Below are 57,671 nucleotides of genomic sequence, written 5' to 3' on the forward strand. Positions count from 1 at the left end.
TTCAGCCAGATCACGTTCACTTGGTTGTGATAGTCCCACCGAAAGTATCGATATCGACTTTAATGGGGATATTGAAAGGGCGTTCAGCTATCCGATTGTTTAATAAATTCCCGTATATTAGAAAGAAATTATGGGGTAATCATTTTTGGGCGAGAGGGTACTTTGTTGATACAGTCGGTGTAAATGAAGAGATCATCAGGCGGTATGTCAGGCATCAAGACAAGAAAGATCAAGAATATGAGGCACAGTTAGAGTTGAAAATGAACTAACAGCGAAGGAATGCCCCCTTTTAGGGGGCTGTAAACCAAAGCCGCCTTCTAAGAAGGCGGATTTTTACTTTTAGAGCTGTTTATCCCTATTCAAGATAATCCAGCTCTTACTTCTTGAACAATGAACAATGAACAATGAACAATGAACAATGATGAGGCTTAGCGCTTCGCTAACCACTGTGCAACTTGTTTGGCGTAGTATGTGACGATCACTTGAGCGCCCGCGCGTTTAAAGCCAGTTAGGGTTTCAAATACCACTTTTTGCTCATCTAATGCGCCAGCAAGGGCGGCAAATTTCAGTGCGGCGTACTCACCACCAACTTGATAAATCGCCAGTGGCAGATGGGTTTCGTTACGCAGATTGGCCAGTACGTCGAGATACGGTGTGCCGGGCTTGACCATCAAAATATCCGCGCCTTCTTGTTCATCCAGTAGCGCTTCTTGCATCGCCTGGCGACCGTTGGCGTAATCCATTTGATAGGCTTTGCGATCGCCTTTGAGCTCGCTGTCGACAGCAACGCGAAATGGACCGTAAAACGCAGAAGCAAATTTCACCGAGTGGGCCAAAATTGCCACATGTTCAAAGCCCGCTTGGTCAAGGCCGTCACGAATGGCGCGTACTTGGCCGTCCATCATTGCCGATGGCGCGAGCATATCTGCGCCAGCTTTAGCTGCAGTAACGCTCTGTTTGACGAGGCCTTCTAACGTGGCGTCGTTATGGACGTGTTCACCATCAAAAATGCCGCAGTGGCCGTGAGTGGTGTATTCACAAAAACAGATGTCCGGCACCACCATCATGTCAGGGCAGGCTTGTTTAATGGTTTTTATCATCCTCGCCAGCAGGCCATCGGCTTGCCAAGTGTCACTGCCTTGCTCGTCTTTGTGATGGGAGATACCAAAGGGCATGACGGCGCGAATGCCAAGGTCATAGAGCTCTTTGATTTCATCCGCCAAGTGGCTTTCAGGGAAGCGGCTGATGCCCGGCAGAGTAGAAATCGGGTGCTGCTCGGTGATGTTTTCTTCAATAAAAATAGGGTGAATCAGGTCGGCGAGCGAGAAATCGTTTTCGCGCAACATACTGCGCATGGTTTCGCTGCGGCGCAGACGACGAAGGCGTTTTAATGGGGCGGTTTGGTTCATGGCTTATTCGCTCTTATTTGACTTTGCGCGGGGCAAAAGAAAGTTGAACAAAGGAATCATGAAACCTGAGAACATGTCATCACGCGGCTGGTTTGAACAAAAAGCGCGGCCTAAATGAAAGGAGAGATAGATGCAGAACCAAGTGGTGCTCACACCGGATTGGCTCTTTAGTCAGGCTTGCATTAAACGCTGTATAGAATGGTGACATTGATCACTAAAATCAAGTCCTTTAGTTTATTGATATAAATTATGAATGACTTTCGCCCCAGCACAATCGCGGTGTCAGGCCACGAGTTACCAGTAAAATGGCGCGGCTTAGCAATAAAAAACTTTAAAACCGAAGAGAGCATTAAGCTCACAAATTTCTTTGAGGCAAGGCGAAATTTCGCACGCCAAATTTCGCTTTAATCATGTCATCCCAAACAACAAATGGTATGCATATGATTGTAAGTAACGTTTCTGATGAACATATCGGTGATAAGGCCAAAAAAGAGTGGTTTTCTTACTGGCGACATTTTAGCGCGGGTCAGCAAACATATTGCAGTGAAGTCAACTGCCTTGAAGAACACACCCATGGTGTGCTGGTAAAAGTCGCAGGCGATGAAGAGCAGCTTTATGTGATTCCATTGTGTAAAGCACACAGTGAAAACCTAGACAGCGCAATTGAAATCGCAGAAGGTACTGAAGTGATTCCAGCGAATTTAACGCTTTAAGATTGAGAACGCTTTGGTAATTCCATTTACCAAAGTGTTTGTGTCGAATTTGGGCGTGTTTAGGTTATTTCTTTTTGTAAACACGCTCGGGGCGACCAACACGACCATGATGAATCACCGCATGCACAAAGCCTTTGGCGGTTAAAAATTCCAAATAGCGACGTGCGGTGGTTTTGCTGATACCCACTTCTTTGCCTAAGGTTTCGGCGGTGTAGACTTCGTCCTCAACATCAAAAGCTTCGGTCACTTTATCCAAAGTGAGTTCATCGATACCTTTTGGCAATTGTTGCAGATGCGCTGTTTTGGATTGAAAGTTGAACAGCTCATCGACGTGGCGTTGGTTAATACTGTCGTTGGCTTTAAGCGAACTGGTGTATTTTAAGTAACGGTCCAGTGAATCTGCTAAACGGTCGTAAGAAATCGGCTTTAGCAGATAATCAAACACCCCACATCTCACCCCTTCGCGCACGGTTTCCATATCATTGGCAGCAGTGATAAAAATGACATCGGGCGCGCTTTTTGTTGCGGTAATTTCTTTTAATAAATCGATGCCTTTGCCATCGGGTAAATAGTTATCCAGCAGCACCAAACGTGGCTTAAGCAGCTGAATCATTTTTTTCGCTTCGGCGATGCTTTTGGCGATGCCAATAGGTCTAAAGCGCTGAGTTTGTTGTAAATAATAGCTATGAAACTCGGCAATGTTGTGCTCGTCTTCGACGATCAATACGTCATAGATTTCCATCTTTGTTACTCGTGTTTGGAATAAATAGTGAAAATATTGTGCCTTTCGGCTCAGCGTCATCGACCAAAATGGTACCGCCCACTCGAGTGACGAAGTGGTGAACCAAATACAGACCGATGCCGTGCCCAGGCTGCTCTTTACTTGTGATCCCTTTATCGAACAGGGACTCTGCTATTTGCGGTGGAATACCAGTGCCGTTGTCGGCCACTTCAACCACCAATTCCTCCGGATTGCGATCCGACAACAAAATCGTCACCAACTTGCTACTGTCAGGGTTTTTGAGCGTCGCTTCGTAGGCGTTGTCCAAAAGGTTACCGACAATCGCAGCGAGTTCGTCTTCGCTGATGTGAGTTGGCGCGTGTTGCAGGCTGCAATAAGGGTCAAATTCAAGGCTTAGGCCAAGCTCGCGAGCGCGGCTGTATTTGCCAAGCAGCAAGCCGGCGATAACCTTGGAATTAAAGGTACTGGAGATAAAATCGATCAGTTTCTGATGGGTTTCCGTCTCTTTGCGAATCGCGTTTAATGCCTGTTCATAGGCGCCAATTTGAATCAGGCCGCTGATGGTGGAGAGCTTATTGGCGTATTCGTGGCTAAGAACGCGCAGGTTATCCGTTTGCTGGCGCACTTCGTTAAGCTGATAGTTGAGCGTGCTTTTGTCGTTGCGCGGGCGAAAACTGACTACCCAACCGGCGTTGACGCTGTCATCACGGATTCGTACTCGCGTCGCGACCAATGTTTCACCATTACAAGTGATGATTTCGTGTTGGCGCTCTTGCGAGTCTTGCTCGCCATTGGCGTGCAGGCCAAAAAAGAAATCGCACGGCGTAATGAACTCATTGACCATGCGGCCGCGCAGGTAATTGACGTGGCGTGCGATGCCAAGAATGCGCAGCGCTTCTTTGTTGGCAGACAGAATTCGGCCTTGTTTATCGACGGCGACGATCCCTTCATAAACCGCTTCTAACACTGAGCGTTGCACGCGCAGTGACAAAGCGATCTCTTCCGGTTCCATGCCGTACATTTGGCTTTTTACATGGCGTGAAAACGCCCAAGCACCCAGTGAAGAACAAGCCAAAATGATCAAAAGGGCAAAGAAAAATGGGTAAGAGTAGATCATCAGCCAGTTGCTTACCGTGTCGACCAAATAGCCAACCGATACCACACCGACAATTTGGCCATCAAGCGAAATAATCGGCGATTTACCGCGCATCGCAAAGCCTAAGCTGCCTTGGCGAATTGAGTAATAGTGCTCACCAAGGGTTAAGGCGCGAACGTTGTCGCCACCTTGCATTGGAAAACCAACTTTTTCTTTACTTGGGTGCGCTAAACGAATGCCGTTTTCGTCGCCGACGACAATAAAATCGGCATCAGAAATTTTTTGTAAACGGGCAATTTGTTTCTGCACCTTGGCCTCATCGTTTTGGATGACCGCCTCGACCAATTGCGGGTCACTGGCGATTTCACGTGCTTGAATCACCGCACGAGTACTCACTTGATGGTTTAGGGTGTCAGACAGTATGTAGTGAAAGTATCCGGCGATAAGGAGTAACTGGAAACTGACCACCACAAACAGCAGTGCCCACACGCGTTGGCGAAACGTCATGTTGCGGCAAAAGTGGTGATAAATAGCTGGATTGGACATCATCAATTCGGGTTGGTTTGTATGGCTTGAGATTATCGAACAAGATGAGGAAGAGAACTGATCAAGATCTAGTGGAGCTTAGATTTGTCAGACTCTTCCTACATAATGTTTAACCAATCACATATTTGATCATCACGCCCGCGGCGACCGCAGAGCCAATAACTCCAGCGACGTTAGGACCCATGGCGTGCATCAGCAAAAAGTTCTGAGCATTGGCTTCCAAACCGATTTTGTTGGAAACACGCGCCGCCATTGGCACCGCTGAAACACCCGCGGAACCAATCAGTGGATTGACTTTATTGCTGGTAAAGCGGTTCATCAGTTTTGCCATCAGCACGCCTGCGGCAGTACCGATACAAAATGCGATGATACCGAGCGCCAAAATGCCAATGGTTTGTGGTTGCAAGAACTTGTCTGCCACCAGTTTTGAACCCACAGAAAGGCCAAGGAAAATCGTCACAATGTTGATAAGTGCGTTTTGCGCGGTATCAGACAAACGCTCAACCACGCCACATTGACGCATCAAGTTACCAAAACAGAACATACCCAGTAGTGGCGTTGCAGAAGGCAGCAAGAGGGCAATTAAAATCAGCAGTAGCAGTGGGAAACAGATTTTCTCCAATTTGCTGACTTTACGCAGTTGCTGCATGGTGATTTGACGTTCTGCTTCTGTGGTTAACGCGCGCATGATGGGTGGCTGGATAAGCGGCACCAACGCCATGTACGAATACGCAGCAACCGCAATCGCGCCAAGCAGTTCCGGTGCCAACAGGCTTGAAACGTAAATCGCCGTTGGGCCGTCTGCGCCGCCGATGATGCCAACGGCGGCCGCTTGGGCCACGCTAAAGTCCATCACGCCAAATGAGCTCAGTGCTAGCGCGCCAAGCACGGTTGCGAAAATACCAAACTGCGCCGCGGCGCCAAGTAGTAGCGTTTTTGGGTTGGCAAGCAGCGGCCCAAAGTCGGTCATCGCACCAACGCCCATAAAGATAACCAATGGACCAGCACCTGAGGCGATCGCTACGCTGTAGAACAGATACATCATGCCATCAGAATATTGATACTGCTCAGCCAACAGGTGAATGTTGACCAACTGGGCCGGTGTCGCGCTGGTTAGCGCGGTTTTGATGTCTGCCACTTGCGAGCTGGTGATATTCAGCGCGCTGGCAAAAGCGTTCATCACTTCTGGCTTGGCCGCGTGCAGCGCGTTATCCACCGCAGATAGGGCAAGACCGGCATCAGGCAAGTTTGCCAAAAGGCCACCAAAACCGATCGGTACCAGCAGCAGTGGTTCAAAGTTTTTCACGATTGCCAGGTAGAGCAAAATCAACCCGACGATCATCATGACGGCTTGGCCCCACTCAAGGTGGAACAAGCCGAAGTCGTTAATTAATGCAATTACTTTATCCATGATACTGCCTCGTATTAGGCCAGTTGTAGCAGGGGAGCGCCAACGTCAACCGCGTCGCCTTCGGTCACATCGATGCTGGCGATTTGCCCAGCGCGAGGTGCACGAATTTCGGTTTCCATTTTCATCGCTTCCAAAATCAGCAGCACTTGACCTTCTTCAACCGCATCGCCCGGTTTGGCGTGAACTTTCCAGATGTTGCCAGCCAGCGGTGCGTTCATTGGTTCACCGCCTTGAGCTGGCGTCGCAGTTGGCGCTGCTGCTGGCGCTGGCGCCGCAGCCACTTGGCTTACATCGCCGCCTTCGTTGACCGAAACCACGTAACTTTGATTGTTGACTGTGATGGTGTAAGTACTTGGTTGGTTTGATTGGCTCATGGTTTTTTTCTCTTTTGTTGCTGTTTCAGCAGTTGGCACAGGCTCAAATGCGTCTGGGTTGTTACGGTTTTCGAGGAATTTCCAGCCTACTTGCGGGAATAGGGCAATGGTTAACACATCGTCGATGGTGTCTTCGGCAAGGGAAATATTTTTCTGTTTCGCCTGAGTAAGAACTTCTTCGTTCAACAGATTCATTTCCGGTTGAATCAAATCCGCTGGGCGGCAAGTGATGGGCGCTTTGTCATCCAGTACGCGCGCTTGCAGTGCCTTGTTGACGGGCGCAGGCGTGCGGCCATATTCACCGCGCAATACTCCCGCGGTTTCTTTGGTGATGTTTTTGTAACGCTCACCCATGATGACGTTAATCACCGCTTGAGTGCCGACAATTTGCGAGGTTGGTGTAACCAGCGGTAAGTGGCCAAGTTCTTCACGTACGCGCGGGATCTCTTGCAGCACTTCATCAAGTTTGTCGGCGGCATTTTGCTGTTTAAGCTGGCTTTCCATGTTGGTCAGCATACCGCCAGGGACTTGCGCGACGATGATGCGTGAATCAGCGCCTTTAAGTTGGCCTTCAAACGCGGCGTATTTCTTACGTACTTCACGAAAATAGGCAGCGATCGATTCCAGTTTCTCGATGTTTAAACCGGTATCAAACGGTGTGTCTTTAAGGGTTGCTACCAAGGATTCGGTGGCTGGGTGGCCATAAGTGCCACTCATTGATGAGATGGCGGTGTCAACGCGATCAACACCGGCTTCAATGGCTTTGATGACCGTCATATCAGCAAGGCCTGCGGTGGAGTGGCAGTGCAAGTGCAGCGGTACATCGACTTGTTTTTTCAGCGTCGAAACTAATTCTTCAGCGGCATATGGGGTCAGAATGCCGGCCATATCTTTGAGGGCAATGGAATCAACGCCGGTTTCGCTAAGCTCTTGAGCCACGTCAATCCAAGTTTGCAGATTGTGGGCTGGGCTGGTGGTGTAGCATAAAGTGCCTTGTGCATGGGCGCCGTTTTTCTTCACAGCGGCAATCGCTTGGCTCATGTTGCGCGGGTCGTTCATCGCGTCAAATACGCGGAATACGTCCATGCCGTTCACCACAGCACGCTCAACAAATTTGTCGACCACGTCATCGGCGTAGTGACGGTAACCTAATAAATTTTGGCCGCGTAGCAACATTTGTAGCGGCGTTTTTGGCATGGCTTTTTTCAGTTCACGCAGACGTACCCATGGATCTTCGCCAAGAAAACGAATGCAACTATCAAAGGTCGCGCCTCCCCAGCATTCAAGAGACCAGTAACCAATCGCGTCAAGTTGCTCGGCAATCGGCAGCATGTCATCAAGACGAAGACGAGTGGCGAATAGAGATTGATGAGCGTCGCGCAATACAACGTCGGTAATGCCAATGGCTTTTTTTGACTCAGACATGAGCGTTCCTCTTACAACGAGTTTTGTTGAATTTTTCGATGGTGGATCGCGGCAGCAATCACAGCGACAACTTGGTTATCGTTGCTTTGTGGCGCGGCAGGTTTGGGCGTTGCAGTGACTGGTGGTTGTTCTGGAAACCAGCGGGTGAGGAGGTTAGACATCGCGCGAACGGCGAATACCAAAAACACCAAAAATATAAAAACGAATCCCATTCCTAAAAACAGCAGATTCAAGCCTTCTGAAAACAAATTGACTTGCATGAATATCTCCTAGTGACAAGACAAGGGGAGCAAAGCCAAGCTTTACTCCCCACAGTGGTTAGCCGCCTAACACGCCGAATACGACACTGGCGATGATAAGTACGATGCCGCCACCTAAGCGCGAGGAGATTTGCGCGTAAGAAAGCAAGCTCATACGGTTAGCTGCTGCCAACACTTCTAAGTCGCCTGAACCGCCGCGGTTCGCCATACATAGGCCCGCAGTGATTGAAGATTCAACAGGGTAGAAGCCCATCAACCAGCCACCGATAGCCGCACCAAAGATGGCGCCGAATACGATAAGCGTGGCGATGATAAGGTTGGTAAAGTTCAGTGCATTGATGATTTCACCAAGGTCGGTGTACGCGATACCCACACCTACCATCAGTACCCAAAGCATCTGTTTGGAGAAGAATGAAGATAGGCGTTTGGCACCTTCTTTGATCTCTTCTGAACAGATACCAGAAGCGTTCACTATAGCGACCAAAATCACCATGTAAGCAAAGGTGTGGATTTTCACGTCGCCAAAGCCTGGCAGAAGCGATTTGGATAGCGCGGCAGCAAAGGTGTAGATACAGGCCGACAACATCAGACCGATAGCAATTTCACGTGGTGTGATTTTCGGCGCAGCATGCTCTTCAACATTGAATTCAGAGTTACGTAGCAGCTCGCCATTACCAGTAAGGCTTGGGATTTTTTGGCCGATGGTGTTAAGCACAGCTGCTGCAACGATAGCCACAATGTTCGCGATGGTTAAAATCGCAATCGCAATTGAGTAGTACTGCTCTTTTGAACCGCCAGTGACCGACTCATAGATTTCCGAAAGTGGAATCGCGCCCGCACCGTTACCGCCGCCCATGATAGGCAATACGTACAGCATCATGATGTTATCGATAGAGATACCGAAAATCAGACCGCCGATGATACCGAGAATAGAAGCGCCGAGAACCGCAGCCAAAATGGTAGGAATGTAACCAATCAGCGATTTCAGCAGCAGTTTACGGTTGACCGCCAAGATTGAGCCAGTGATCAATACCGCGATGAAAAGATCGAGGAAATCGGTCTTTTTCATCACTGCAGTGACGGTTGTGATCTCTTTTTGCGTCAATAGGCCTGCGTGAACAAACCAAGCGGCGACCAAAAAGATCATAACCGGTGCACCACCAATATATTTGTTAAATATCGGCAGACGTTTACCTAATTCACCAAATAAGGCGCCAACGACAAACATAAAACCAAAACCACCGACGATATTATCGGGAATAGTATCAGTTACGTGTGCAATCAGTATTACCGCAAATAAGATGAAAAAGAGAGGCAGAGGTAGACCGAAAATTCTGACTTGCGATAAAGCTGCAATACCAGGACTTTGGTCTTTAGTTATAGTTAATGTTTTTTCGTTCATCATTAATATTCCATTGTTGATGTTTCTGGGAATAATTTAAATGCGATAGAGAATCCTAACTGTGAGAGCGATCATTTAACGTTATGGTATAAAATTGCACTTATGAATTTAAAGTTTTTAACTCACCTAAAATTAGCCATTTCAACTACTTAATTAATTAAATTCTTTAAAACCATAAAGGTTATTTAGCCTAAAAAAATACTCGACTTTGATCATTATTTTCGTTGTTTGTTTTAAGCACTATTGTGTGGTCGGAACACGGGGATGAATGAGATGTTTGATACATACACATTAAGTCGGGTAAACCCTAAGCAGCCTGGAAAGCTTGCCAGTATTAAAGCTTTTTTGGCTCGGTTTGACCTCGGTGTCGACAAGGATGTGGAGCGCTACATCGTAGCGTATTCAGGTAACGATATTGTTGCCTGCGGCGGCATTGCCGGAAACGTACTTAAGTCGATTGCGATTGTGCCAGAGTTGCACGGCAGTGGCTTTTCTCTCACTCTAATGACCGAATTAACCAACCTTGCTTATGAAATGCAGCGCTTTGAACTGTTTCTGTTTACTAAGCCTGCCAACGTTAAGTTCTTTCGTCAGTCGGGCTTTTTCCCAATTGCTAAAGCGGATGACAAACTGGTTCTTTTGGAAAACAGTAAATACCGTTTACGCAATTACTGTCGTTCACTAAATAAATTTAAAGTGGCTGGCGATAAAATAGGCGGAATTGTCATGAATGCCAATCCGTTTACGCTAGGGCATCAATATTTAGTTGAACAGGCGGCAAAAGATTGCGACTGGCTGCATTTAATTGTTGTTCGTGAAGATAGCAGTGAATTCTCGTATCAAGACAGATTAAAAATGATTAAACAAGGTGTCAGTCATATTAAAAATATTACTGTTCATCCAGGTTCTAATTATATTATTTCTCGTGCAACGTTTCCGACCTACTTTATTAAGTCGCAAGGGCTAATAGATTATTGTTATACCGCTATCGACCTGCAAATTTTCCGCCAATATATCGCGCCAGCACTTGGCATTAATTACCGCTATGTAGGTACTGAGCCACAATGCTCAGTGACTCAGCACTATAACGAACAGATGAAATCTTGGCTCACGACGCCTCAGCTCAAAGCGCCGCCACTGACGGTTGTCGAAATTGCGCGCAAAACCTCTCACGGTGAGCCGATTTCAGCGTCCACCGTGCGTGCACTGCTGACTCGCGGCGACATTTCGCTTCTCGACGCCTTTTTACCTAAGACATCGATCGACTATATCCAGAGCAATTTGCCCTCGCTGCTGCATTGTTCTGATGAATTTGCGGCCGCCTAGGCCACATCCGTATTAAACCAACGTGTAAAGGTTTTGAAATGAAGATTATACAACCCGCTTTTGCAGGCACACTGGAATCGAGTGATCTGCAGGTTCGTATTGCACCAAACCCAGAAGGTGTCATTGACATTTTGCTCGACAGTACCGTGCAAAAACAATTTGGCGCAGCGATTGAAACATTGATTCGCGAAGTGCTCAGCAATATGGGCGTGGAATCGGCGTCGCTGGAAATTGAAGACAAAGGGGCTTTGGATTGCGTGATCAAAGCGCGCGTTCAAGCTGCGGTTATGCGTGGTGCTGACAGCCAAGAAATTCAATGGAGTGCCTTATCATGAGTAAATTACGTCGCAGTATGCTGTTTGTTCCAGGGGCGAACGCTGCCATGCTCAGCAACACCTTTATCTACAAACCTGATGCCATCATGTTTGACTTAGAAGACTCGGTATCGATTCGCGAAAAAGATACCGCTCGTATGCTGGTTTTTCATGCGCTGCAACACCCGTTCTATCAAGATGTTGAAACCGTGGTTCGAGTGAATCCACTCGATTCAGTCCATGGTTTGAATGACCTGAATGCGGTTGTGCGCGCCGGCGTTGACGTGGTGCGTTTGCCAAAAACCGACAGCGCCGAAGATGTGCTGGAGATGGAGCGTCATATTGCTGAAATCGAACGTGGCTGCGGTCGCCCAGTCGGTAGCACCAAAATGATGGCAGCGATTGAGTCAGCCAATGGCGTGAATAACGCGGTTGATATTGCTCACTGTTGCCCACGTCTTATCGGTATTGCGCTTGGCGCCGAAGACTATGTACGTGACTTGCGTACTCAGCGCTCGCCAGAAGGGATTGAACTGCTGTTTGCGCGTTGCTCGATTCTTCAAGCCGCGCGCTCGGCGGGAATTATGGCGTTTGACACCGTTTACTCGGATGCCAACAACGAAGCCGGTTTCTTGCAAGAAGCGGAACACATTAAACAGCTTGGTTTTGATGGTAAGTCACTGATCAACCCGCGCCAAATTGAAATGGTCCACAACGTGTTTGCCCCGACTCAGAAAGAGGTCGACTACGCCAATCGGGTGATTGAAGCGGCGGCAGAGGCTGAAGCTCAAGGCCTTGGTGTGGTGTCACTGAACGGCAAAATGGTTGATGGTCCTATCATCGAACGCGCCCGTTGGACGCTGCAAAAAGCACAATCTGGCATCAAGCAGAATTTCGGCATCAAAGAATAAGGCAGTATCATGACTGAATATCAATCGAACATGCAGCACTCCGTTCCGGCGTCTATGTCACTATTTACGGGTGCCAACACCATTACTCCGCATCTTAACGATGCACAAACAAAAGCCAGCCGTAAGCTGAAAACCAGCCTTGAGCAAGCGATCAAAGATTCTGGTCTTCGCGATGGCATGACCATTTCTTTCCACCACGCGTTTCGTGGCGGCGACAAAGTGATCAACATGGTGATGGATGTCATCGCCAACATGGGTTTTAAAAATCTGACTCTTGCGCCAAGTTCATTGACCAGCGTGCACTCTCCACTGGTGGCTCATATCGAAAACGGTGTGGTCGGCAAACTGTACACCTCAGGTATTCGCGGCGAGCTGGGCGAAGCCATTTCAAAAGGTGTATTGAAAGAGCCGGTACACATTCACTCTCACGGCGGCCGCGTACATTTGGTCAAAACCGGCGAGATTGACATCGATGTTGCGTTTATCGGTGTGCCTTGCTGTGACGAATACGGCAACGCCAACGGCACCAATGGTAAGTCGCGTTGTGGCTCATTGGGTTACGCGAAAGTGGATGCGCAGCACGCCAAACATGTGGTGATGTTAACGGAATCACTGGCCGCTTATCCAAATCATCCAGCGTCAATCACGCAAGATTACGTTGATGCGGTCGTAAAAGTGGACGAAGTGGGTGACCCAAGCAAAATCGGCGGCGGTGAAACGCGTTTAACCAGCAACCCTCGTGAATTGCTGATCGCCAAACGCGCAGCGGATGTGATCATCAACTCTGGCTACTTCAAACAAGATTTTAATATTCAAACCGGCTCTGGTGGTGCATCACTGGCTGTGACGCGTTTTCTTGGCGATGAAATGGTACGTCAAGGCATCAGTGCAGAATTTGGTCTTGGTGGCATCACTTCAACCATGGTGGCGATGCACGAACAAGGTCTGATTAAAAACTTGCTCGATGTGCAATGTTTTGATGCAGGTGCGGCTGACTCTTTAGCGCGCAATCCAAATCACCTCGAAATCTCAGCCAACGAATACGCGAACCCGTCATCAAAAGGCGCGGTGGTTGACCGTTTGGATGTGGTGATTCTCAGCGCGCTGGAAATTGATACCCAATTCAACGTCAACGTTATCACCGGTTCTGACGGTGTGATTCGCGGCGCATCTGGCGGCCACTGCGATACCGCAGCCGGTGCTAACTTGGCCATCATCGTTGCGCCATTAGTACGCGGTCGCATTCCAACTGTGGTGAACAAGGTGCTTAACGTGGTTACCCCAGGTGAATCGATTGATGTGCTCGTGACCGACCACGGCGTAGCGGTGAACCCAAATCGCCCAGAAGTGCGTGAGCGTTTGTTGCAGGCTGGCATTGAAGTGGTCGATGTTGAAGCGCTGTGCGAGCGTGCTAAATCACTGACAGGTGTGCCTCAAGCGATTGAGTTTGAAGATCAAGTTGTGGGTTATGTGCGTTATCGCGATGGCTCAGTGATAGATGTGATTAAGAAGGTAAAAGAATGACACACTCTTGCAGTGGGGCGGCAGTTGGCCTAGACGAAGTCTTGGCCAACAAAGAAGCTCGAGTCAAGAGACAAGGGGAGTGGCTAAGGCGCCACTCTCTGCCTCTGATTTCGTTTAGCGTCAATATTCCCGGCCCGAACAAACTTACCCCAAGCGCGCTCAAGGTATTTGAGCAAGGCGTGAATGCCATTAGCGCTGCATGTATTCAGCACGGCTGCGACATCGTAGCACGTCAGCTTCTCACCCAAGACACCGGGCCTGAAGCGATTTTCGTGATTGAAGGTGTGAGCGCACTGGAGCTGAAAAAGATCATGATCGATATCGAGTCTGACCACGCGCTGGGTCGCTTGATGGATCTCGATGTGATTGGTCGCGATGGCAAAATCATTTCGCGCCAAGGTCAGCATATGCCAAGACGCAAATGCTTTGTTTGTGATGAAGATGCGGTGGTCTGCGCTCGTTCTCGCCGCCACAGTCTGCCGGAGTTATTGTCCAAGATTGATGACATGGTGCTAAAAGATGAATGCTGCTCTTAATTTGTTAGTCGATACTCACCGTTATTGTTCCGACGTCAATCAAGCCGACCGTACTGTGCGTGTCGACTTATTTAAGCTGGTGGCTGATCTTGCTTACCACGCGATGTTGGTGGAAGTGCACTTAACCCCGAAACCGGGTCTGGTTGACCTTCTCAATAACGGTGCTCACGACGATATGGACGTGCGTTTATTTGAACGCAGCGCCGAGGCGATTAGGCCGTATATCATGGAATTTCTTCAAGCGGGGTTTGCTCATCGCACGCAAACCGCGGACGACTTACTTACACCACTGCGCCCAATCGGGATTGCAGCGGAGCAAGCGATGCTCAAAGCCACCGGCGGCGTGAATACGCACAAAGGCATGATTTTTAGCCTCGGGCTAATTTGCGGCGCAGTGGGTTGGCTTAAAGGCAAAGGCTTGGCGGTGGATTCATTGCATATCAGCCATACCATTAAGCGTTGCTGCGCCTTGCTGGTGATTAAAGAGCTTAAGCAACCCACTCATCGTCCGACCACGCATGGTGAAAAGTTGTTCCATGAATACGGCTTAACGGGCGCACGCGGTGAAGCGGCCTCAGGGCTTGCCACCATTACCGAGCACAGTTTACCGGCGCTGCAAGCCGCGCTGGAGCAAGGCCACAGCACCGAGCAAGCGCTTTGGCAAACTTTGCTGGTGCTAATGGCGCATAACCCAGACACCAATGTGGTCTCGCGCGGTGGCATGCATGGTTTGCGCTTTGTGCAAAACGCCGCCCATGATCTACTGGAGCGTGGCGGCTGCGAATGGGATGGGCTTGAGAATGCGCTGATCGAATTGGATAAGCGCTTTACCGAGCGTCGCTTAAGCCCAGGCGGCAGCGCCGACTTACTGGCCATGACTTGGCTATTGGCCCAATTAAATGATTTAAACCAACACAGTGTTGGCTAAGGTCAGTTGACCGAATGCGATGATGTTTTGAAAGGAGCGGTTTGCGCAATGAAAATGTATGCGGATGTTTTGGTTTTGGGCGTGGCGGGCAATTTTGCTGGTCACTTGCAACAAGCGGGCGAGGCGAGTGATTTCGCCGCATTGGAAGGTGCGGATATCAATATGCCGCAGGCGCTGTTTCCTATTTATGTGCCGGCGCAAACGACTCATTTCTGACGAACTTTCCACTCAGCCACCATGCGATTCAATTGCCTCTCGAAGTCGAGAATCTGCAAATTGAACCAGAGGTCGCTTTGTTGTGTGACATCACATATGAGCAAGGTGAGGTAGTGGCGGTGACGCCTCGTGAGTTTGGCGCATTTAACGACTGCTCTATTCGTCGCCCTGATGCCAATAAAATCAGTGAGAAGAAAAACTGGGGCCCAGCGTCAAAAGGGGTTTCCGAGCGAATGTTCCCACTCACAGGTTTAGAGCAGGGCGGATATATTGACCAGTTTCGCATCGCCAGTTTCCACAAACGTGGCGAGCAAGTGACGCTGTACGGCGAAGATTGCTCAGTGTCGGGTTATACCTATTTCTACAAAACCCTCACTGATTGGGTGTGCCAGCAAATGAACGAGCAGCAAGACGCTGGACCAAAAGAGAACATTAAACAGCTATTGGTGGACGCGAATTACCCTGAGCAAGTGCTTTTGGCGGTGGGCGCAACGCGTTACACCCCATACGGCGAGAGTAATTTCCTTGAGCGTGGCGATGTCAGTATGGTGGTGGTGTATGACAATCAGCTTTATACGCCGCAGCAAATTGCCCATTTTGCACTGACTGATCAGCTTGAGCAGCGCGGTATCGCCTCTGTGGTGCAAACCGTTTATTAGGCGTTTATTGGCGAACCATTTAACTATTTTTCGGATTTAACGATTAATCGAAAACTTTGCTCTGAAATCCCCCCAACCGCGTGTTTTAAGCGGGGAGAAACACGCTGAAATCAAGAGCAAGTATTGCAATCCTACCCCAGTCAGTTGGATTTTTATGGCGCTCTGCATATTAGAGTGCCGCGACCGATTCTGTCGTCACCTTTAGGGTTTTTAGTCTGTTTAGGCTCCTTTCGCTCGGCTCTGCGCTTTCTCGTTGCGCAGACCGAGCTTTCTTTTATCTGCCTGTTTCGAATCTTAATGAGATCAGTACACGAGCAAAAGTACAGGTGCTACGGCAGGGTTAACATATTGTGCGCCACGCTTTGACCTTGCGGCGCGGTGTCTAAGGTGCGCTGCACTTTACATGGGTTGCCGACCGCGACACTGTTTGGCGCAATATCGCGGGTAACCACGCTGCCAGCGCCGATGGTTGAGCCTTTGCCGATGGTTACGCCGGGCATAATGATGCAGCCGCCGCCAATCCACACATCATCTTGGATATGAATCGCCTTGGCTTGCCCTACATGTTGGCTACGCTGTAGCGGATCAAGAGGGTGAATAGCCGTGTAGACTTGCACGTTTGGCGCGATAAACACATTGCTGCCAATGATAAAGTCGGTGCAATCGAGCACTACAAAGTTGTAGTTGATAAACACGTTGTTGCCGATTTTGGTATTGAAACCATAATCAACGCGCAGGCCTTGTTCGACGTGAACGTTATCACCAACCTCGCCAAAGATCTGTTTAATCAACTGCGTTTTTTGCTCGGCATCGCGAGCGGCGAGTTGATTAAATTGTGCGGTTTTGTCGCGGGTTTGATAGCGGATTTCTACCAATTCTGGGTCGTTGATATGGTAGGGGTGGCCTGCGACCATCTTTTCTAATTCTGTCATGTTATCAAGGCTCTATTGGCAAATAAGAGCCTCAGTATAGAAAAGCCTCGCGGCGTAAAACATGTCGAATATGGCTAAAGGCATGCACCAAATTGCTCGTTGCTCGCTTGTCGCTGGATTGGTGCAAATGGGCTGACGGTGGCTACTTAGGCCAGCGCCAAGTGGGAATATCAAGAATATCGCGCCCCGGTACTGTGGTTTCACCGAGCACTTTTTCTATCTCAATTAATTGACACTCTGGCAGCGTAGCGAGCTGCTTAATCAGTACCTCGGCATGGGAAATGACCCACACTTGTCCGTGCGAAGCGGCGTGATGAATCAAACGTCCAAGCGCAGGCAGCAAATCGGGATGCAAACTGGTCTCCGGCTCGTTGAGCACCATTAACGTCGGCGGGCGCGGAGTGAGAAGCGCGGCGACCCATAAAATAAATCGCAGTGTGCCGTCGGAAAGCTCGGAGCCAGAGAGTGGGCGCAGCAGGCCGTGCTGATAAAACGCCAGCGAAAAATAGCCATTGCCTTCACAGTTGATGGTTAAGCGACATCCTGGGAAAGCATCTTCAATCGCGGCTTCCAGCGCTTCGCGGTCGCCAATTTCGATAATGGTTTGCAGCGCCGCCGCCAAATCGCGGCCATCGTGATGCAACATCGTAGTACGTGTGCCAAGTTGGGATTGCCTTGCCGGCGCGTCTCGGTCGGTACGGAAATGGTCATAAAAGCGCCAGCCACGAATCATTTCGCGCATTTGCAGCACTTCCGGTGCTTGTGCAGACTCGCCGACTTGATCAAACATGCTGTCGTAGTTGGCAATGTGTGAGGATAACACCTCCCACCGCCGTCCATCGCGATTACGAATCATATTGCCTTGGCGCTCAACTAGGCTGCTATTGGGATGATACCGAGCGCCGGTGAAAATGCATTCGTGCTTGATCTCAGGGTCAAGGCAAAACGCAGAAATGGTGGGTTCCGGCAGGCCGAGCGACACAGCGTAGCCGAGGTCGTCGGTGGCAAAACCCAGCTTTAAACGTTTGATGTAGTTGGGGTGACTGGGATCAATCCCGAATTCGCCGCGCAGCATGGAAGCGCTGATTTCCTTTGGCCCAGCCCAAAAGGTTGAGGCTAAACCGCCTTCACTCGCCAGGGAACCGACCACGCCGCCATGAGCGGTGGATGCCAATAACCGCAGCGCTTTATACAGATTGGATTTACCACTGCCATTGGCGCCGGTAATCACGTTAAGCCTGCCAAGCGCGAGGGTGAGGTCCAAAATAGAGCGGTAATTGGCGATCGAAATGGAAGTCAGCATAGCGAAGTCCGATACAAGTCTCAGCAAATCAATGAATGGCCATTAGCTTAAAGTTAAGCCTAGGAAAATCAATAAGATTCCCCATAGATGATAGAGCTGAACAAACTCGCCCAAAAACAGCGCTGACAGCAACGCGCCAAACACCGGAATGAAATGCACCGACAGACTGGCTTTCGCCGGGCCAAGCGCGGCGACGCATTGCATGTAAAGCAAGAAGGCGCCAATGGATGGCACGATACCGATATACATTAGGCTTAAGCCGGAGTGCCAATTCCAAATCGGCGCCGGGCCGCTATGCACTTCCCACAAATAAAACGGCAGTAGGCAGACGATGGCGAGCAGCATTTGCAGCGACATCAAGCCTAAACGGTTGAGGTTCGCGGGAATACGTTTTAGAGCAATGGTATAAATCGCCCAGCAAATCATGGCGATAAAAATAATAAAATCACCATGATTGATATTGAGTTCAAGCAAGTTACGCCAATCGCCAGCCGTGACTATGGTGATCACGCCGCACAGCGACAGCAAAATGCCGGTCACCAAACGTACGGTGACGGCCAAACCAAAAAACAGCGCGCCAAATAGGCTAATCAGCAGCGGAATAAAGGCATTTAAAATGGTGCCGTTGGTGGCGGGGGTTGACTGCAGTCCCCAATAAATCAGTGAATTAAACGCCGCGAAACCGGTCAGTGAGGTCAGCAGCACCAGTTTCCAATCACGCAGATACAACCGCCAATCTGCGCGCAGCGCTCGATAGGAAAAAGGCAATAAAATCAGACTCGCCAGTACCCAGCGGTCAAAGGACAGGGTAATGGGAGGGATCTCTGCACGCACCGCGCGGCCGACGATAAAGTTACCTGCCCAAAACAGTGGCGGGAGTAGAAACAGAAAAATAAGCCAAAGTTTATTGGGCTGGCTTTGCTCGACCTGTGATGATGCCTGCATGGTGAAACCTCCTTGTTGAAGCGCTAAGCATGCCAATTGAACGCCGTGATGTCGAGGTGCTTGAGTCATTGTTTTTACGAATAATTTGAATCAAGGGGACGAACAACGGCGGCGAGGTTTTTATTCGCCGTAAGACCCTTTTGAAGCGGAGAAACTCGCGGTTATTGACTATATTTTGTTAAACAACAAATTTTTACAAACCATAAGCGCTTATGGTGAGGAGCAAGCATGGAATCGACTCAACATTCACTCAGTGAGTTGTTTGAACAACTCGGGTTGAGTGGCAAGACTCAGGACATTGAGCAGTTTATCCGCCAGCATCAAGGCCAACTTGGCCGCGAGTCACTGCATCAAGCGCCGTTTTGGAATGATGGCCAAGCCAGTTTTTTACGCCAAGCCTATGACCAAGATGCCGATTGGGCAGAACTGGTCGATCAGCTTGATGTATTACTTCGAGGTTAACTTAGCTTCGAGGTTAATCTAGCTTCGAGGTTAACTTAGCTTCGCGGTTAATGCGTTGCGAGCTTAGCAACGTGGATAATTTAGCTGCTCGGTTACATGACCACACATTTACGGTTTGCGTTTTGTAAAGTAGGAAGCCTATGACAAATAAAGTTCAGCTCTATTCTCTCGCCACCCCAAACGGGCAAAAAGTCTCCATCGCGCTGGAAGAGATGGCGCTGGAGTACGACGCGCATACCGTTGATATTCGCCTTGGCGATCAGTTCAGCGAAGAGTTTCTCAGCATTAATCCCAACAACAAAATTCCGGCGATTGTTGACCCAGTAGGCGACCATGGTAAGCCGCTTGCGGTGATGGAATCGGGGGCGATTTTGCTCTATTTAGCCGAAAAAACCGGTAAATTTTTGCCCGCAGAGACGGTGAAAAAAAGCCAAACCTTACAGTGGCTGTGCTGGCAAATCGGCGGCTTCGGCCCTATGGTAGCGCAATACGGCCATTTCAGTTATTACGCGCCAAGCGATGCCGATATTGATTATTCAACCCAACGTTATGCCGAAGAAACGCAGCGTTTGTTGGCCATGTTAGAAAAACATCTCGACGGCAAAATGTTTGTGGTCGGCGATGAGCTGACCATCGCAGATTTCGCGATTTTGCCGTGGATAGTGTGTTTGGATAACTGTTATCAAGCGACCCAAGCGCTCAAGCTCGATCAATACACAGAAATCACTCGTTGGGCGCAAGGAATGTTGACTCGGCCAGCAGTGGTGCGCGGCATGCAAGTGTGCGCACTGGAATAGCTTAGGGCGAGTTGAGCCGTATTCGTGGACACATTCGTGAACACAAAACATGATGGAAGCCACTGTAACGTGGCTTTTTATTTGTCTAGCGATTAAGAATAATGTCATTATCAATGGCTAACACTTTGATTTAAGGACGATATGCACGCCTTGTTATTGACGCTGACCGCGATGTTGGCCTTTGCTGGTAATTCAATTATTAACCGTCTTGCGTTAGCGCAAGGGGCGATTGATGCGGGCAGTTTTAGCGTAATTCGCCTAGTTTCAGGTGCTTTGTGCCTTGCTGTGATTTATCAGCTTAAGTCGCGACGCCAACTTAAAGACAAGGCTTGGCATTTCGGTAGCGAGCGCCGCGGCCTGTTTGCTCGCTTGCCTGCGCTACCCGATACTCTGCGCTTTGCATTGCCTTTGCTTGGTTATGCGCTGTGCTTTTCGTTTGCTTATCTTAAGCTTGCCGCCGGTAGTGGCGCGCTGATTTTATTTGCCACTGTGCAGTTATCGCTGCTGCTGTTTCATCTGCTTAGCGGTCAACGCATGAATTTGATTGAATGGCTCGGTGTGGGGATTGCGCTGAGCGGCTTTGTCAGTCTGCTGCTGCCCGCCGCGACCCGTCCAGATCTGTTTTCTGCGGGGTTAATGATGCTCGCCGGATTGTGCTGGGCGTTGTTTACTTTGGCGGGTAAAAAAGCGGGGCAACCGCTGCGCGCAACGTATCTTGGTTTTGTTGGCGCAGCGGTACTAGTGCTATTAGTCAGCCCATTTATTATCGACACTCAACAGGTCACTTGGGCGGGAATTGGTTGGGCGGTGCTATCTGGCGTGGTGGCATCGGCGCTGGGTTATGTGATTTGGTATCAAGCGCTGGCACATCTCAGTATGCTCAAAGCATCGATTGTGCAATTGTCGGTGCCGGTGCTGTCTGTGATGGGTGGTTTAATTTGGCTTAGAGAGCCGATTACTTGGCCACTGGTGATATCCAGCGCTTTAGTGCTCGGTGGCATCGCGCTGGTGTTTACAGCGCGCAGTCAATAACTCTTTATTAAGCACTATCTATTTAGGCAATATCCGTCGAGACAATAGCCATTGAGGCATTAACCGTTGATACATTAGCTGTTGAGGCGACAATCGTTGCGGCAATAAGCGTTCAGGCAATCGTTATTCATGGCAGCCATCAATGACGGACAAGTCGCGCCATATCGATACACAGCAAGGAGTAACACAATGCAGCAACACACCCCTAATTCAAATCTCGCGGCCCCTGTGGTGCTTATCACGGGTGGGGGGCGCGGTATCGGCGCGGCGAGTGCCAAACGTTTTGCCAAAGCGGGTTATCAAGTGGTGGTGAACTACTTAAGCAATCATCAAGCGGCACAAGCTTTGAAGCAAGAGATTGAAGCGCTCGGTACAAGCTGCATGACGGTCGCGGCCGATGTGTCCAACGAACAACAAGTTTCTAATATGTTTGCCGAGATAAAACAGCAATTTGGCGCACTGGATGTGTTGGTGAACAACGCCGGTATTTTAGAAACCCAAAGCCGAATGGATGATATCAGTGTTGAGCGATTTGAGCGCATTTTGCGAACGAATGTGATTAGCTGCTTTTTGTGCGCCAAGGCGGCGGTTAAGCAGATGTCGACCCGCTATGGCGGCAACGGTGGTGCGATAGTGAATGTTTCATCGGGGGCTGCGAAATCTGGTTCGCCCAACGAATATGTCGATTACGCGGCGTCCAAAGGTGCAATGGATAGCCTAACGCGCGGCTTGGCACTTGAAGTGGCGAATGAAGGCGTGCGGGTTAATGGCGTGCGCCCCGGGCTTATCTACACCGAAATGCACGCCAGTGGCGGCGAGCCTTTACGAGTGCAACGTTTGCAAAGCAAAATTCCGCTGCAGCGCGGCGGTGAGGCCGAAGAAGTGGCGGAAGCGATATTTTGGTTGGCTTCAAATCAGTCTTCTTTTGTGACGGGAACTTTTATTGATACCACTGGCGGCTTATAACTTGGCTGAGAACATGTATTTTTAGCACCAATTCGTTATTGCAGACCGATGATATTCAAAGTGACAAAGCTCGCCATTTAGCGAGCTTTGTCGTTTTTTATTTTTGTAAGTGTTAGCCGTCACTGACATTGTTAACGGTACGGCGTTAACGAAAATCGGAAGGAGAACGCGAAGTAAAACGTTTAAATTTGGTGCTGAAATAATTACTGTCTTTATAACCAACGTGAAAAGCGATATCGGTTATCGACATTTCTGAGTAGTGTAATAAGTCCATTGCTTTATTTATTCTGACGCGATGAATGTAATTATTAAATGACAGGTTAGTGACCTGTTTTATTTTACGACTTAATGTTCGCGAAGAAATATTAAAGCGCTCAGAAATATCCCCAACATGAAATTCTTGTTGGTAGTTTATCTGAATCCAATCGATAATTTTTAAAATGCAGTTATCTTGCTCATCATTCGATTGAGCTGTAAGCCGTCCGCGAGAGATCTCCACCACCAGTTGTTGAAACAGCGCTTCACTCATCAAGCGCGATTCGAGCGTATCCAGTTGGGATTCTTGTTGTAGTTGATCCACTAACAGGTTGACTCGTTTCATATTTTCAGAAGCCACATACCAACTGTTATTTTGTTCGTCGTCTCTAGGCAGAAGGTGTTTGAGCAGCGGCGAATAAGATAACTTTGTTTTTTTAAATAACACATTAGTCAGGTATAGGTTGTCGACTTCCTCTAGTAGGTGGCGATCTCTCGGCGAGACGTAACAGATATAATTTTGCGACAAATTCGTTGGAACATTATTCATCACATGTTGCCCGGCCCCTTTTGTCACTATCATCAACTCGTAAAAGTCGTGTGAATGCTCAGGATAATTTTCCTGAGGAGCTCGAACTTCTGTGGAAACGGCAGCGTCGGAATGTTCAAAAAATTCGTCACTGTTAAGTTGAAACATTTTCATTATTATCACTTTCAGACTCGAAGTTAATTTAGCAAATCCCACCCACAAAGCAGTGACCTAAATCATGGAAAATTAGCCGTCTAAATAGAATGTTTATTTCTGTGATCCCAGTATATTTCGGAGTTATGCAACGGGTCCGTTTCTCTCATAAATTGGAAGGTTCTAATGCTGGTAATAAGAAACTTATTGCATTTTAGGGGATATTTAACTTGCAAAGGTTGGTGATTTTTATCGCGATGATTGCGGCAACGTGAAATAACCGTTGCCGCAAAGTAAAAACACAATGTGGAATAACCGCGACTACAAGTTGAAGGTCTCTTTTAATTCCTGCATTGCTTGTTTACTGACGCCTTCAGGAATGTAACCGCTTGCCAAACACATCAAAAACAGTTTGGCGCCTTTATTGGCAACATCGACAAAGTCAAATGCAGTCAGGGCATCGACACCTGTGGCCACCGCACCGTGTTTTTCCCATACTGCCACGTCGTTAACCAGCAACTTATCGCGAGTGCCATCGGCCATAGTTTTGCTGCCCGGCATGCAGTAAGGCACAACGCCAATGCCACGCGGTACAAATGCGCGAACTTCGGGCAACATTTGCCAGCAGGCATGGGTGTAGACATCATCATCGTGGGCGTAATCGCGATGATGTGATAGTGCAATCAACTCCAGTGGATGGGTATGAACCACGCAGCGATCAGGTGCGCCAGCTTTAATCTTCGACATGATGATTTCAACGTGGGAGATAAACTCACTGGTGGGTGCGAAGTTGGGGTTGTTTCGACCGCCCCACAATAAGTGATAGCCTTTCGCCTCATCATCGATACGCAATACGCAGCCCGCAAGCTCAGGGTCTCTGAGCTCACGGATGCGTTCGCCAGTACCTTTTACATAAAAAATGTGCCCAGCGGCATCGGCTGGGAATGCGTCATCGCCGACCATCGACAGGTTCTGATGAGGAAAAGCACTTAGATCGCTTGGTTGCTCACCAAAAATGTCGGTGACATCGACGGAAATATTACCGCCATTGCGTTCAGCCCATTCACGCTGCCATAGGTATTCAGCCACTTCACTGACTTTAGCGATTTCGGTTTTGACGGCATCATTTAATTCAATCGTTTGCATTTTCGTTCCTAATTCGGTTGTTCTGTTGGTTTGCTCGAACACAAGTCAATGCCGCAAATGGGTGCACGCGGGTCATTTGCGGCATGCAAACTAGTTGGCTTCGCGGGTCGCGAGAACGGTTTGCTCGTAATCTTTGACGTCTTTTAGCCATTCCAAGCCAACGGGTACGTCATTGACCATGCAGTAATAGTCCCAAACTGCAGCCCAAGGCATTGAGCGAGTTTCTTCCATCATCGCAAGGCGAGTGGTGTAGTCTCGAGTGTCTTCGGCGTCTTTGAGTTGTTGCTGTGGCTCAAGCATGGCTTTGAGTAGCGCTTTGCGAGTATTGCGAGTACCAATTACCCAGGCAGCGATACGGTTGATTGAGGCATCAAAGAAGTCCAAACCGATATTGACGCGGTCGTACAATTTATGACGCACGATTTCATTGGCGATGGCTTGAGTCTCTTCATCGAGTAGCACCACGTGGTCACTGTCCCAACGAATTGGACGTGTTACGTGCAGTAGGAATTCTTTAACGTACAAGGAGCATGCGCTAATCTTGTCGCTGATGACTTCGGTTGGGTGGAAGTGACCGGCATCGAGGCACAGCAGAATGTTGCGCGAGGTGGCGTAGCCCATGTAGAACTCATTACTACCCACGGTGTAGGCTTCGGCGCCAATACCAAACAATTTACTTTCAACCGCGTCTTTGTGGTAACGCTCGTCAATGGGCTCGGCGATGATTTTATCCAACGAGTCCATTAAGCGTTGACGCGGCGCCAAGCGATCAAACGGCACATCTTTCATGCCATCTGGCACCCAAATGTTCATCACCGAAGGGGTGCCCAGAGCGCGGCCAAACGACTCAGACACTTTGCGACTTGCGATGCAGTGATCGACCCAGAATTGACGAATTTTTTCGTCTGGGTGGGCGAGGGTCATGCCGTCTTCACTGAGGGGATGGGAGAAACACGATGGGTTGAAGTCCAAACCGGTGTCGGTTTTTTTCGCCCATTCGACCCAATTGGTAAAATGTTCCGGTTTGATTTTGTCGCGCGAGACGGGTTGGTCTGATTCTAAATACATCGCGTGCAGGTTGAGGCGTTTTTTACCTGGGATCAGACGAAACGCTTGGTCTAAATCTTGGCGCAATTCTACCGCAGTGCGAGCGCGGCCTGGATAGTTACCGGTCGCTTGAATACCGCCACTGAGCTCTTGGTCGGGATTTTCGAAGCCGCGAACATCGTCCCCTTGCCAGCAGTGTACTGAGATCGGCACTGAGTTCACTTCATTAAGTACGGCGTCGGTGTCGATACCTAATTCGGCGTATTGCTGTTTTGCTAATTCGTAAGCGGTTTGAATGCGTTGTGTTGTAGTCATAGCTGCGAACCTTACTTCGTGAGTGATGCACATCGCTTTTCTTTTGAGCGGCGATAAAGGGTGCTGCTAAGCAAATAGGCTGAAGTTGCGTTTAGGTTGAAGTTTAAGTGACGTCGTCACTTCTGTTGGCTTCAAGCCATGAGTAAAACCGAACTTCGCCATTGGCTTAGCGTTATTGGATGTTCGCTATTGTCTAAATTTGTGCGAGTTTGAGACTTAAAAAAAAAGCCCCAATGGGCGGCGTGCTGTCATTTTTTTCAATATTAAGGTGCGTTGCATCACAGGCTTGAAGATTGGATATTTTCGCCCTGAATGAATGCGCTTTGAAAGCGATGAATAAAAAAACGCCCCGAGAAAGGGCGTTTGAGGACGAGGCAATCTCCATTGCCAAACGTATTGGGCGGAGGTGAATTTAGCGTTTGCGTTCAATCTATATCTATAGATAGGTACGCAAATATTCCGACAAACATAAAATCGCCATCGCTTGACCATAAGGCATTGAGGTCAGTGGAATATTACGATAGTAGTCCAAGTCAGCGCCCATCGCGGTACCAAATGAGACGTTGACCAATTCACCGTCACTGTTGATAAATTCACTCAGCAGTGCATCGACCGCTTTATGGGCCAGTGGCGCGTAGCTTTCATCGATATAACGCTTACGCACCGCTTTGAGAATGCCATAGGCAAACCCGGCGGTGGCCGACGCTTCAACGTAGGAGCTTTCATCATCGAGCAGTGTGCACCACAAGCCGTTGGCTTGTTGGTATTTTGCTAGTACTTCGACTTGACGCTGCAAGATATGAATGAGGTGGCGGCGAAAGGCGTCGTGCTCAGGTAAATCGAGCAGTTCCAGAAAATCAGGAATGACGATCGTCACCCAACTGTTGCCACGCGCCCAACGGGCGTTAGCAAAGTTGTGGTTACCATCAAAGGTCCAGCCGTGATACCAAGCGCCGCTTTGGCGGTCAGTAAGGTACTGAATATGAGTGAGGAACTGGTACTTGGCTTCTTCGACATATTCGGGCTTATTGAGCAGCAGGCCGATTTTGGTCAGCGGCATCACGCTCATCATCAGAGTGTCATCCCACATTTGCTCGGTGTTTTCGCTGTTGTAAACGATGTGCTGAATCCCACCGCTTTGAGTTCGCGGCATTTGATACATCACATATTCGGCCCAAGTTTCTAAGTACGGCAATAGCGATTGGTCACCGGTTTCTTCATAGCGATAGGCGAGAGTCAGAAACGGGCACACAGTATTGACGTTTTTGGTGGCTTGCTCCTCGGCGAACCTATCTTCAAACCATTCGTCAATGATGTTGAGTACGTTTAAATCGTTGGTTTGTTGGTAGTATTTATACATTCCATACAGGCCAATGCCATGGGTCCACTCCCAGCCAGCCCAGCCTTTGGTGTCTATGGTGCGGCCATCGTCAAGGTGCAATAAAAACTCGCCAGTGTGATCGGTAATGTTGATTAGGTTATTGATCAACTTAGTGATTTTATCCACCACTTGGGTACGCGAATGCGGACGTTCGACACGACGAAGTAGGGCGCTGTGTTTTACGGGAAAAACTTGCATAATCATCCTCAGACTCAATTACATCACACCAAGAAGTCTTGGTAGAAATAGGGTTAATTCAGGTAGATAAGTAATCGCAATCAATACCAGTATGATCGCGGAATAAAACGGTAATAACGGCTTGATGAGCTGCTCAACTTTGACTTGGCCGACACTCGCACCAACATACAAACCACTGCCAACTGGCGGTGTAATGGTGCCAATCGCAAGGTTGTAAACCATCAAAATGCCAAAATGGACCGGGTCAACGCCGACTTTTTGCACAATTGGCAGCAAAATTGGCGTGAAGATTAAAATCGCCGGGCCAATGTCCATAAACGCGCCAACCACCAGCATAAACAGCGTGATGACAAGCATGATCACCGCTGGGCTATCGGAGATGCCAAGAATCATCTGGCTGAGCGCATTGGGAATCCCGGTCATTGACATCGCAAATGACATCGCCGATGAAGTGGCGAGCAAAAACATGATCACGCCCGTCATGACAAAGGTCTGGATCAGGATTTTAGGCAGTTGACTCCAACTCAAAGACTTGTAGAGAAATACGGTCAAAAACACTGTATACACTACCGCGACTGCTGACGCTTCGATGGCGGTGAAAATACCTTGCACAATGCCGCCAACAATAATAACGATCAGCATCAAACTCGGCGCCGCGTCTTTGAATACTCGCCAAGCCATGCCTTTTTGCAACGTAAAAAAGTTGCTGTAGTTACGACGTTTGGCGACGACGTAAGTCACCAACATGCAGCCAATACCCCACAGACTCCCGGCAACAAAACCGCCCGCAAACAGCGCCGCGATTGAGGTGCCGCCACTGGCTAAGGCGTACAAGATGAACGCAGTGGTCGGTGGAATAAGCATGCCGGTTGGCGCCGATGCGATGTTGACCGCGGAAGCAAAACTGCGGCTATAGCCCTCTTTGGCGCTCATTGGAATCATCACCCCGCCAATGGAGGTCGAGGCGGCAATCGCAGAGCCCGATACCGCGCCAAACATCATGTTGCCGGCAATATTGGTGTATGACAGTGACCCCGGAACACGCCCAGTAAACAACTTGGCAAAATTCACTAGCCGAGTTGCAATGCCGCCGTTATTCATGATCACGCCAGAGAGAATAAAAAACGGCACCGCGAGCAGAGCAAAACTATCTAAACTGGAAAACATTTTCTGTGCAGTGGTAAACATTGCGATGTCAAAGGGCAAGACCAACATCACAGTACTGCCAGAGGCAATCACGATACACAAACCTATCGGTGTACCAAGTGCCAGCAAGATGACGAAAATGCCCACCAACATACTGGCAGCAAGAATTGGATCAACCATGGTGCTTATCTCCTGCAAGTTGAGGCTGCTCGTCATGCTGGGTGGCCTCGGCACGCTCTTTGAGTAAGTCGACGATATTGAGCAGGCAGTAAATAATGGTCAGAATCCCCGATAGTGGCAGGGCGTAATAGACTTTGCCCATCGACAGTTTGAGCACTGGAGATATCTGCATCATGGCGTTGTTAGAGACTTTCATGCCGCCAATGATCAAGATATAAATCGAGAAAAAAATGAATACCGCTTGGATGACGATATTCCAGTAAGTAGTTAATTTAGCGGGGCATTTGTCGAGAAACAGGGTTAAGCTGATGTGCTCACGTTTGCCCGCGACATAGGCCAGGCCAATCACAGAGATCCATACCAAAGAAAAGCGCAGCAGCTCTTCTGAAAAGGTGCTTGGGGAGTTAAATAAATATCGGCTGATCACTTGCCAGCATGCAACGCACACCATGATCACACTCAGCGTGCAGGCAAAGACCTCGATGGTCTTATCCAGCCACCATCTTAATTTTTTCATACCAACCTCGAAACGAGTAACAGGTGGCGCCATGGTTGGCGCCGCCTTAAGCGTGATTACTGACTAACCGCAACGATCTTTTTGTACAGAGCATTCACTTCAGGTTTGCTCTCAAGCTTGTCGTAAATGGGTTGCACCGCTTGTTTAAACGGCGTTTGGTCGATGTCGTAGAACTTGACGCCAAATTGGTCTTTAGCGAGCTGGCGAGTTTTCTCCATCTCTTGTTTCCAGGCTTTTTTCTCAACTTCGACCGACTCTTGAATGGCTTGATTAAGCGCGGCGAATTGGTCTGGGGTCAGTTTGCTTTGAGTTAAGTTACTCATAATCACGATGTCGGGAATTCGGGTGTGCATGTCGTAGGTGTAGTATTTTGCCACTTCACCGTGGCGCGCGATGGTCAACACAAATTCGTTGTTTTCCGCCCCGTCAAGAATGCCTTGTTGCAGCGAGGTATAGACTTCCGCTTGGCTCATGGCAATCGGAGAGGCGCCAAGTAACTTCATGGTATCGATGGCGGTTTCGCTTTGCATCACGCGAATTTTTTTGCCTTTCAGGTCGCTGAGTTTTTCCACTGGCCCTTTGGCCATGTAGAAGTTTCTCGCACCAGAGTCATACCAAGCGACGCCTGTGAAACCTTGTGCGGCGGTTGACTGATACACCGGTGTCATCACCTCAGGATTGTCCATCACTTGGTAGAAGTTTTGTTCTGAATCGAATAAGTAGGGCAGTGAAAATACGCCATACAAAGGTGAAAAGCTTTCTAGTAGACCGGATGAAACTTTCGTGAGGTCGATGGCGCCGACTTGCGTCATTTCCACCAGCTCGCGCTCGCCGCCAAGCTGGCTATCAGGAAAATATTGAATTTCCACTTCGCCTTGAGTTTTGGTTTTGACCGCCTCGCCAATGTAAGCCAGGGCATCTTTGACCGGTTGGCTATTTTCGGCATAAGCGAGTTTCAAAACGGTTTTTGCGTGTGCGGTTGATAATGTTGGCAGAACCAAAATTGAAGCCATTAACAGCTTCAGTGGCATACGGAGTGTAGACATAGTCCCTCCACGTAGGGGTTTGTTATTTATCGTGATAATGGAGTGCAGACGACGATTATTAGTTTTATGTGTCGAGTGCGTTTTGATGTTCTAGCGAGGACTATGTTGCCTTGGCAGGAAAACTTGCACCTTTGAAATTCCGCCATCAAAGAGGGAAGGATGACTGATTTCTTGGTAAGCGCGGATGCGAATCACAAATATAAATTTTGCTTTGTCTATGTCAAAAATGGACTATTTTTTGCCATTTTTAATCATTCTCAAGCGGCAAATGGGCTTTGGGCATAAAAAAAGCCAAGTGGCATAAAGGCACTTGGCTTGAAAGGGGGGGATGTTATCAGGGCTAATTAAGCCGCAGTTTTAAACTTGGCGAGAAAATCCGCTTTACGTTGATTGAAGCGATCAACTAAATCGTCAACTGCATCTTGCTCATAAGGTTTCAAACCGGTGGCAATCATACGTTTGCTGCCCGTGCCGACCACTTCATCGCCTTCTTTAAAGGCAAAGTTCATGGTCACGACGCCACGTTTGCCGTCAACATTGAAGGTAGCATCAGTAAACACTACTTCAGGTTTGTGCAGGTCAAGACGAGAGAATTCGACTTCCATGCTTTCATAGATAACCAAAGGACGCTGGCAATTGATCATCGCCTGTTGCTGCTCCATCAGTGGCACCATGATGTGTGGAAAGTTCATGCCAGAAAACTGTACGTAGTTGGTCACCACGTGCTCAATAAATTCGGCATCATGGCTGACATCGCCTTGGCGAGACATATGCAAATATTCTTTGCCGTTGCCGTCAACCACAGCGGCTTCTTTGTCACATTTCTGCTCAATATTCAGCGCAATACCATCGCCAACCATACCCGCGAAATCGAAGCGCATTTTTTGGCTGATCCCTTGCTGTTTAAGCAGTACCGCGAAAAGCAGGTCACCAGGGACGCAGAAGCGTTTGCTATCTTCGTCATGAATAGGGTTGAAGTCGCCGGCGACTTTTTTAGCGAAGTGACTCGCCTGTTCACGAGTGAACTGGAATTGATGATCTGAACAAGAAAAATAAGGTGATAGAAACATAATTGACACTAAGTAACCAAAACTGCAGAGCAGTATATACAAACTTTTGCTGTTAAATGGTCTATCCAGATGGTGTTTCTTAACTTTAGTTGGATAAAGCGTGACCTTCAGCGAGAGTTCTTGATGCGAAACTTTGATTTTAGAGGGATTTGCACAGCGTGGCTGTCTTAATGTTTAGAATGACCTCAATTCAAGGTGAAGCGGTTTTATCGCATTGAATTGCCAAGTATTTGCTCACTAAGCCGCCGTCGCGACTTAGCGTTTGGCTGGTGGCCGTTCGACACGGCTCATCGAGGTTATTTGGTTTTTGCCATTCGATGCCATTTGAGCGGACCGTTGGTTTCAAAATCGTTGGCGGCTTTGCACTCCATATAGTAGTCACCGACTTGGATAATGGCGCCAAAGGAATAGGCGTGATTGTCATAGTAACAGACGCGCTCACCGAGTGTATCGGCATCTAAGGTGACCACTGGAGCAGCATTTACATGGGACACTTGGGCTTGCACCGAGCAAGCGCCGAGCGCGGCGAGTAAAAAAGCGAAACGAAGCATAGCAATATCCTCATAGCGAAGTTGGCGCATATTTACGCTCATAACGCGGCAGCATACTTTGATTGCCCAGCAGTCCACCTTGATGAATGTACACCAGCTGGCGGTCTGAGTGATGACTGAGCCACGCCTCTAGGCATTGCCACATCATCGGGTCGTAGAGCAAATCAAACTCGACTTGAGTTTGGTTAAGTAACGCTTGCCAGATCTCATAATCTTGACGATAGAGCTTACCGAAGTGATGTTTATTATCCAGCTCAAGAATGTGAGGATGTGATTTTTCGCCAAGCGATTGAAATTGATCGCGTAAATACCCTTCGCCGCCAACACAAGGGCAGGTGATGACCTCAATATCATAGTTAGCGAGCGCTTTATGCAGATACAGCGCCGTGGTGCCGGTGCCTGAAGGCAGGGCGACCACGTAACGTTTTGTACCGGTCGCACCGAGTTGAGTAACGAGCTCATCGGCCAGTTGTTTTACACCATATTCTGCCCATTGAAATCGCCCGCCTTCTGGCACGCACAAGCAATTGGCCGCCGGTTTTCGCACCTGTTGAATGTAGTCTTCGCAATTATCGACGCCAGTTTCAATGATGTTGGCGCCAAGCTTTAGCGCGCCGCCATAGTTCCCGGTAGGTTTGGCTTTTAACCAGCTTGGAATTCGAGTGACATAAAATTCGCATTGCCAGCCTTTGAGTTTGGCCAACGCCGCTAGTGAATAAAGCGAGTTGGCCTGCGCGCTGCCATAACCAATTAGGGTATCGATGTTGGCAAACTCGTGGTTAAGCAACCAAGCAAACTTACGCGCCTTATTACCACTGAATTCAGGATGTAACTGATCATCGCGTTTGAGCAGAAATTGGCGGCCATTAAAGGTGTGCTGAGTGATTGGGCTATGGGCAAGTTTCATCGGCAATAAAAGTGTGGCTATTGATTTAGGCTTGGCTATTAAAAGCGAGGACAGCGTGAATAGCAATGGGCGAGCAAATGCTAACTGGCTGTCGATAGCGACGGATAGGCAAAATAAGGGCAAAAAAAAGCCCGAATAAAAGGTTCGGGCGTATACAAACATAGGAGTTAATAAAGAAAAAAGCAGCGCAAATAAACAAGTAGTCACGTTGGGAATTCAAAAATTGACGGCCTCTAAACTCTCAATGCTCTGCCGACTACATAAAGTCAGACCGAGGCTTTACCAAACAGTTCCCTGCTAAAGCTAAAAAATTGAAAAAATTTTTTCTTTCAGCCTAAACCAATCAAACAAAACGGGATTTTATGCTGGTCTGACCAATGTTGATTTTTGTGATGTTAACTGGTTGTTAATTAAATGTGTCGATTGTATATTTCAAACATGCGTTTGATACGGGTGATTGAGATGGTAGTAAGAAATCGCACCAAAGACAGAATATTAGATGTGGCCGAAGGGCTGTTTGCTGAGCACGGTTTCAATGATACCTCGCTGCGGGTGATTACTAGCAAAGCGGGAGTGAATCTGGCATCGGTCAATTATCACTTTGGCGATAAGAAAACCTTAGTGCGCGCGGTGCTAAATCGTTATCTCGAAGCGTTTATGCCCGCCATGCAAGATGCCTTGATTACCCTAAACTTAAATCAGGATTACACCATGGCGGATGTGTTTGAATCATTGCGCGCGCCGCTGCGCTCTTTGAATCAAGTGCGCCCAAATGGCACCAGCCGGTTTATGTCGCTAATTGGCCGCGGTTATACCGATGTACAAGGGCATCTGCGCTGGTTTATTACCACGCGGTATCAAGAAACCTTAACTCTGTTTGTTGAATCGGTGATGAAGGCCAACCCTAACTTAACGGAAGAAACTCTGTTCTGGCGGCTGCATTTCACGCTCGGAACCTGTGTTTTTACCATGGCATCGAGTCAAGCGTTGTCGGAAATCGCCCAGAGTAACTATGGTCACGAAGTCGAACTCAAAGCGGTTGTTGACCAGCTGATCGTCTATTTAGCCGCTGGCGTCGGCGCGAAATAGAACACCAAAACACCATAATAAAAACAAACGTTACCTACAAAATAGTGAACAAAAGGATCTGAACATGAGCTCTCTAAGAAGAAAATGGGTCAGTGACCCGGCTTTCAAATTGTTTAAGAAAGTCTTACCGCCATTATCCAGCACCGAAAAAGAAGCCATGGAGGCGGGCAGCGTATGGTGGGACGGAGAGCTGTTTTCCGGTTCGCCAGATTTTCAAAAACTCCACCACTATCCAAAGCCAACGCTCAGCGCTGAAGAGCAAGATTTTATCGACAATCAGCTAGAAACCCTGCTGGCGATGCTCGATGATCACAAGATCATCAAACACGACCGCGACTTACCAAAAGAAGTCTGGGATTACCTGCGTAAAGAACGCTTCTTCTCGCTGATTATCTCCAAAGAGTACGGTGGCCGCGCGTTTTCATCACTGGCGAACTCAACCATAGTGACGCGAATTGCAACGCGCAGTATCAGCACTGCAGTAACGGTCATGGTGCCAAACTCATTAGGCCCAGGCGAGTTATTAACCCACTATGGCACACAAGAGCAAAAAGACTACTGGCTGCCGCGCCTTGCTGATGGTACTGACATTCCTTGTTTCGCGTTAACAGGCCCAGAGGCGGGCTCCGATGCCGGCGGTATTCCTGACCAAGGCGTGGTTTGCTACGGTGAATATCAAGGCAAGCAAGTCTTAGGCGTACGTTTGAATTGGAACAAACGCTACATCACCTTAGCGCCAGTTGCGACAGTGCTAGGGCTGGCATTTAAAATGTACGATCCAGAAGGGCTGCTGGGTGACAAATCGGAACTGGGTATTACCTGTGCGCTGATTCCGGCCGAGCACCCCGGGGTCGAGATTGGCGAGCGCCACGACCCACTTGGCCTTGCCTTTATGAATGGTCCAACTCGTGGCCAAGATGTGTTTATTCCAATGGATTGGCTGATTGGCGGCGCAGACTACGCCGGTAAAGGTTGGCGTATGCTGGTGGAATGCCTCTCTGCCGGGCGCGGAATTTCGCTGCCAGCGCTTGGCACTGCGATTGGTCATCTAACCGCACGCACCACGGGCGCTTATGCCTATGTGCGTAAACAATTTGGTATGTCGATCGGCAAATTTGAAGGGGTGGCAGAAGCCCTTGGCCGTATTGGCGGCATGACATACTTGCTTGAAGCTTCGCGCACCCTGACCACCACCGCTTTGGATATGAAAGAAAAACCGGGCATTGTCACTGCGATTGCTAAGTATCATATGACGGAAATCGCGCGCGGAATCCTCAATGATTCGATGGACATTCACTCGGGGCGTGCGATTCAAGATGGACCGATGAACTACCTTGCGACGCATTACCTAGGGATTCCGGTTGCCATTACCGTTGAAGGTGCCAATATTCTTACCCGAAACTTGATGATCTTCGGCCAAGGTGCAACACGCTGTCATCCGTATGTCCTTAAAGAGATGGAAGCTGCGGCTAACCCTGATGAGCAGCAAGGGGCAAAAGAGTTTGACCAGCTATTGTTCAAACACATCAAACATGCAACCAAGAATACCTTCGGCGCGTTTAGCGCGGCGTTGACTGGTTCGACGTTTATTCACGCTGACATGAGTGGCCCGACCAAACCTTATTACAAGGATTTGACCCGTTTAAGCCGCGCTCTTGCTGTAAGCGCAGATTTTGCCATGCTGACGCTTGGCGGTGACCTTAAGCGTAAAGAGATGATTTCAGCACGATTAGGCGATGGCTTAAGCTTCTTGTATATGGCCTCGGCGGTGCTGAAAAAATATGAAGATGAAGGACGTCAGCAACAGGATTTGGACTATGTTCACTACGCAGTGCAATACTGTTTTCATCACGCCGCCAAATCGCTGGCTCAAGCCTATAGCAACTATCCGATTAAATCGGTAGGTCGCCTGCTAAAAGGATTGGTTTTCCCTCTGGGCAATCGATTCCAAGCACCAAGTGATGATTTAACGGTGCGATTGGCGGAAAGCTTGATGACACCTGGTGCGCATCGTGACCGTTTAACTAAGCTGTGTTACATCGGCAAGCAATCTGATGACAGCGTCGGTTTGATGGAACAAGCGTTCTTGGCGATGTACAGCGTCAAACCACTGGAGCGTAAACTGCAGCGCGGTGTTAAAGAGGGCAAAGTTGCACGCAAAGGTGCCTTAACTGAGCGTCTTGAACAAGCGCTACAAGCGGAAGTGTTAACTCAAGAAGAAGTGCAACGTATCGTGGCGGCGGACAAATTGCGTTATCAGGCGATTCAAGTTGACCACTTTAGCCACGACTTTAGCGAGGTTCGAACCACACAATCTGCAAAAAAGCCTAAGCTCGATAATGTCGCTTGAGCATTTTATGCACTACGCTATAAGGCACCTCTGTGAGGTGCCTTCCTATTTTTAGGGGGTTTAGGCTAAAAGAGATCCAACCACTGGATAATTAGCCCTGTTTTTGGAGAAATTTGATGAGATTTCGGGATGAAACTTTTATCCTAGCAAGGTTATTTAAAGGAAGTTGAATATGATCATCAAACCTAGAATTCGTGGATTTATCTGTACCACAACACATCCTGTCGGCTGTGAAGCGAACGTAAAAGAACAAATTGCTTATACAAAAGCGCAAGGCCCAATCAAAAACGCGCCAAAACGTGTTTTAGTTGTGGGTGCTTCAAGTGGCTACGGTTTATCTTCCCGTATCGCAGCAGCATTTGGTGGTGGCGCTTCAACCATCGGTGTGTTCTTTGAAAAAGAAGGCACTGAGAAAAAACCGGGTACCGCTGGTTTTTATAATGCGGCTGCTTTTGAAAAATTGGCGCACGAAGAAGGTCTTTACGCAAAGAGCCTTAACGGTGATGCTTTTTCAAATGAAGCAAAACAAAAAACTATTGAGCTTATCAAGCAAGATTTAGGTCAAATTGATATGGTGGTTTACTCACTGGCTTCTCCAGTACGTAAGCTTCCAGGAACTGATGAGCTAGTACGTTCTTCACTTAAGCCAATTGGCGAGACGTACACTTCTACTGCGGTTGATACCAACAAAGACACCCTTATCGAAGCGAGTATTGAACCAGCTACTGAGCAAGAAATTGCGGATACAGTGACTGTTATGGGTGGTCAAGATTGGGAACTGTGGATTAACGCACTTTCTGATGCTGGTGTATTAGCAGAAGGTTGTAAGACCGTTGCTTACAGCTACATCGGTACTGAGTTGACTTGGCCAATCTACTGGGACGGCGCTCTAGGCCGAGCCAAAATGGATTTAGACCGTGCAGCAGCAGAGCTTAACGATAAACTGTCTGCTCTTGGTGGCACTGCAAACGTTGCGGTATTGAAATCAGTCGTGACCCAAGCCAGTTCAGCGATTCCTGTTATGCCACTCTACATCGCGATGGTATTTAAGAAAATGCGCGAAGAGGGTATTCACGAAGGTTGTATGGAACAGATCTTCCGTATGTTTAGCCAACGTTTGTACAAAGAAGACGGCAGCGCGCCAGAAGTGGACAGCGAAAACCGTCTACGTTTGGATGACTGGGAACTTCGTGAAGACGTTCAGCAGCACTGTCGCGAGTTGTGGCCACAAATCACCACTGAAAACTTGAAAGAACTGACTGACTACGTGGAATACAAAGAAGAGTTCCTCAAGTTGTTCGGTTTTGGCGTTGACGGTGTGGATTACGACGCTGACGTTAACCCAGCAGTAGAGACAGATTTCATCGAAATCTAATCCGTATCAGGTAAATCTTTCGTTAGTAAAAAGGCGCTCAAACAGCGCCTTTTTTGTGGGCGCGAATTCTTTATCGACGCTCTAGTAATCTAGTAAAAATAAAAAAGCCGAAGCTCGGCTTCGGCTTTTTACATCGAAGGGTTTTAGCTGAGGATGATTAAAATCGTCCCCGCCAGCGTCATCAGAATGTTGGCAATCGCGTAAGTACCGGCATAGCCAAGAGCTGGAATTGCCGATTTGGCGTAGTCATTGACGACATCCATCGCAGGCGCACAAGTTCGCGCGCCGATAATAGCACCAAATAGCAGGGCGCGGTTCATCTTAAATAGGTAAGCGCCAACTAAGTAAGCAATCACCACGGGCACGACGCTGACCAAGAACGCAAGGCCGATCACTTGTGGGCCGACTTGAGATAAATGCTCAAACATCTTACCACCGGCGCTAAGACCTATGCCGACCATAAAGAACATCAAGCCCAAGTCTTTGACCATATTCAACGCCCCTTGCGGTACATAGCCGAAAGTGGGGTGGTTGGCGCGCAAAAAGCCGAGCGTAATACCCGACAGCAATAAGCCGACCGCATTACCTAAGCCAAACGACACTTGGCCAAAGGTCATGGTGACTAAGCCAAATAGAATGCCCAAAATAAAGAAGCTGCAAAATGCCAGTAAGTCGGCCATTTGACTGTGGATCGAGATGAAACCGATTTTCTCAGCCAGACCATGCACGCGGCTCTTTTCTCCGCTGACTTGCAGGACATCGCCTTTCGCCAGCACGATATCAAGATCCATGGGCATCTCAATCTGAGCACGCACCACGCGGTTAAGGAAACAGCCAAATTCAGACAAATTCAGATCAGAAAGGCGTTTGCCGGCTATTGAGTCACTTTTTACCACGATCTCTTCTTCGGCGATGCGCAGATCAAGCAAGTTGCGGTCAAATACCTCTTTACCGTTACGAAAGCTTGAATCGAGCCGAGCATGGCTATCGGGAAAACCGACTAGGGCAATTTCGTCACCTTCTTGCAAAATCGCATCGCCATCTGGGTGGGCTAAAATGCCGTGGCGACGGATACGCTCGATGTAACAGCCGGTTTGGTGATAAAGGCCTAATTCACGAAGGTTGCGGCCATCTATCCACTCAATCAGTTCTGGTCCAACTCGATAAGCACGGATAATCGGCAGGTAGACTTTACGTTGCCCTGAACTACCAAGGCCGCGTTCTTGCGCGATTTGCTGGGCGGAATCAGAAAGGTTTTGTTTTTGGATTTTTGGCAGCAATTTCGCGAACATGATCATGCTGATAAGTCCGACTAAATAGGACATCGCATAACCTACCGAGAGGTTTTCTAGCACCGCACTGAATTCCATGTTGCGTGGAATGGTTGCCAGTCCAGAGTTGAGCGCATCTTGCGCGCCAACCAGAACTGGGGTCGCGGTTAATGCGCCAGCCATCATCCCTGCGGAAAGGCCGAAATCTAACCCCATGTAATGACTTAAAAAGTAGGTGATAAACAGAGCGGTGCTCAGCACAATCATACTGAGTAAGAAGTAATGTTTACCATCGCGAAAGAAGATACCAAAGAAGTTTGGCCCAGCTTCGATGCCGACACAGTAGATAAACAGCATGAAGCCAATGGTTAACGCATCCGCGTTAAACGTAAAGCCTAAGTGCCCCATAACCAAAGAGGTTAACAGCACGCCAATGGAGTTGCCCAGTTGGAAATTGCCAAAGCGAATTTTGCCAATTGCTAAGCCAATAGCCAGAACAACGAAAATGAGAAGGATCGGATTTTGTTCAAGCAAGAGTACGACGTCGATATTCACGGCTAATCAGTTTTTTATGCCAAGGAAATGGTGTTGGTGTGGGAATTGTAGCTGAATACGGCGAAATTATAAGTAAAATATTTTATATTTTTTCTATTAATTTATTTAATAGTAAACATAAAAAAGCCGCTGTCTCAGCGGCTTTTTTACATCGGTTCAAATTAATCGAACAGACCCAAATTTTCTTTTGCGTACGCTTCAAAATCGTCACATCCGCCGATGTGTTGTTGGTCGATGAAAATTTGTGGCACAGTTTCCACTGGCTTACCAACAGTCTTCTCAAGATCTGCTTTCGAGATGCCTTCTTCGTGGATATCGACATAACGATAATTGAAGTCATCGCGTTTTGCTTTCAGTGTTTCTGCGTGCTCTTTTGCACGAACACAGTATGGGCAAGCAGGGCGACCAAAAATAACAACGAACATAGACTTTCTCCTTTATATTGTTATTTAGAACTATGCCTCAACTGATTTTGAAAATAAAGCGACAAATACCAGTTGTTTTGATAGGTAAAACTTATTGAATGTTTTTTACCTTTTTTGTTCAAATAATGTGCGCTAAGGTAGGGTTTAACGCGGAAAGTTGCCGGCTTGTTGGCTAATGTCGTGTTCTTTGCACTGGGTCAAATACCCAAGCCAAATCTGTAGGCAATCTGAATGGAGGCGAATGACTATGGTGAGCGGAAGGGATGATGTTTGATTTTATGACCGCAACGCGGGTGATCTTTGGTCAAGACGCATTGGCGTCTTCGTTATCTGTCATCAATCGATACGGTTACAGTGCGTTGTTAGTGACGGATAAGCACAACCAAACCGACAATATTGTGTGCGATTATCTGCACAATCAGCATTTTCGATATCAACATTTGGTTGTGTCGGGCGAACCTTATATCACTATGGTTGAGGAGGCGGCGATTGAGGCGCGAAAATTCGCCCCGGATATGGTTATCGCTATGGGTGGCGGCAGCGCCCTTGATATGGCAAAAGCCCTTGCGGCGATCATTCCCAATAAAGGCAATGTGTATGACTACGTCGAAGTGGTCGGGCGCAGTGTTCCCCTAAAAGCCAAACCTTTACCGTTTATTGCTATACCCACCACCGCTGGTACCGGTTCAGAAGTGACTCATAAAGCGGTGCTTAAATCTGGTCAAGACCGAATCAAAGTGAGTTTACGCAGCGGTGATATGCTCGCAGACGTTGCCATTGTCGACCCCACACTCACTTACGGCACATCGCCAGCTTTATCGGCCCGCGGCGCGATGCATGCTTTTACCCATTTAATGGAAGCGTATGTGTGCAGTGAGCCAAACCCATTGACCGATATGATTTGCGAAGAGGGGCTGCGTCGAGTCAGTCGCTCGATTATTTCTGGTTGCCTGCGAGATGAACCTCAAGCCCGAGAAGACTTATCCTTTGCGGCGATGCTTGGTGGCATGGCGAGCACCAATGCCTATCTCGGTGCGGCGCACGGTTTAGCCGCATCGTTAGCCGGGAAAATGAACGCGCCTCATAGCATCATCACCGCACGTCTTGCGCCATTTGTGATGGATGAAAATATTAAAGTCGCGCAGCTTGAAGGCAAACTCAACGTGCTAAAGCGCTATCAAACTATGGCGCGGATTCTCACCAATCACAACGATGCTCATATGAGCGATGGCATCGCTTGGGTAAAAATGATTTTGGAGCAGTTAAGTATTCCTGCGCTTAGTCAGTTTGGGGTCTGTCGCACACCGTTTGATCAAGTGGTGGAAGGGGCGATGAAGTCGATATCGATTAAAGGCAATCCATTACCATTAACTAAAGCGCGCTTGACGTTTATCTTAGACCAAGTGTGCAGTTGTCAGCATGATCAGCTGCTTAATGGTGTCGAAGAGCGCCAAGACGCGAGCTACACTTTGGTGGATGATCGGGAAACCGAGCGATAAAAAAACGGAGCGTTAAGCTCCGTTTTTAATGTCTGATTAGAAATGCGATAGCTTATCGTAGCGCGAGTCTTTTAATGCATCTTTTACTCGGCGTAGATTTTCTCTAAAGCCCGTACCGCGGCGCAGAGTAAAACCTGTTGCGAGCACATCAATGACCGTCATCTGTACCACACGACTTGCCATTGGCATGTAGACGTCGGTGTCTTCAGGAACATCGAGCGAAATCGACAGCGAACTTGCTTTATCTAGCGGTGAATCTTTCGCAGTGATAGCAATCACAGTCGCGCCGTTTTCTTTCGCGAGATTGGCAATTTCCACTTGGCTCTTAGTGCGACCAGTATGAGAAATCAGTACGATTACATCATTATCAGTGCAGTTAATGCAGCTCATACGTTGCATCACGATGTCTTCAAAACAGGTGATGGGAATATTAAAGCGAATAAACTTGTTTTGTGCGTCTTTTGCCACCGCTGAGGACGCGCCCAAACCAAAAAAGGAAATGCGTTTGGCTTGAGTCAAAAGGTCAACCGCGCGATTAATTTGCATTGGGTCTAGGCTATTTTTGGCCACATCCAAGCACGCCATGGTCGACTCGAAAATTTTATGCGTGTACGCATCCGGGCCGTCGTCTTCTTCCACATTGCGATTCACATAAGGAGTGCCATTCGCCAAGCTTTGCGCAAGATGCAGCTTGAAGTCTGGAAAACCTTTAGTATCTAAACGTCGACAGAAACGGTTTACCGTTGGTTCACTGACATCGGCCATTTTTGCCAATGTTGCAATGCTGGAATGAATGGCGGTCTGCGGTGTTGCCATTATAACTTCAGCGACTTTCCGTTCGGATTTGCTAAAGTTCTCCAGATTTTTTTGTATTTTTTCTAGTGTATTCATAGTGTTCACGAGGGTATGGAGAACAACTTATTGGTTATACCATTCAAGGTGTAGGGGGTAGGAAAAATGATATTTCCTAAATGGTAAAAATCTAACCAACGCCATGCGACCAGTATAAACCTAAGCCAAAGGTTTACAGTAATTTTTGTACATCGAAATTAATCAGAATATGACAAGCCTCAAACTAAATTTTGCTTAAACTACGAAAATGGATACGTTTTGACGCAAATATGCTGATTAATGTCCCACAATGATATAGAAATTACACTAAACCGAAAGAAATTTTCATTTTTCGAGAATGTCGTTTGTGAGACTTTGCAACTGTTTACTCAAATTCGGCGCTTGCTTCGCAATCTCACGTTGTTCGCTGAGCACGGATTCCAATATCTCGTTGTGCGTCAATGGATTAGCTAACACCACGCGAAATACTATGGTATCCAGCTGGTTGAGATGCTGCGGATTAAGCTGGGTGCGGGATACAAACGAGCGGCCAGTTTCCCTTTGGGTCTTTTGAATGAATTGTGTGAGCTCGTTGAGTTTGTCATTCAGCGCTTGTTGCTGCGCTTGATTCGCCACTTCTAATGCTTGTTTGGTCGCAGTAGGGACGTAACGATAGGTGAGCAAACATAGCTCTGGTTGTGAGATCAGCTCGAAGTCGGGCTGCGCTTTAATAAGCGCGGCAAAGTGCTTGGCTTTTTCGATGCTTTGATTAATCAGAAGCTCATAGCCTGGGCGGCTAATAATATTCATCGCCGCGTAAACCAGCATTGCCATGCCAGAGCGCGAGCCCTCAAGGGTGTGACTACCCAAATCTTTCGAGCCTTTGCGGAGGATATACTGAGCGTGATGCTCAACCGAACGCATCGCATCAGGGTCTTTAAACAGCACCATACCTGCGCCCATCGGAATATACAGCTGCTTATGGGCATCAATGGTGACGGAGTCGGCTTTTTCTATACCATCAAGCAGATAACGGTAGCGATTAGACATCAAGGTTGCGCCGCCCCAAGCAGCATCAACGTGAAAATGACAGCCGTGCTCGGCGCATAAACTAGCGATATCGCTCAATGGATCAATGTTGCCGGTTTCTGTGGTGCCAGCGACGCCAATCACCGCAATCACTTTGATATTTTGAGCCTTAAGGCTTGCCATTTTTTGGGCTAAGTCTTTCACGCACAGGCGATTGTTGTGGTCGGTTTCAACCGCCACCAACTCGTCCTGACCAAGCCCTAAAACGTCGGCCGCTTTTTTTAGAGAATAGTGGCCGCGTTTGGAAACCAGTACAGCAAGACCTTGGTAGCCATAGTGTTGCATGGCCTTATAGAGACCTACTTTTTCAACACCTTGAAAACTGCCTTGGGCTTTTAGTGCGTTATTACGTGCCACCCATAACGCGGTAATATTCGCGATGGTTCCGCCCGAGCAAAATGCGCCTAACGAGTGCTCGGCACTGTGCATCCATTGCTGATAAAAAGCGTCATTTCGTTGATAGATAAGCCGATGTAGCATGCCCAATACTTGGCGCTCAAGAGGGGTAAACGCTTTTGATGTCTCTATTTTGACCAGATTTTGGTTCAGCGCGATCATGATTTTCGACAGCGGCATCAAAAAGTAGGGCAGCGCGGATGTCATATGACCAATAAAGCTTGGCGCTGCAGTATGCACCGAATGGGCGACGAGCGTATCGAGCAGATGTTGAGTATGATCGGAGACGAAACTTGGCTGCTCGGGAATCGCCGCATCACTAAAGTCTTTTTCTATCTCTTTGAGCGGTTTTTCGTCCGCAACGATGTGCTCGCGCAAAAACTGATTGAGGTTTTGTGACAGCTCGGCTTCAATTTTGGTCAGCGTAGAATCGGGACCTTCGGGGACCGTGAAAATCTTAAGTAGATTTTCGAAACTCACATCGACGGTTTTTTGTTCAGATTCCATACTGCTTTGCAACTCATTGATACATCAGATTCTAGGCGGGACAATTTAAACGAATTTGGCGCTAAAGTCCCGTCTTGAACTCGCAAATTTGTGGCTATTGGCACTCAATTTTTTCGAGTTGATTGATCGATTGATTATAGGTTTGCAGTGCTTTATCAATCGTCGCTGGATGGCTGAGTAAGTCGGCGAATGCTGAGCGTAGCTCATAATTGTCTGCGTGGGGTGTTGATTGGCGATCTTGATAGGTGATTTTCGCCAATTGACCAAGCTGGTCGTCGCGGTTAGCAAGGCGTTTTATATCGACTTGCTCAAGCTTCAACCAACCCTCAACGGATTGTTCGGTCGCCACTTTACTTGGATCGTGTTCGAGGTAATAGCGAACCGCTTCACGGCTGAGTTCAAAGTGATGTTGGCGCCCGGATAAGAACCACTCACTTACGTCTTTTAATTGCGGATATTGCGTGGTTGTTAAGTCAGTGAGGTCTTGGTACCACTGAAGTGATGCATCAACATAAGCGTCATATTTGCCTGCCAGACAGTGATTATCAGCAGCAAAGGTGCTTGAGCTGAGGCTACCCAGTAGCACAACCATCAGAGTTCGATTCATAGTCTATCCTTTTGAAACTAAGCGCTTGTTTTCACATTATTATATGCTAGTTGGCGAGCTGAATTGACCATGCTCGCCAGTCAATCTCTAGAGCATAATGGTTTTTGTGATTTTTGCCTGCGATCTAGTTAGCAAGAGAGACAAAGAACAGCATCAGCACTGGAACCAACAAGCTGAGGATAAACCCGCTAACAATGGCTATTGGCACGCAGCGCACGCCGCCAGTGGTTTGGATGACTGGAAGGGTAAAGTCCATTGCCGTTGCTCCCGCATAACCGATAGCGCAGCAAGGTTTGCTTCGAATCAGCATAGGAATCATCACCAAAGAGACCAGTTCGCGCAGCAATTCAATTAAAAACGATGCACCGCCATAAACGGGACCAAAGGCGTCGCCCATCAAAATGCCGGCTAAAGAATACCAGCCAAAACCGGATGCCATAGCCAGGCCGTGGAACGTACTGATATTCAAAATATAGGCCGCTATCAAACCGCCAACCATAGAGGTACTGACGATAACTAAGGCAATCACCATGCCGTGTTTGTTTAGCAAAATTTGGCCAAGTGTTAGGCCGCTATTACGCAGTTGAATACCGATAAAAAATAGCAGCAAAAACAGAATCCACTCGCTGGCGGTATCGACCCAATTCAGGTCGAAGGGGAGCAATAAACCAATCACTAAACCGCCGCCAACGACTACGATTAGTTTCAGAGATTCTAACGCCATACTTGAGAGAGGAAGTTTGCTATTACTGTGATCGGTTTTCAGTGGCAGCCAGCGGTCGACGAAAGGTAAAACCGCCAGATTACATGCGCCCAAACACAGGAAAAACACCAAGGTGTACTGCACGATGGTTTGCAGGTTTTGGCCTAGATTATCCAACGCGGCAAGACTTAGCCCCATGAGACTCAAAATAACATAGATGAGGTTTGAGGTAGCGCGGTTAATGCGTTGAATATATACAGAATTTGATATGGTAAATAGATACCCCACGACCAGTGGGGCAAAGATAAATAGCATCCCTGAAAACATGCTGGTCCTTGATTAGCTAGAGAGATTACAGTCCGCAGGCGTTGATGACTTCATCGATTTGATCGCGAAATTCGAGATCGCCGAGGGTGGTAAGTCGGTAGAGAATATCGGCGCCAGTGACATCAAATTCCACTTCGTGTTCATCGATATCCTCATCTCCTCGTCGGAACATCAACACATGGTTCGCGATCCGTGCGATGTCGAGGTAAGTCACATCATGTTCAGGATATTCAATACGCTCGTTGGTTGCTACTTCAACAAAGTCAGAATCGAAACCCCAATGTTCGAGTACCAATTTACTAACAATAGAACACTGGCTGCTAAATATTTGCAGAGCAATATTTTCGTCCAAATAATTACCTCTTTCTAAATACAGGTAATATTCATTGACGATACAGAATAATCCAATATCAGCTAACAACCCGGTTAATAGTGCTTTATCATTTTCTAAGTTTTTATATCTTGGATCGCCACTTTCACGAAACCCTTTTGTGACCATAACCATAGTTGCAGCAAGTTCTCTTGACGTCGCTGCACTATTGATAAGAATATAATTACACTCTTTACTTAAATTAACGGATTGCTTTAATTGTTCTATAGATTGTGCGGTTACTATATCGCGAACGCGATGAATACCAAGGCGAGCAACAGCCGTAACGAGATCAGTACATATAATACTGCGTCGGTTAAAAATAACTGAGTTAGCGACACGTATGACAATAGCCGCCAGACTGGGATCCTCAATGAGGCAGTCAGCGATATCAGTGGCGCTAGTGTTTTCCTGAGCGGATAGTCTCTGAATTTGCAAAACGACGTCTGGAATAGGTGGAAGAGATATTTTCCCAGTACTAATAGACTGTTCAATTAATTGCGCAAACTCTGTTTCTATACCTTTTATTAATATCTCATTATTCTCAGGCAACCAATAAAATGATAAATGGTTCATAAAAATTGCAAGAAGTGGATAACTACCGGATTTTAACGTTTCTTATAGATAATAGGCAAATGGTATCAGTTACTGCACTGTGTACGTAATACTGAAATACCCTATTAACCTACATGTATTTTAAGAATAGAGTGTCATTATCATTCATTTGTGTGAGCAGCATTCCATAAATATTGTTTTTGAGTTTTAATGATGTGAACTATGCACAGACTTATTTTTTATCATAAACTATCATTTGGTTCGGGAATTCTAGATTCATTGCTATACAAATAAATTATTTGAATCAGACCCAACTTCTTTTTTCGCTTAAATGCTGCTGTATCTGGTGATCGACCTAATCGGGGTTTCAAGATTAAGGATCAATGGATATGACAGAGCACAATTTTATACAATATGTTAAGCAGTTTGGTCACTTTCAAACACGTTCGATGTTTGGTGGATTGGGGCTTTTTCGCGAGGAAGCGATGTTCTCTCTGATGAGTGAAGAGAAAGTTTTCATTCGTGGGGGAGGTGCGTTGGATGCAACGCTTTGTTCGCTTGGCTGCGAAAAATATCGTCACGTCAAAAAACAAACCACTGCAACCGTCAACTATTACGACATTACCCGCCTTTTTTCTACCCAACATGCAGAGTTGAATAACATCGTCGCGACAGCGATTGAGTGCTCTGTGTCTCAGCGAAAATTTAAACATGCGCCGGAAAATAAACGCTTGCGCGATTTACCCAATATGCAATTGACCTTAGAGCGTATGGTCAAAAAGTCGGGTATCGAGAGTGTTGATGATTTTGTCGAGCTTGGTGCGCCAGAGGTTTTTTCACGAGTGAAGCAAACTTATGGCAACAATGTGGATTTGAAATTGCTTTGGAAATTCGCCGGTGCCATTGAAGGTATTCACTGGAAATTGATTCAAGAACCGCGTAAACGTCAGCTGTTAGCGGATTGTCGCTAACCGATTTTGCACATAAAAAAACCGAGGGCAGATCCTCGGTTTTTCTTGTCATAACCAATAACTCGTTAGAATTTAAAGCGAGTTGTCATCATCATTTGGTTATCGTAGAAGTCGTTAAGACGCAATTCAGCACCCATAGAGAACAGCTCGGTTGAGTGGAAGCGCACGTAAACCGCACCTAGCCAGTCGTCTTTTTCGTCGATAGAAACGTAACCCGCTTTACCACCAACTTCAAGCTGTGGACCTAACCACTGGCGAATACCGAGGTTAAGTTCCATACCTGTGTCAGTACCGTTATGGCTGTCATCCACTACGCGGAATAACATTTCGCCGGTCAAGTCTGCCCAGTTATTAAGTGGCGCGTGGAAGCCAAAACCGCCGGCTGCGTCGAAATCGCCTTCAAATTTGGAGTCAATTCGAGCGATAGCATGAGCATTTGGGTGGATAGATTTACTAAAAGCACCACCAAAAGTCACTGGGCTCGCGCCGATGCGGGCTTCGACGTAATCGTAGTTAAAGTTGCTCATGATGGACGGACTGTTGAAGTCTTCGGCAAAAGTTTGGCTCGATGCCAATACAAGTGCTGCAGCTAAGAGTGTTTTACGCATATTCACGATAAACCTTTATCTTGTTAATTTCCTTGGTCTTTGACGACAAGGCCGTCATGACATGTAATGTCGACATGATAATGCATCTTGGTCTGGATTCACCAATAAAATGTCACTGTTTTGTCGTTTATCTATGTTTTAAGCAAGCTTCATTCCACAAAATGAAGCCTAATGCTGATTTGTTAGTCGGTATAGACGTATTGTCGAGCCTAAGTATTAAATTGGCTTATCAATACTGCGAATGACATCAAGCCTAACAGAACGCCGTCATGATGAATGACATATTTATTCATTCTCACATCAATATTGGAACACAGCTCATCTCTTTGACGCGCTTTTTAAGCCTTGGTTTCAAACCCCTGCGCGCCGCTGTGCGTAAATGGGGGTGAGTAATGACTCTGATAAACCCAACGAACAGGTATGAAGTTCTGCTCGGCCTGTCGAGCTAAACAATCGTAGCATTTTGATTGCGATTATATCGTGCAAATGCCTGATTAAACCGATGCTTTTTTCGTGTAGACTGAGAAAAAATGACAGAAAGTAAGATTCACATGCAGCAATTAAAAAAATGGGGCGCCATCGGTGGTGCAGTTTCTTTGGTACTATGTTGGCCACTGGCGGTAGGCAGTATTGGTCAAAATGTGATTAGCGATGGCATTGCGCATCTAAATAATCATGCGCTTAAAGCTGAGGTGGTTGATTACGACCGCGGCTATTTATCTTCTCATGTGAAAACTCGATATCAAGTCATTGACCCTAAGTTTGCTGAGCAGCTAACCAAAGATGGGTTACCGACGGAATTTTATGTCATAAGCGACGTGTCACATGGTTTGATGAGTTTAACGGCGCATTCGGTATTTGAAGACAGTCAACGTTTGCCAATTGAGCTAGATACCACCACACAGCTTAATGGCAACACGGATTTCAATATCCAACTTGATAATTGGCACTATGTTGATAAAAACCAGCAAAAAGCCATGGTGTCGCTCACACCAGCGTCGTTATCAGGCTCATTGACTGTGCTCGGCGAGCTAAATTACGTTTTAGATATGCCTTCGGTGGAGCTCGACTTTGCATCTGGCGATAAATTGAAAGTCAATGGCATCAAGGCTAACGGACAGGGCAAGCGTACTCAGTCGTTTTGGATTGGCGAGCAGCAGTTATCGATTGCCGATGCTTCAATTGTCGATAGCAAACAAAACACCACCTTTGCGATGCAGGACGCCAGTTATCACTTTACGTCCAACCAAGACCCGACCAGTGAGCGTGTGTCCGGTCAGCATATCGTTGAATTAGATAATCTAAAAACTAACCAAGGTGAAGTGAGCCGTTTTAATATGGACATTTCGTTTGGCGACCTCGATAGCCAAGCGTTTAGCCGTTTACTCGACGTTTATCAAAACAACCCTAAGCTGTCCGATGCCCAAATTCAGACTGCGGTGAAAAGCATTGAGACTCTGTTTGCGAAAGGATTTTATGTGTCGATGAATCAGCTCAGCGCCAAAGTAGGAGAGGGCGATTTCCGATCGTCGTTTGATTTAAAAGTACCGCAAGGCACCACGAACGTGGCGAAAAACCCTATGTCTGTTTTGCCGGCATTGACGGGTAAATTGGACAGCTATGTTTCTGAGGCGCTGCTAAAGGAATTTCCTAACGTCAAACAGGTGGTCGACGAAGCGATCGTGATGGAAATTGCCGATCAAACCAAACAGGGATATCGTATTCAGGCCCAACTTGAAAATAGCAATCTTGTATTCAAGAACGGGCAAAAAATCCCGTTAATGGCGCTAATCGTGCCGATGATGCTTTAGCGCTAAATATTGCGTTATCCAGGTCATGAATAAAAAGAGGTCGAAAGACCTCTTTTGTTGCTTTTTATCCTGCTTAAAAAGTGTTATTAATCTCACTAGTTTGTTAACAGCAGGAGCAAGGAAACTCATGGCGTCTTCTACAGGCAATGTCTATAACTTTAGCGCGGGTCCCGCAGCACTTCCAAAACCAGTAATGGAAAAAGCACAAGCCGAGTTCATCGATTGGAACGGCCTTGGCACTTCAGTTATGGAAATTAGCCACCGCAGTAAAGCGTTTATTCAGGTTGCACAGCAAGCTGAGCAAGACTTACGCGATTTACTCAATATTCCCGATAACTATAAAGTGTTGTTTTGCCAAGGTGGCGCTCGAGCTCAATTCTCCGCAGTTCCATTGAACCTGCTAGGCGGTCAATCGGTTGCAACATACGTAGACGCCGGCTACTGGGCAGAAAGCGCGATTGAAGAAGCGAACAAATATTGTCAAGTTGATGTGTTTGATGCCAAAACAACCATCGACGGCAAAGTTGCTATCAAACCAGCCTCTGAGTGGAACATTGCTCCAGATGCCGCGTATGTCCACTTCTGTCCAAATGAAACCATTGATGGCGTTGAAATTTTTGACTTACCACAAACCGACAAGCCGATTGTAGCGGACATGTCGTCTAACATTTTGTCACGCCAAATTGATGTGTCTAAGTTCGGTGTTATTTACGCGGGCGCTCAAAAAAATATCGGTCCTGCGGGTATCTGTATCGCCATTGTGCGCGATGATCTCCTCGACCTTGCAAGCGATGTACTACCTAGCTTCATCAACTATAAAATCCTGGCTGACAAAGATTCGATGTACAACACACCGCCGACTTACGCGTGGTACTTGTCAGGTTTGGTTTTCCAATGGCTTAAACAGCAAGGTGGTGTGGCTGCGATAGAGAAAATCAACCAAGAGAAAGCGTCGATTCTTTACGATTACATTGACGCTTCGCCGTTTTACAAAAATGACATTCACCCAGCGAACCGCTCACGCATGAACATTCCTTTCCAACTGATCAAACCTGAGTTGGATGCGACCTTTTTGGAATTAGCGGAGCAGCGTGGTTTGGTGGCACTGAAAGGTCATCGCGTAGTTGGCGGTATGCGCGCTTCTATCTACAACGCGATGCCAATTGAAGGGGTTAAAGCCTTGGTTGCCTTTATGCAAGAGTTCGAAGCGCAACACGCTTAATACGACTAAAATCGTAACGAAAAACCGAGCCCAATACGGCTCGGTTTTTTTATGTGCAAAAATGATAACGCTATGATCTCTAATGGAGTTGTGAGCAGATTTCACGAGATTGAAACCAGCGACAACGGATATAAATATTTTTCTTAACGACAAATATTATTTTCTTTATTTCAACATTAAACTGCCCAATGATTGGCATCCATTTGGCGTGGTGCCAATGATTAAGGAATCCGAAATTAATGAAAAATGTCGTCAAAGGACTTTTGCTTTCAACGCTGGTTGCGTCAGGTTACGCACACGCACAAAACAAAGAGCTGAACGTTTATGCTTGGGGTGGTTATTTACCAGAAGCGTCGCTGCGCCAATTTGAGCAGCAAGAAGGCGTGACCATTAACTACTCGACCTTTGAAAACAACGAATCAATGTACACCAAATTAAAACTGCTCAATGGTGGTGGCTACGATGTGGTGTTTGCGTCGGCGTATTTTATTGAAAAAATGGCCCGTGAAGGTTTGCTTGCGCAGCTTGATCACAGCCAAATTCCAAACATGAAAGATACCATGCCGGCACTGCTTGGCCAGGCGCATGACCCGAAAAACGCGTACTCGCTACCGTATATCTGGGGTGTAACGGGCATGAGTTACAACGCTAATGTGGTTGAGCCTCTTAGCAGTTGGTCAGATTTATGGAATGAAGAGTATGCCAATCAAGTGATGTTGATTGACGACATTCGCGACGTTTTTGGCATGGCGCTAAAAATGAACGGTTACAGCATTAACAGCAAAAACGAACAAGAGATCAAAACAGCCTATGAGTCCTTGGTGGCGCTACAACCAAATGTACTGCTTTACAATTCCGATGCACCGCATGTTCCATATGTTTCTGGAGAAGCAACGGTTGGCATGCAATGGAACGGCAACGCATTCCAAGGACAAGCCGAAATGCCAGAGCTAAAATTTGTGATGCCAAAAGAGGGCGCGGTACTGTGGATGGACAACTTTACCATTCCTTCTGGTAGCGACAACAAAGCCTTAGCTCACAAGTTTATTAACTTTATGTATCAGCCTGAAAACCAAGCGGAAATCGTGAAAAGTTTAGGTTATGCTTCGGCGACGACTACCGGCCGAGCGTTGCTACCTGAAGCACTGAGAAACAACAAAACCATCTTCCCAGCGGATGAAGACATGGCGAAAGGTGAGTTCATTAATGATGTTGGACCACAAGCTTTGGCCATTTACGAAAAATACTGGCAAAAGCTAAGAAACCAGTAATTTTTGCGAAACTGAAAGCTAAAAAAATCCGAGTACTGAGTACTCGGATTTTTTATTAGCGCTGTCTTGATGGCTGTGACACTTTATTACGTCCCGGTTTGCCTTTTTGCTGCCCTCGACCTGGGCCATTGGAGGCGGCAGAACCCCCTCGACCACCTTGATTGGCATTTTGGCCTCGGCCTTTACCACTTGGCGCTTTGCCGCCAGATAACGGCTCAAACCCTGGTTGACTCTTGGTGTGTTTGGTCGCAAAGCGATTCGCACCATGACGACCGGATTTACGGCGCTGAGCAGGTGTTTTCGCGTCGATGTCTTCAGCGGGTACTAAACAGCTGTCTTTGTCACCAATCAAATGTTTTTTACCCATGTTGATCAATGCTTCGCGGATCAGCGGCCAGTTATTTGGATCGTGATAACGCAGCAGCGCTTTGTGCAGGCGACGTTGGCGCTCACCTTTGGCAACCGTGACTTCTTCACGCTTTTTGTATTTCACACGCTTGAGCGGGTTGGTCTCGGAGTAATACATCGCGGTAGCGTTACACATTGGCGATGGATAGAAGTTTTGTACTTGGTCGCACTCAAAATTATTCTTTTTCAGCCACAGTGCCAGGTTGAGCATATCTTCATCTTCAGTACCCGGGTGCGCGGAAATAAAGTAGGGAATCAAATACTGCTTTTTACCCGCTTCTTGGCTGAATTTTTCAAACATCTCTTTAAAGCGATCGTATGCGCCCATGCCTGGTTTCATCATCAAATCCAGCGGGTTTTTCTCAGTATGTTCTGGGGCGATCTTCAAGTAGCCGCCAACGTGGTGGGTCACCAATTCTTTGACGTACTCAGGAGACTCAATCGCCAAGTCATAACGAACACCAGAGGCGATCATTACTTTCTTAATGCCATCCACTTTACGCGCGGCGCGATACAGGTCGATGGTGTGTTTATGGTCAGTGTTGAGTTTGCTACAGATCCCTGGGAACACACACGATGGGCGGCGGCAGTTTGCCTCCGCTTTTGGATCGCTACAGCCTAGACGGTACATATTGGCAGTTGGCCCGCCAAGGTCGGAAATTGTACCGGTAAAGCCTGGAACTTTATCGCGAATTTCTTCAAGCTCATTCAAGATAGACTCTTGCGAACGGTTTTGAATGATACGACCTTCGTGCTCGGTAATTGAGCAGAACGAACAACCACCAAAACAGCCGCGCATGATATTGACCGAAGTCTTAATCATGTCGTAAGCGGGAATTTTGGCCTTGCCGTACATTGGGTGAGGTACGCGAGCGTAAGGCAAGTCAAAGACGTAATCCATCTCTTCGGTAGCAAGCGGGATTGGCGCTTGGTTAACCCACAGTTCGCGATCGCCATGCTTTTGAATCAGCGCACGACCCGAATAAGGGTTGGTTTCCAAATGCATAATGCGGCTGGCATGAGCATAAAGAATGCGGTCGTTACGCAGTTTTTCAAAGCTTGGAATGCGTACTGCCGTGGTCGCTGCATCGTGGCGCGATGGACGAATCGTAATGGGCTGCGCAGCGCTGGTGTCGTCTTTTTTGGTTTCGCATTGCGTTTCTACTTCATAAGGGTTGGTCGGCACAAAGGCTTCCTTACGAGGTTTCTCAATACGTGATGAGTCAATGATTTTGTAATGCTCTGGCGCGGCAGGTAAATTCACTGCAGTACCGCGAATGTTGATCATTTCACTGATCGGCTCGCCATCTGCCAAGCGATGAGCGACTTCAACCAGAGCGCGCTCAGCGTTACCAAACAGCAAAATATCCGCTTTAGCATCAAACAGAACTGAGCGGCGCACTTTGTCTGACCAATAGTCGTAGTGCGCCAAACGACGCAGGCTCGCCTCGATACCGCCGAGTACAATCGGCACTTCTTTATAGGCTTCGCGGCAGCGCTGTGAATAAACCAGCGTGGCGCGGTCAGGGCGCTTTCCGCCTTCGTTGTTTGGCGTGTAGGCGTCATCGTGGCGCAGCTTTTTGTCTGAGGTATAGCGGTTGATCATCGAATCCATGTTGCCCGCAGTAATACCAAAAAACAGATTCGGTTTACCTAGGCTCATGAACGCGTCTTTGTTTTGCCACTCTGGTTGGGCCAAAATACCGACGCGAAATCCTTGCGCTTCCAATAATCGGCCAATAATAGCCATACCAAAACTTGGATGATCGACGTAAGCATCACCGGTTACGATAATAATGTCGCAGCTGTCCCAGCCCAGAGCGTCCATCTCTTTACGCGAGGTAGGAAGAAATGGCGCAGTGCCAAAGCAGGCTGCCCAGTATTGTTTGTGTTCGTGAATCGGTGTGATATCGCTGTGCATAAATTGACCTCTGATTTCGCGAGCGCGAATTATAGCCGCTTGCCCTAAGAGTATCTAGCGCTATATGTCCGTAAAGTTTAGAGGGAATAGGGGTAAAATGCGTCATTGAGTATGTATCGCATCCTGAAAACGAAATCGAGGCTGCGTATAGCGATATTTGCTGAGTCTGGTATTATCCGCAGCAATTATAGTGATGGATCGGATGTAATGATTCTACAAATTCTCTCTCTTTGTGCACCGATGCTACTGGGTGTGCAGCTGCTATTAACGCTGATTTTAGTGAAAGGCGATATCTGCCCGGGTCAACGCGGACGTATTCATAAAGTATTGCCGGTATTGGCAATTTTATGGCTTGCCGTCGCGCAATTGAAAATGCAAGCCATCATGGTGACGTTTGCGATTGGCTATTTTTACACCCAAGTACAGACTAAGAAAACCCGCGAGCGTGGGCCGCTTTGGATGATGTATTTGGCCAATGGTCTGGCGCTGGCTTATGTTGCGATTCAAATCGGCGAGCAGCCTGACTTGGCGTCGGCCGCGCATATGTTCTTGCAAATCGTGCTGTTTGGCGGCGTGTTAGCACACTTATTGTTGGTCGTTGCGCGCACAAGGCTGCAAGCCTTTCACCGTATTTTGCCGTTTGTTGGCGTGCTAGCGGCAATGTTTACCGCGCTAACGGTATTGGCCAAAGCGTATGGCTTACCTAAAGAAGTGCTAGACAGCGCAACGCACAATATTTTGTTTGGCTTATCTTTGATGATTTTTGCCATCGTGGTGTGGTGTTGGCATATTTTTACCGATAAACCCGTTAACCGAGTTCAGCTATTTATTGCCCTGGCGATGCTGTTAGCCTCAGGTGTGTTCCATCAAGGATTATTTGTTCTGTAAGCTTTGTCTCGGCAAAGTGACTCAAACCGCGCTACGCTTTATTCAGGCTTGAAGTGTAAAGGAGTGTGGTGATGGATTTGAGCAATGTAAGCCGTTTCGACAGCGTGATTTTACTCGGTATCGTCAACGAAAAGCTGCGTTTAGAATGTGACAGCTTTGACGAACTGGCCTCAATGTACGATATGGATGTCGACAATGTGATTGGTAAACTCAGTGGCCTTGGTTACCACTATGATCCGCTTACCAATCAGTTTAAAGCGCGTTAAAATTTCTCTGTTTGATATTAAGCCATCTTGATGCCGTCAAGGTGGCTTTTACTTTGTTGGCGCGCGGTGGCAAAAAATGCTTGTAGATAGCGCTTGTTTTTATCGCTGTTGCGCGTTGCAGCAAACAGACGGCGCCATAACCCTTTGCCCAGCGGAATGCTGGTAATCAATCCTTGGCGAGAAAATTCGCTGATCGCCCAATTGGGCAGTGCCGAAACACCGAGTCCTGCCGACACCATTTGCACCAACATTAACGTGTTATCCGCTTGTTTCCATTTTGCAGGTTCGATACCGGCTGGATGGAGAAAGTGCTTAACCACGTCAAGACGCTGTTTCTGTACTGGGTAGGAGAGCATGGTTTGATCGCGCAAGTCCTCCGGTTCAATGCAAGCGAGTTCGGCGAGCGGGTGGTTGGTTGCGGTGATAAGGCGCATTTCAAAATCAAATAACGGCTCATAATGCACTTCTGAGCGCGGCTGAATATCCGATGTGATCACTAAATCAAGCTCGCCATTCATCAGCGCCGGTAGGGGTTCAAAGCCAAAACCTGATGAAAAATCCAATGTCACGCTTGGCCAAGCAATTTGGTATTCCTTTAATGCTGGCATCAGCCATTGAAAGCATGAGTGACATTCAATGGCCATGTGCAATCGGCCATTAACATCTTCTTTTAAACTCGCCAGTTCGTTCTCCGCTTTGGCTAAACGTGGCAGCACGTCATTGGCCAAGTTCAACAGAATCTCACCTTCTGAGGTAAACCTCACAGGGCGTGTTTTGCGCAGGAACAGTTGCCCGCCGATGCGAGATTCCAGATCTTTGATTTGATGAGAAAGTGCGGATTGGGTGAGATGAAGCGCCGTTGCGGTGGCGGTAAGTGACCCTGTGTCGCGTAAAGAAGCTAATGTTTTCAGATGCTTCAATTCAATCATGAAATCCTCTCAATCTAATCATATCAACATGATGAATCTTAACTTACGCGCTTTCTTTTACGTTGTAAACGTCTAGACGTCTATTTAATTTATAAATTCTAAAATGAGTCCTCTTGATTGTGATGATGTTTGCTTATGATGAACAAGCAAACATGAATGTATCTAATAAACAGGTTGAATAATTGGACCTTGTTGCATGAGATGATTGCCAAGTAGTTTAGACGTCTAGATTGCTCAGTTGGCGAGCACTTATGATTAGCAAAGGATCTCTTTATGACTACTACAACGCATGTTTTGGGCTACCCACGTATCGGCAAACAGCGCGAGTTGAAATTCGCGTTAGAGAAATATTGGCGTAGCGAGATAGACCAAGACGCACTGCAAGCTGTTGGCAGCGCACTACGCGAAAACAGCTGGCAAACCCAAAGCGAGCTCAGTTTTGTCGCTGCTGGCGATTTTGCTTGGTATGACCATGTGCTGACGACTTCGTTATTACTTGGTCACGTGCCGAAACGTCATCGCCAAGGCGAGATTGACCTCGACACTCTGTTTCGCATCGGCCGCGGCAAGTCACAATGCAGCTGCGCAGGCTTTGCTGCCAGTGATATGACCAAATGGTTTAATACTAACTATCACTACATTGTGCCGGAGTTTAGCGCCGATGATGAGTTTTCACTGGCGTGGCCGCAGCTGTTTGAAGAAGTGAAACAAGCGCTGGATTTGGGCCACAAAGTTAAACCAGTGTTGCTTGGGCCGC

At 47.6% G+C, this 57,671-nt stretch carries 53 protein-coding genes and 1 pseudogene (1 of these 54 running past the window's edge); 24 read left to right on the forward strand and 30 right to left on the reverse strand.

What is annotated here, in order from left to right; translation table 11 throughout:
- On the forward strand, window positions 1–269 hold a 269-nt coding region (tnpA, locus tag BLS03_RS08195; protein ID WP_143015608.1), incomplete at its 5' end, for an IS200/IS605 family transposase.
- A 159-nt stretch (window positions 270–428) separates the two neighbouring features.
- Here tnpA and hemB read toward each other — a convergent pair.
- Window positions 429–1,409: a porphobilinogen synthase gene (hemB, locus tag BLS03_RS08200; protein WP_093272100.1), complete on the reverse strand. Its 981-nt coding sequence runs from the start codon at window positions 1,407–1,409 to the stop codon at window positions 429–431.
- Between the two features lie 440 nt (window positions 1,410–1,849).
- On the opposite strand from hemB, the gene BLS03_RS08205 reads away from it, so the two are divergent.
- Window positions 1,850–2,122, forward strand: a complete 273-nt coding sequence (locus BLS03_RS08205; RefSeq protein WP_093272470.1) for a hypothetical protein — start codon at window positions 1,850–1,852, stop codon at window positions 2,120–2,122.
- A 64-nt stretch (window positions 2,123–2,186) separates the two neighbouring features.
- Here BLS03_RS08205 and BLS03_RS08210 read toward each other — a convergent pair whose 3' ends face one another.
- The 6 genes from BLS03_RS08210 to citS form a co-directional block, all read right to left on the reverse strand.
- A complete protein-coding gene (locus BLS03_RS08210) occupies window positions 2,187–2,864 on the reverse strand; it encodes a response regulator (protein WP_093272102.1) in 678 nt (225 codons plus the stop codon).
- Window positions 2,851–4,506 (reverse strand): ATP-binding protein, encoded by a 1,656-nt coding sequence (locus BLS03_RS08215; RefSeq protein WP_093272105.1) that lies wholly within the window; start codon window positions 4,504–4,506, stop codon window positions 2,851–2,853. The genes BLS03_RS08210 and BLS03_RS08215 overlap by 14 nt, the downstream gene beginning before the upstream one ends.
- Before the next feature lie 109 nt (window positions 4,507–4,615).
- The gene (locus tag BLS03_RS08220; protein WP_093272108.1) at window positions 4,616–5,917 is read right to left on the reverse strand and encodes a sodium ion-translocating decarboxylase subunit beta; all 1,302 of its coding nucleotides are present in this window, start codon (window positions 5,915–5,917) and stop codon (window positions 4,616–4,618) included.
- 14 nt (window positions 5,918–5,931) lie between these two features.
- Complete coding sequence (gene oadA / locus BLS03_RS08225) at window positions 5,932–7,716, reverse strand: sodium-extruding oxaloacetate decarboxylase subunit alpha (RefSeq protein WP_093272110.1); 1,785 nt, start codon at window positions 7,714–7,716, stop codon at window positions 5,932–5,934.
- Window positions 7,717–7,727: 11 nt separating this feature from the next.
- Window positions 7,728–7,976, reverse strand: coding sequence for an OadG family protein (locus BLS03_RS08230; RefSeq protein WP_093272113.1), 249 nt, complete (start codon window positions 7,974–7,976; stop codon window positions 7,728–7,730).
- 58 nt (window positions 7,977–8,034) lie between these two features.
- Entirely contained in the window at window positions 8,035–9,378 is a 1,344-nt protein-coding gene (gene citS / locus BLS03_RS08235) for a citrate/sodium symporter CitS (RefSeq protein WP_093272473.1), read from the reverse strand.
- Between the two features lie 273 nt (window positions 9,379–9,651).
- Here citS and citC point away from each other — a divergent pair, with 273 nt between their 5' ends.
- From citC to BLS03_RS08270, 7 genes and pseudogenes are all read left to right on the forward strand, one after another.
- Window positions 9,652–10,704, forward strand: coding sequence for a [citrate (pro-3S)-lyase] ligase (gene citC, locus BLS03_RS08240; protein ID WP_093272476.1), 1,053 nt, complete (start codon window positions 9,652–9,654; stop codon window positions 10,702–10,704).
- Between the two features lie 38 nt (window positions 10,705–10,742).
- On the forward strand, window positions 10,743–11,039 hold the full coding sequence (gene citD, locus BLS03_RS08245; RefSeq protein ID WP_093272116.1) for a citrate lyase acyl carrier protein: 297 nt from the start codon (window positions 10,743–10,745) through the stop codon (window positions 11,037–11,039).
- Window positions 11,036–11,929, forward strand: a complete 894-nt coding sequence (gene citE / locus BLS03_RS08250) for a citrate (pro-3S)-lyase subunit beta (protein ID WP_176765556.1) — start codon at window positions 11,036–11,038, stop codon at window positions 11,927–11,929. Before citD ends, citE begins: the two co-directional genes overlap by 4 nt.
- A gap of 54 nt (window positions 11,930–11,983) precedes the next feature.
- Entirely contained in the window at window positions 11,984–13,453 is a 1,470-nt protein-coding gene (gene citF, locus BLS03_RS08255; protein ID WP_176765560.1) for a citrate lyase subunit alpha, read from the forward strand.
- Entirely contained in the window at window positions 13,450–13,989 is a 540-nt protein-coding gene (citX, locus tag BLS03_RS08260; RefSeq protein ID WP_093272124.1) for a citrate lyase holo-[acyl-carrier protein] synthase, read from the forward strand. Before citF ends, citX begins: the two co-directional genes overlap by 4 nt.
- A complete protein-coding gene (gene citG / locus BLS03_RS08265) occupies window positions 13,973–14,917 on the forward strand; it encodes a triphosphoribosyl-dephospho-CoA synthase CitG (protein ID WP_093272128.1) in 945 nt (314 codons plus the stop codon). The genes citX and citG overlap by 17 nt, the downstream gene beginning before the upstream one ends.
- A gap of 48 nt (window positions 14,918–14,965) precedes the next feature.
- Window positions 14,966–15,792, forward strand: a pseudogene (locus BLS03_RS08270) (DUF5718 family protein).
- 329 nt (window positions 15,793–16,121) lie between these two features.
- Here BLS03_RS08270 and BLS03_RS08275 read toward each other — a convergent pair.
- From BLS03_RS08275 to BLS03_RS08285, 3 genes are all read right to left on the reverse strand, one after another.
- Window positions 16,122–16,724 carry a sugar O-acetyltransferase gene (locus BLS03_RS08275; protein ID WP_093272130.1) on the reverse strand — a complete coding sequence of 201 codons (603 nt, stop codon included), beginning with the start codon at window positions 16,722–16,724 and terminating at the stop codon, window positions 16,122–16,124.
- A 142-nt stretch (window positions 16,725–16,866) separates the two neighbouring features.
- The gene (locus BLS03_RS08280) at window positions 16,867–18,027 is read right to left on the reverse strand and encodes an AAA family ATPase (protein WP_093272133.1); all 1,161 of its coding nucleotides are present in this window, start codon (window positions 18,025–18,027) and stop codon (window positions 16,867–16,869) included.
- A gap of 42 nt (window positions 18,028–18,069) precedes the next feature.
- Entirely contained in the window at window positions 18,070–18,972 is a 903-nt protein-coding gene (locus BLS03_RS08285; protein ID WP_093272136.1) for a DMT family transporter, read from the reverse strand.
- A 228-nt stretch (window positions 18,973–19,200) separates the two neighbouring features.
- Between BLS03_RS08285 and BLS03_RS08290 the strand changes: the two genes are divergently transcribed.
- The 4 genes from BLS03_RS08290 (at window position 19,201) to BLS03_RS08305 (ending at window position 22,229) form a co-directional block, all read left to right on the forward strand.
- On the forward strand, window positions 19,201–19,434 hold the full coding sequence (locus BLS03_RS08290) for a DUF2789 domain-containing protein (protein ID WP_093272139.1): 234 nt from the start codon (window positions 19,201–19,203) through the stop codon (window positions 19,432–19,434).
- A gap of 140 nt (window positions 19,435–19,574) precedes the next feature.
- On the forward strand, window positions 19,575–20,231 hold the full coding sequence (locus tag BLS03_RS08295; RefSeq protein ID WP_093272142.1) for a glutathione binding-like protein: 657 nt from the start codon (window positions 19,575–19,577) through the stop codon (window positions 20,229–20,231).
- 141 nt (window positions 20,232–20,372) lie between these two features.
- Window positions 20,373–21,263, forward strand: coding sequence for a DMT family transporter (locus BLS03_RS08300; protein ID WP_093272144.1), 891 nt, complete (start codon window positions 20,373–20,375; stop codon window positions 21,261–21,263).
- A 189-nt stretch (window positions 21,264–21,452) separates the two neighbouring features.
- Window positions 21,453–22,229 carry a glucose 1-dehydrogenase gene (locus BLS03_RS08305; protein ID WP_093272147.1) on the forward strand — a complete coding sequence of 259 codons (777 nt, stop codon included), beginning with the start codon at window positions 21,453–21,455 and terminating at the stop codon, window positions 22,227–22,229.
- Between the two features lie 145 nt (window positions 22,230–22,374).
- On the opposite strand, the gene BLS03_RS08310 is transcribed toward BLS03_RS08305, so the two are convergent.
- The 10 genes from BLS03_RS08310 to BLS03_RS08355 form a co-directional block, all read right to left on the reverse strand.
- The gene (locus BLS03_RS08310) at window positions 22,375–23,187 is read right to left on the reverse strand and encodes a helix-turn-helix domain-containing protein (protein ID WP_245696628.1); all 813 of its coding nucleotides are present in this window, start codon (window positions 23,185–23,187) and stop codon (window positions 22,375–22,377) included.
- A gap of 300 nt (window positions 23,188–23,487) precedes the next feature.
- The gene (gene rhaD / locus BLS03_RS08315) at window positions 23,488–24,312 is read right to left on the reverse strand and encodes a rhamnulose-1-phosphate aldolase (protein WP_093272149.1); all 825 of its coding nucleotides are present in this window, start codon (window positions 24,310–24,312) and stop codon (window positions 23,488–23,490) included.
- 90 nt (window positions 24,313–24,402) lie between these two features.
- The gene (locus tag BLS03_RS08320; RefSeq protein WP_093272152.1) at window positions 24,403–25,674 is read right to left on the reverse strand and encodes an L-rhamnose isomerase; all 1,272 of its coding nucleotides are present in this window, start codon (window positions 25,672–25,674) and stop codon (window positions 24,403–24,405) included.
- Between the two features lie 436 nt (window positions 25,675–26,110).
- The gene (gene bglB, locus BLS03_RS08325; protein WP_093272482.1) at window positions 26,111–27,253 is read right to left on the reverse strand and encodes a beta-galactosidase BglB; all 1,143 of its coding nucleotides are present in this window, start codon (window positions 27,251–27,253) and stop codon (window positions 26,111–26,113) included.
- Window positions 27,254–27,271: 18 nt separating this feature from the next.
- Complete coding sequence (locus BLS03_RS08330) at window positions 27,272–28,579, reverse strand: TRAP transporter large permease (protein WP_093272154.1); 1,308 nt, start codon at window positions 28,577–28,579, stop codon at window positions 27,272–27,274.
- Window positions 28,572–29,096 carry a TRAP transporter small permease gene (locus BLS03_RS08335; RefSeq protein WP_093272484.1) on the reverse strand — a complete coding sequence of 175 codons (525 nt, stop codon included), beginning with the start codon at window positions 29,094–29,096 and terminating at the stop codon, window positions 28,572–28,574. The genes BLS03_RS08330 and BLS03_RS08335 overlap by 8 nt, the downstream gene beginning before the upstream one ends.
- 56 nt (window positions 29,097–29,152) lie before the next feature.
- The gene (locus BLS03_RS08340; RefSeq protein WP_093272157.1) at window positions 29,153–30,142 is read right to left on the reverse strand and encodes a TRAP transporter substrate-binding protein; all 990 of its coding nucleotides are present in this window, start codon (window positions 30,140–30,142) and stop codon (window positions 29,153–29,155) included.
- Window positions 30,143–30,486: 344 nt separating this feature from the next.
- Window positions 30,487–31,212: a DUF3581 domain-containing protein gene (locus BLS03_RS08345; RefSeq protein WP_093272159.1), complete on the reverse strand. Its 726-nt coding sequence runs from the start codon at window positions 31,210–31,212 to the stop codon at window positions 30,487–30,489.
- 296 nt (window positions 31,213–31,508) lie between these two features.
- A complete protein-coding gene (locus BLS03_RS08350; RefSeq protein WP_093272487.1) occupies window positions 31,509–31,763 on the reverse strand; it encodes a DUF1496 domain-containing protein in 255 nt (84 codons plus the stop codon).
- 10 nt (window positions 31,764–31,773) lie between these two features.
- A complete protein-coding gene (locus BLS03_RS08355) occupies window positions 31,774–32,670 on the reverse strand; it encodes a pyridoxal-phosphate dependent enzyme (protein ID WP_093272490.1) in 897 nt (298 codons plus the stop codon).
- Between the two features lie 462 nt (window positions 32,671–33,132).
- Here BLS03_RS08355 and psrA point away from each other — a divergent pair, with 462 nt between their 5' ends.
- From psrA to fabV, 3 genes are all read left to right on the forward strand, one after another.
- Window positions 33,133–33,759 carry a TetR family transcriptional repressor PsrA gene (gene psrA / locus BLS03_RS08360; protein ID WP_176765557.1) on the forward strand — a complete coding sequence of 209 codons (627 nt, stop codon included), beginning with the start codon at window positions 33,133–33,135 and terminating at the stop codon, window positions 33,757–33,759.
- A gap of 64 nt (window positions 33,760–33,823) precedes the next feature.
- On the forward strand, window positions 33,824–36,109 hold the full coding sequence (locus tag BLS03_RS08365) for an acyl-CoA dehydrogenase (RefSeq protein WP_093272164.1): 2,286 nt from the start codon (window positions 33,824–33,826) through the stop codon (window positions 36,107–36,109).
- Between the two features lie 172 nt (window positions 36,110–36,281).
- The gene (gene fabV, locus BLS03_RS08370; RefSeq protein WP_093272167.1) at window positions 36,282–37,484 is read left to right on the forward strand and encodes an enoyl-ACP reductase FabV; all 1,203 of its coding nucleotides are present in this window, start codon (window positions 36,282–36,284) and stop codon (window positions 37,482–37,484) included.
- 143 nt (window positions 37,485–37,627) lie between these two features.
- Here the strand turns inward: fabV and BLS03_RS08375 are convergent, their stop codons facing one another.
- Together BLS03_RS08375 and BLS03_RS08380 are read right to left on the reverse strand one after the other, a co-directional pair.
- Window positions 37,628–39,310 (reverse strand): aspartate:alanine antiporter, encoded by a 1,683-nt coding sequence (locus BLS03_RS08375; RefSeq protein WP_093272169.1) that lies wholly within the window; start codon window positions 39,308–39,310, stop codon window positions 37,628–37,630.
- 161 nt (window positions 39,311–39,471) lie between these two features.
- Window positions 39,472–39,735: a GrxA family glutaredoxin gene (locus tag BLS03_RS08380; RefSeq protein ID WP_093272172.1), complete on the reverse strand. Its 264-nt coding sequence runs from the start codon at window positions 39,733–39,735 to the stop codon at window positions 39,472–39,474.
- Between the two features lie 266 nt (window positions 39,736–40,001).
- Between BLS03_RS08380 and BLS03_RS08385 the strand changes: the two genes are divergently transcribed.
- Entirely contained in the window at window positions 40,002–41,234 is a 1,233-nt protein-coding gene (locus tag BLS03_RS08385; RefSeq protein ID WP_093272506.1) for an iron-containing alcohol dehydrogenase, read from the forward strand.
- Window positions 41,235–41,270: 36 nt separating this feature from the next.
- Here BLS03_RS08385 and BLS03_RS08390 read toward each other — a convergent pair whose 3' ends face one another.
- From BLS03_RS08390 to BLS03_RS08410, 5 genes are all read right to left on the reverse strand, one after another.
- Window positions 41,271–42,125: a MurR/RpiR family transcriptional regulator gene (locus BLS03_RS08390; RefSeq protein ID WP_093272175.1), complete on the reverse strand. Its 855-nt coding sequence runs from the start codon at window positions 42,123–42,125 to the stop codon at window positions 41,271–41,273.
- Between the two features lie 285 nt (window positions 42,126–42,410).
- Window positions 42,411–44,057 carry a pyridoxal-dependent aspartate 1-decarboxylase PanP gene (gene panP / locus BLS03_RS08395; protein ID WP_093272177.1) on the reverse strand — a complete coding sequence of 549 codons (1,647 nt, stop codon included), beginning with the start codon at window positions 44,055–44,057 and terminating at the stop codon, window positions 42,411–42,413.
- Window positions 44,058–44,151: 94 nt separating this feature from the next.
- Window positions 44,152–44,664 (reverse strand): hypothetical protein, encoded by a 513-nt coding sequence (locus BLS03_RS08400; RefSeq protein ID WP_093272179.1) that lies wholly within the window; start codon window positions 44,662–44,664, stop codon window positions 44,152–44,154.
- 124 nt (window positions 44,665–44,788) lie between these two features.
- Complete coding sequence (locus tag BLS03_RS08405) at window positions 44,789–45,694, reverse strand: LysO family transporter (RefSeq protein ID WP_093272182.1); 906 nt, start codon at window positions 45,692–45,694, stop codon at window positions 44,789–44,791.
- Window positions 45,695–45,719: 25 nt separating this feature from the next.
- The gene (locus tag BLS03_RS08410) at window positions 45,720–46,640 is read right to left on the reverse strand and encodes an HDOD domain-containing protein (RefSeq protein WP_093272184.1); all 921 of its coding nucleotides are present in this window, start codon (window positions 46,638–46,640) and stop codon (window positions 45,720–45,722) included.
- 362 nt (window positions 46,641–47,002) lie between these two features.
- Here BLS03_RS08410 and BLS03_RS08415 point away from each other — a divergent pair, with 362 nt between their 5' ends.
- Window positions 47,003–47,590: a TfoX/Sxy family DNA transformation protein gene (locus BLS03_RS08415; protein ID WP_093272187.1), complete on the forward strand. Its 588-nt coding sequence runs from the start codon at window positions 47,003–47,005 to the stop codon at window positions 47,588–47,590.
- Window positions 47,591–47,655: 65 nt separating this feature from the next.
- Here the strand turns inward: BLS03_RS08415 and BLS03_RS08420 are convergent, their stop codons facing one another.
- Window positions 47,656–48,198 (reverse strand): hypothetical protein, encoded by a 543-nt coding sequence (locus tag BLS03_RS08420; RefSeq protein WP_093272189.1) that lies wholly within the window; start codon window positions 48,196–48,198, stop codon window positions 47,656–47,658.
- Between the two features lie 530 nt (window positions 48,199–48,728).
- Between BLS03_RS08420 and BLS03_RS08425 the strand changes: the two genes are divergently transcribed.
- The 3 genes from BLS03_RS08425 to BLS03_RS08435 all read left to right on the forward strand — a co-directional run bounded on the left by BLS03_RS08425 (window position 48,729) and on the right by BLS03_RS08435 (window position 52,502).
- Complete coding sequence (locus BLS03_RS08425; protein ID WP_245696631.1) at window positions 48,729–50,009, forward strand: DUF945 family protein; 1,281 nt, start codon at window positions 48,729–48,731, stop codon at window positions 50,007–50,009.
- A gap of 127 nt (window positions 50,010–50,136) precedes the next feature.
- Window positions 50,137–51,231, forward strand: coding sequence for a 3-phosphoserine/phosphohydroxythreonine transaminase (serC, locus tag BLS03_RS08430; RefSeq protein WP_093272192.1), 1,095 nt, complete (start codon window positions 50,137–50,139; stop codon window positions 51,229–51,231).
- A gap of 239 nt (window positions 51,232–51,470) precedes the next feature.
- Window positions 51,471–52,502 carry an ABC transporter substrate-binding protein gene (locus BLS03_RS08435; protein ID WP_093272195.1) on the forward strand — a complete coding sequence of 344 codons (1,032 nt, stop codon included), beginning with the start codon at window positions 51,471–51,473 and terminating at the stop codon, window positions 52,500–52,502.
- Between the two features lie 55 nt (window positions 52,503–52,557).
- On the opposite strand, the gene BLS03_RS08440 is transcribed toward BLS03_RS08435, so the two are convergent.
- Window positions 52,558–54,831, reverse strand: a complete 2,274-nt coding sequence (locus BLS03_RS08440) for a YgiQ family radical SAM protein (protein WP_093272198.1) — start codon at window positions 54,829–54,831, stop codon at window positions 52,558–52,560.
- A gap of 207 nt (window positions 54,832–55,038) precedes the next feature.
- Between BLS03_RS08440 and BLS03_RS08445 the strand changes: the two genes are divergently transcribed.
- A complete protein-coding gene (locus BLS03_RS08445) occupies window positions 55,039–55,719 on the forward strand; it encodes a hypothetical protein (protein ID WP_093272200.1) in 681 nt (226 codons plus the stop codon).
- A gap of 71 nt (window positions 55,720–55,790) precedes the next feature.
- The gene (locus BLS03_RS08450) at window positions 55,791–55,985 is read left to right on the forward strand and encodes a DUF4250 domain-containing protein (protein ID WP_093272203.1); all 195 of its coding nucleotides are present in this window, start codon (window positions 55,791–55,793) and stop codon (window positions 55,983–55,985) included.
- A gap of 17 nt (window positions 55,986–56,002) precedes the next feature.
- On the opposite strand, the gene metR is transcribed toward BLS03_RS08450, so the two are convergent.
- Complete coding sequence (gene metR, locus BLS03_RS08455; protein ID WP_093272205.1) at window positions 56,003–56,914, reverse strand: HTH-type transcriptional regulator MetR; 912 nt, start codon at window positions 56,912–56,914, stop codon at window positions 56,003–56,005.
- Between the two features lie 273 nt (window positions 56,915–57,187).
- On the opposite strand from metR, the gene metE reads away from it, so the two are divergent.
- Window positions 57,188–57,671, forward strand: the beginning of a protein-coding gene (gene metE / locus BLS03_RS08460) for a 5-methyltetrahydropteroyltriglutamate--homocysteine S-methyltransferase (RefSeq protein ID WP_093272208.1). The gene runs 1,796 nt beyond the window's last position; 484 of the gene's 2,280 nt are visible here — the first part of the coding sequence; it begins with the start codon at window positions 57,188–57,190; the stop codon falls past the right edge of the window.

The organism is Vibrio xiamenensis (assembly GCF_900100015.1).
In the GTDB taxonomy this organism is placed as follows: Bacteria; Pseudomonadota; Gammaproteobacteria; order Enterobacterales; family Vibrionaceae; genus Vibrio; species Vibrio xiamenensis.

Coding starts and splice junctions, on each gene's coding strand:
- BLS03_RS08230 (WP_093272113.1), bottom strand. CDS start 7,976: ATGCAAGTCAATTTGTTTTCAGAAGGCTTGAATCTGCTGTTTTTAGGA.
- BLS03_RS08335 (WP_093272484.1), bottom strand. CDS start 29,096: ATGAAAAAATTAAGATGGTGGCTGGATAAGACCATCGAGGTCTTTGCC.
- citE (WP_176765556.1), top strand. CDS start 11,036: ATGAGTAAATTACGTCGCAGTATGCTGTTTGTTCCAGGGGCGAACGCT.
- BLS03_RS08365 (WP_093272164.1), top strand. CDS start 33,824: ATGAGCTCTCTAAGAAGAAAATGGGTCAGTGACCCGGCTTTCAAATTG.
- BLS03_RS08425 (WP_245696631.1), top strand. CDS start 48,729: ATGACAGAAAGTAAGATTCACATGCAGCAATTAAAAAAATGGGGCGCC.
- citX (WP_093272124.1), top strand. CDS start 13,450: ATGACACACTCTTGCAGTGGGGCGGCAGTTGGCCTAGACGAAGTCTTG.
- BLS03_RS08280 (WP_093272133.1), bottom strand. CDS start 18,027: ATGCTGACTTCCATTTCGATCGCCAATTACCGCTCTATTTTGGACCTC.
- citD (WP_093272116.1), top strand. CDS start 10,743: ATGAAGATTATACAACCCGCTTTTGCAGGCACACTGGAATCGAGTGAT.
- BLS03_RS08350 (WP_093272487.1), bottom strand. CDS start 31,763: ATGCTTCGTTTCGCTTTTTTACTCGCCGCGCTCGGCGCTTGCTCGGTG.
- hemB (WP_093272100.1), bottom strand. CDS start 1,409: ATGAACCAAACCGCCCCATTAAAACGCCTTCGTCGTCTGCGCCGCAGC.
- BLS03_RS08300 (WP_093272144.1), top strand. CDS start 20,373: ATGCACGCCTTGTTATTGACGCTGACCGCGATGTTGGCCTTTGCTGGT.
- BLS03_RS08420 (WP_093272189.1), bottom strand. CDS start 48,198: ATGCGTAAAACACTCTTAGCTGCAGCACTTGTATTGGCATCGAGCCAA.
- rhaD (WP_093272149.1), bottom strand. CDS start 24,312: ATGCAAACGATTGAATTAAATGATGCCGTCAAAACCGAAATCGCTAAA.
- psrA (WP_176765557.1), top strand. CDS start 33,133: ATGGTAGTAAGAAATCGCACCAAAGACAGAATATTAGATGTGGCCGAA.
- citG (WP_093272128.1), top strand. CDS start 13,973: ATGAATGCTGCTCTTAATTTGTTAGTCGATACTCACCGTTATTGTTCC.
- BLS03_RS08450 (WP_093272203.1), top strand. CDS start 55,791: ATGGATTTGAGCAATGTAAGCCGTTTCGACAGCGTGATTTTACTCGGT.
- bglB (WP_093272482.1), bottom strand. CDS start 27,253: ATGCAAGTTTTTCCCGTAAAACACAGCGCCCTACTTCGTCGTGTCGAA.
- BLS03_RS08285 (WP_093272136.1), bottom strand. CDS start 18,972: ATGCAGGCATCATCACAGGTCGAGCAAAGCCAGCCCAATAAACTTTGG.
- BLS03_RS08380 (WP_093272172.1), bottom strand. CDS start 39,735: ATGTTCGTTGTTATTTTTGGTCGCCCTGCTTGCCCATACTGTGTTCGT.
- BLS03_RS08210 (WP_093272102.1), bottom strand. CDS start 2,864: ATGGAAATCTATGACGTATTGATCGTCGAAGACGAGCACAACATTGCC.
- BLS03_RS08330 (WP_093272154.1), bottom strand. CDS start 28,579: ATGGTTGATCCAATTCTTGCTGCCAGTATGTTGGTGGGCATTTTCGTC.
- BLS03_RS08275 (WP_093272130.1), bottom strand. CDS start 16,724: ATGACAGAATTAGAAAAGATGGTCGCAGGCCACCCCTACCATATCAAC.
- BLS03_RS08355 (WP_093272490.1), bottom strand. CDS start 32,670: ATGAAACTTGCCCATAGCCCAATCACTCAGCACACCTTTAATGGCCGC.
- BLS03_RS08220 (WP_093272108.1), bottom strand. CDS start 5,917: ATGGATAAAGTAATTGCATTAATTAACGACTTCGGCTTGTTCCACCTT.
- BLS03_RS08320 (WP_093272152.1), bottom strand. CDS start 25,674: ATGACTACAACACAACGCATTCAAACCGCTTACGAATTAGCAAAACAG.
- metR (WP_093272205.1), bottom strand. CDS start 56,914: ATGATTGAATTGAAGCATCTGAAAACATTAGCTTCTTTACGCGACACA.
- BLS03_RS08415 (WP_093272187.1), top strand. CDS start 47,003: ATGGATATGACAGAGCACAATTTTATACAATATGTTAAGCAGTTTGGT.
- BLS03_RS08310 (WP_245696628.1), bottom strand. CDS start 23,187: ATGAAAATGTTTCAACTTAACAGTGACGAATTTTTTGAACATTCCGAC.
- BLS03_RS08400 (WP_093272179.1), bottom strand. CDS start 44,664: ATGAATCGAACTCTGATGGTTGTGCTACTGGGTAGCCTCAGCTCAAGC.
- BLS03_RS08345 (WP_093272159.1), bottom strand. CDS start 31,212: ATGTTTCTATCACCTTATTTTTCTTGTTCAGATCATCAATTCCAGTTC.
- BLS03_RS08440 (WP_093272198.1), bottom strand. CDS start 54,831: ATGCACAGCGATATCACACCGATTCACGAACACAAACAATACTGGGCA.
- BLS03_RS08445 (WP_093272200.1), top strand. CDS start 55,039: ATGATTCTACAAATTCTCTCTCTTTGTGCACCGATGCTACTGGGTGTG.
- BLS03_RS08305 (WP_093272147.1), top strand. CDS start 21,453: ATGCAGCAACACACCCCTAATTCAAATCTCGCGGCCCCTGTGGTGCTT.
- BLS03_RS08405 (WP_093272182.1), bottom strand. CDS start 45,694: ATGTTTTCAGGGATGCTATTTATCTTTGCCCCACTGGTCGTGGGGTAT.
- panP (WP_093272177.1), bottom strand. CDS start 44,057: ATGGAATCTGAACAAAAAACCGTCGATGTGAGTTTCGAAAATCTACTT.
- BLS03_RS08385 (WP_093272506.1), top strand. CDS start 40,002: ATGTTTGATTTTATGACCGCAACGCGGGTGATCTTTGGTCAAGACGCA.
- BLS03_RS08215 (WP_093272105.1), bottom strand. CDS start 4,506: ATGTCCAATCCAGCTATTTATCACCACTTTTGCCGCAACATGACGTTT.
- serC (WP_093272192.1), top strand. CDS start 50,137: ATGGCGTCTTCTACAGGCAATGTCTATAACTTTAGCGCGGGTCCCGCA.
- citF (WP_176765560.1), top strand. CDS start 11,984: ATGTCACTATTTACGGGTGCCAACACCATTACTCCGCATCTTAACGAT.
- BLS03_RS08290 (WP_093272139.1), top strand. CDS start 19,201: ATGGAATCGACTCAACATTCACTCAGTGAGTTGTTTGAACAACTCGGG.
- BLS03_RS08205 (WP_093272470.1), top strand. CDS start 1,850: ATGATTGTAAGTAACGTTTCTGATGAACATATCGGTGATAAGGCCAAA.
- fabV (WP_093272167.1), top strand. CDS start 36,282: ATGATCATCAAACCTAGAATTCGTGGATTTATCTGTACCACAACACAT.
- citC (WP_093272476.1), top strand. CDS start 9,652: ATGTTTGATACATACACATTAAGTCGGGTAAACCCTAAGCAGCCTGGA.
- BLS03_RS08435 (WP_093272195.1), top strand. CDS start 51,471: ATGAAAAATGTCGTCAAAGGACTTTTGCTTTCAACGCTGGTTGCGTCA.
- oadA (WP_093272110.1), bottom strand. CDS start 7,716: ATGTCTGAGTCAAAAAAAGCCATTGGCATTACCGACGTTGTATTGCGC.
- BLS03_RS08340 (WP_093272157.1), bottom strand. CDS start 30,142: ATGTCTACACTCCGTATGCCACTGAAGCTGTTAATGGCTTCAATTTTG.
- citS (WP_093272473.1), bottom strand. CDS start 9,378: ATGAACGAAAAAACATTAACTATAACTAAAGACCAAAGTCCTGGTATT.
- BLS03_RS08390 (WP_093272175.1), bottom strand. CDS start 42,125: ATGAATACACTAGAAAAAATACAAAAAAATCTGGAGAACTTTAGCAAA.
- BLS03_RS08295 (WP_093272142.1), top strand. CDS start 19,575: ATGACAAATAAAGTTCAGCTCTATTCTCTCGCCACCCCAAACGGGCAA.
- BLS03_RS08410 (WP_093272184.1), bottom strand. CDS start 46,640: ATGAACCATTTATCATTTTATTGGTTGCCTGAGAATAATGAGATATTA.